This is a genomic window from Micrococcus luteus (assembly GCF_022664405.1).
Lineage (GTDB): Bacteria > Actinomycetota > Actinomycetes > Actinomycetales > Micrococcaceae > Micrococcus > Micrococcus luteus.
In genome coordinates, this window is record NZ_JAKRLB010000019.1 from 1 (window position 1) to 51,820 (window position 51,820).

The following is a 51,820-nucleotide window of genomic DNA, read 5'->3' on the forward strand; positions in this document are numbered from 1 at the left end:
CATCCCCGCTACGGGTATCGGCGGGCGTATCACGACGCCCGCGCCGAGGGGTGGGTGGTGAACCACAAGAAGATCCAACGCCTGTGGCGTGACGAAGGGCTCCGGGTCCCGCAGCGGCGTCGACGCACGCGCGTCGGGTCCTCGACCGTCGACGCGCCGACGGCGGACGCGCCGAACGTGGTGTGGGCGGTGGACGCGCCGAACGTGGTGTGGGCGGTGGACTTCCAGTTCGACGCCGACGAGCACGGACGACCGATCAAGATCTGCTCGATCGTCGACGAACACACCCGGGAGTGCATCGGCGGCCTCGTGGAGCGCTCGATTACCGCCGAGCGACTCACCGCCCACCTCGAGGACCTCGTCGCCGCCCGGGTCGCCCCGGCGGTGCTCAGGTCGGACAACGGGCCGGAGTTCATAGCGAGGCGATGGCCGACTGGGCCGGCACCCGCACCGGCCTGTCCTACATCCCTCCGGGCTCGCCGTGGCGCAACGGGTACGTCGAGTCGTTCAACAGCCGGATCCGCGACGAGTGCCTCAACATCAACAGCTTCTACTCGCTGCTGCACGCACAGGTCATCATCGGCGACTGGAAGGACGAGTACAACCACCACCGCCGGCACTCCTCGCTCGGCTACCTAACCCCAGCCGAGTACGCTCGGCAGTGCACCCATCAAATGGAAACCGACGACTCACAGAACGTCCGGACCGAATGAAGGGGGCGGCTCACGCCCATGTGGTCACCGAAGGTGCGCTTTCGCTCGTCTTCCTTGACCTCTATCCGGTCGCAGACGGTCACTGCCTCATCACCCCTCGGCGCCATGTCCCCACACTCTCCGACCTCCGACCCGAGGAAGGCGCCGAGATGTTCACCCTCACCACGCGAGTAACTGGCGTCATCCGTAGGACCCTGGCTCCCGCGGTGAACCTGCACCTATCAGACGGCGTTGAAGCCGAACAGGACGTGCCCCATGTTCACCTGCACGTGATCCCTCGCCACCGCGACGATCAGGTGTCGATCCACCTGCCCCCGTCCTCGACCCCGACAAGCCCGGAAGCAACCGTAACGGCGCTACGGATTGGGATGCACATACAGGGCAGCTAGGCAGATGCGGCACAACCGGTCGTTTGTGGCGGGCGTCCGGGATGCGACGGGGCGGCGTGTGACTTGCGGCGCTAAATGTCGCGGTTCTCGCGTCGCTCTGCATCCGGTGAGGGGCCCCGTGCCTCGTCCCGAGACGCGCGTTATACCGGTCACCGGCCAACAGAATGGCTGGAAGCACAGCGCGCCGGAGACGCGCGCCGGTTCCTCCCGTCTCGTTGGCTGCCCGGCTGGTGTGGTCTATGACGCGATGCGTTCGATATCTCGTATGAGGTCGATGATGCGTTCGACGCTTTCGCGGCGTTGCTCAGGAGCGATGCTAGTGCTTCCAAGTACGTCGGTGACCCAGAGCCCATCGGCGGCCAAAAGCGCCAGGGCATATGCGGGATCATCTGTCGGTTGCGGTCGTGGCGCCCAGCGTTGGAGAACGCGATCCCAAGCGTCCTGGTTCTCAGTGTGATGACTATCAAGAATCATCTGCACTTCTGCTCGAGTGGCTGGTGTCGCCGCCATGCGGATGTAGGCGGTGAGTCGTTCGAACGCGGTGGTCTCGTCGGCCGGCTTACCGCAGGCAGCTTCGAGCTGGCTCTCCCAGCGGCATGCCATGTGCTCGTGAATGGCCGCGATCAACTCCCCCCGGGAAGGGAAGTGGTAGATGATCCCTCCACGGGTGATGCCAGCTGCTGCCGCGACGGAGTCAAACGTGACGGCGGTAATCCCGTCAGATTCGATGACATTGACCGCGGCGTCCAAAATTACGGTCCGCTTGCTCTCTCGCACCTTGCCCCTCTCTAGCGAGAACGATTCTCAGTGGTTCTCCGCAAACTCCATGGCCTGGCTATTGCGTCCGTAGGCACGCAGAAGCCGATTGGTAACTCCCGCGCCAACCGCTAACACGACACCCAGAACGATCATCGTTACCAGGTAGGCGGTGTCGAATGCAGTGTTCGCGGCAGCAATCACCTCGGAGTTTCCGTCAGCGACGGCGAGTGCGTCTGCCAGGCTCTCCCGGGCTGCATCCGGGGAACCATTGGGGAGTTGAACGGTGAAGGCGTACACAAACGTCAGCAGGCTGCCCAGCACGGCGACGGCCGAGAGCGACCCCATTTCGTAAGACACCTCCTCGACGGAGGCAGCCATGCCAGCTTTGCGCGGGTGGGCATTGCCCATGATCGCGGAGGAAGCGACCGAGAACGCTCCACCCAGGCCGAGCCCGGTGACGACGAATCCGGCCACGAGCAAGGCGAAGGTGTCTGTTGCTACCGCGGTGATCGACAGCAGCAGTCCGAGGGCTCCAACGCCGAGGCCGCCGGAGATGATGAGTCGCAGGCCGAGCGTGTCTAGGAACGCAGCCCCGAGTAACCCCGAGGGCAGAGCACCGAGGGCGATTGCTGCAACCAAAAGACCCGCTTGCAAGGGGCTGAACCCTTCCACGAGTTGGAAGCGCTGGGTCGTGATGAGCTGCGCGCCGGCGATCGTGAACATTGCGAACGCAGCCGCCAGGACGCCTCCAGTGAAAGCCTTGTTGCGGAAAATCGAGAACTCCAAAAGCGGTTCACTCATCCGACGCTGACGGCGCACGAACAGCACGAACCCGACCACGGCAGCCACTGCAGCACCTGCAATCAGTGGCCAGTTCTGCGGGACATGGGCGAGCTCCTTGATAAAGAGCACCGTGCCCACAAGGCCCACCATCGCCTGGATGGAGGACAGCAGGTCCCACTTCTTGGAGGGATCAGCGTCATTACGCGGCGCGACGAGCGCGGTCCCGATGAGCGCGGAGACCACAACCGGAACGTTGATCAGGAACACCGATCCCCACCAGAACCGCTCCAACAGCAACCCGCCTAGGATCGGACCGAGCGAGGCTCCGACAACTGAGAGACTTCCCCAGATCGCGATCGCAATGTTCCGCTCTTTCACGTCATTGAACGACAACCGGATCAATGCGAGCGTCGCCGGCATCATCGCTGCAGCACCCACGGCCAGCAGCGCACGCGAGGCGATCAGCATCCCCGGGCTCACCGAGAACGCTGCAGCCAACGATGCCAGGCCGAAGATCAACAGCCCCACCACGAACATTCTGCGGTGGCCGATTCGATCACCCAGCGTCCCCGCCCCCAGCAACAGACCCGCCATCACCACCGGGTAGGCGTTGATAATCCACAATGAGGCCGACCCCGAAGCCCCCAGCTCCTCGGTCAGCGTCGGGAGCGCGGTGTACAAAATCGAGTTGTCCAGCGTGATGAGGAGCAAACCTGCACCTACCGTCAACAACAACCACCAACGTCGCTTCGACGCAGTATCGCTTCTCATCTATCCGACCCCTCGCTTCCGCTTTACTATACAAACAGGTTAGTATAGTAACATGATCGACCGTTCATGAGTCAGTCGGCAGCCTCGTCGATTAGGTCGGCGAGTCGTGTCTCACGACCCGTGTCAGCAATCTATGTAAAACAAGCGGCGTTCGCGTTACACTGAGGCATGGCCACGATCGGTTACGCACGCGTCTCGACCCGAGACCAGAACCTGGACGGCCAAACGGATGCGCTCAATGCTGCGGGCTGCGACAAGATTTTCGTCGAGCACGCATCCGGCACCCTGGCGAAGAGGCCGGCGCTCACGGAAGCCCTCGGGTATCTGCGCGAGGGGGACTCGCTCGTCGTGACGAAACTTGACCGGCTCGGCCGTTCGGTGAAAAACCTCAAACAGGTCGCGGACGAACTGCAACAGCGCGGGGTTGGCTTGAAAGCGCTCTCGCAGGGCATCGACACGACGACGCCGGGAGGCCGCCTGTTCTTCCACATGCTCGCCGCGATCGCGGAGTTCGAACACGACCTCATCGTCGAACGCACCCACGACGGCCTCGCGGCCGCCCGCGCACGGGGCCGGAAGGGCGGCCCGAAGTTCAAGATGACGCCGACGAAGATCCGGCAGGCCCGAGCGATGTACGACGAGGGCGGCCACACCGTCCAAGAGATTGCCGACACGTTCGGGGTATCCCGGCCCACGATCTACCGGCACCTGGCCGAGCACGTCGAGCGGGCCTGACGAGGAATCATGGCGCACCTCAGCGACCGGCAGAAAGCCGAGCTTGTGCGCCAACACCAGGACGGGGTGCCGTGGACGCGCATTGCGGAACACTCCGGCGTTGCAGTACGGACCCTGCAACGCTGGGCAGCCCGGATGGAAATGGGGCAGCTCTCGCGGGCACCTCGCAGCGATAAGGGTTCGACGCGCGTCAACGCCGAGCTGGTGAAGGCGATTGAGGCGCTTGCTGTGCGGCGTCCCGCGCCGACGATCGCATTTATCCACCGCCGCGTCGGTGACATCGCCAGAGACCGAGGACTATCCACCCCGGGATACACCACGGTCCGCGAAATCGTGCACGCGCTCGACCCGGGCCTGACTGCTCTCGCGGACGGCGGGGACGCGGCCTACCGAGACAAGTTCGAGCTGGTCTACCGCCGCACGACCTCCGCGCCGAATGAACAGTGGCAGATGGACCACACTCTGCTCGATGTGATGATCCTCGATGACCGGCAGCAGCCCGTCCGTCCCTGGCTCACGATCGTGCTCGACGACTACTCACGAGCCATCGCAGGCTACGCGGTCAGCGTCTCAGCACCCACAGCCGAACACTCCGCACTGGCGTTCCACCAGGCCATTGCTCGGAAACGAAACCCGAAGTGGGTAGTGTCGGGCCTCCCAGACATCCTCTACAGCGATCACGGATCCGACTTCACCTCGACCAGGATCGAACACGTCTGCCTCGATGTTCACGTGCGCCTGATCCACTCACGGATCGGCGTCCCACAGGGACGCGGCAAGATCGAACGGTTCTACCGAACGATCACGACCGAGCTGCTGCCGCACCTGCCCGGCTTCATCCCGCACGGCACCGGCGGATCACCCATCAACGAACCCACGTTGACCTTGCACCAGCTCGATGACGTTCTCGAGCGATTCATCGTCGACGAATACAACGAACGCATCCACTCGTCGACGGGCGGTGCCCCGCACGAGCGATGGCGCAGCGACAGCTTCATCCCTCGAACACCCGCCCGCCCGGAAGACATCGATCTGCTTCTACTCACCGCAGCGACGACCCGCCGTGTGCAACGCGACGGGATCCGTTTCGCATCGACCCGATACATCTCCCCGGTCCTCGCTGCGTACGTCGGGGAAGACGTCACGGTGCGGTACGACCCCCGCGACCTCGGGGAGATACGAATCTTTCACGAAAACACATTCCTCTGCCGCGCAATCGCCCCCGAACGCTCATCCGAGACTGTCTCCTTCGCGGACCTACAAACTGCGAGAAACGCGCGACGTCGCGCTCTGAAACAGCAACTCCGCGAACTCACCACTCACGCGGGTTCCCTCCCCGAAGACACGCGCCACCAAACCGAGATTCCAACGATGCTCGCCAGCACACCTGACCAGCTCGCGACACCTCCCGCGCGACACGGATTGAGGACCTATGCCAGTGACTGATCCAGACAGCACGCCCAAGTCTCTTCTCTTCACGCCTGACGACGATGGACGCCGATTCCTCAACGGCCATTTCGACGAATTCACCGATGCGCCTCCGCCTCACACGGACACCTTGGACGCATTCGTGACTACCCGTGAGCACCGACGGTTCACAGAGTTCGCGGACACCGTCCGATCACACCGCTACATCGGCCTCTGCTACGGACCACCCGGCGTCGGCAAGACACGCTCCGCACGCAACTACGCCGGCGCCGACGAGTGGGAGCAGTGGTACCCACTCTCCCGCAGCAAAGGCCCACTGCCACCCGTGCCCGAAGCCGTGCAACGAAGCCGCACGGCGTTCTTCACACCCACCGTCGCCGCGACCATCAAACAGATCGATCAAGGCCTGCCCCGGGCATGCCAGCACGTCTCCTGGGCCATCGACTATGCCCAGCACGGGCACGTTGATCCTTTCGTGCACGCCGAGTCCCAACACAGTGGGAACACCGAACTGCTCATCATCGACGAAGCCGACCGACTCAAAACCGCCGGCCTCGAACAAGTCCGCGACTTCTACGACCGCCACCGGATGGGCGTCATCCTCATCGGCATGCCCGGCATCGAGAAACGCCTCGCCCGCTACCCCCAGCTCTACAGCCGCATCGGCTTCGCCCACGAATACCGGGCGCTACGAAGCGACGAGCTCACGGCCGTCGTCGCGCAGCGTCTCCCGGACCCCGACCCAGACGACTCCGGTCTCGCACACACCGCAGCTCTCGCCGCAATCGTCCGCGCCACCAACGGAAACTTCCGTCTCGCCGACAGACTCGTCACCCAGATCAACCGCATACTCGACATCAACAATCAGACGCACCTCATCCCCGAGGCCGTCGACGCCGCCCAAGAAGCACTCCTCATCGGACGATAATCGACGCGGGAACCACGACACTTATCGCCGCAAGTCACAGGCGGCGTCGGATGTGCGGCGTGTCGCTCGCCAAATGACTCGCCACAACTGAAGTGCCAGAACTAGGCCGCGGCCGACGTTTGTGGCCTTAGCTGCTGGGCTCCGTGGCCGCGCGCTGGCGGGCGCGCTCGTCGCTGATGATCGAGGGCGGCACACCTGCGATGCGCGCGGCCTCCGCGGCGGTGAGCTGCTTAGCGTCTGACACCTGCACGAGCAGCGCGTCACGGGCGGCGACCGCCTCGCGACGTGCGCTGCGGGCCGCGCGCGCGGCGGCTGCGCTGTTGGCGACACGCGCGAGGACGTCGCCGCCGCGTGCGCGGCCCGCTCCCTTCTCGATGATGCCGACGACGTGAGACCGACTCATCTCCGCCGCGCGGGCGATCCGCGCCTTCGGGGCACCGGACGCGGCGGCGTCGCACAGTGCTGCGTCTCGTTCCTCGCGGGTGCGGGTCACCTCGGCCTCGGCCGCTTCAACGGCTGCCGCCGCCCTCTCCACTGCCTTGCGCGCGTCCATGCGTACTGCCTTCCTGCTTCTGTAATGTGGGGGGTGGCCAATCCCGTTCTAGTGGCCCTGCCGCCGCCCCATCCCCCCTCCGGGGTGGCGGCCCGCCCCCGCCCCTGTCTTGGTCGATAGGGGGCGGGGGCATCTTCCTCTCAGGGGGTGGTCGGGATCGCGATGATCTTGTCCGGCCGGTATCCGGCCCACGTCTCGGCCTCGGTGACGACGACGGGGGCCTGCATGTGACCCTGGGCCTTGAAGCGGGCCGCGTCGTCCTCGGTCATCGGGCGGGCCGCGTAGCGGATGCCACGCCTCTCCAGCGCGCGCGTCGTGCTCGTGCACTGCACGCACGCCGGACGGGTGTAGACGATGACGGGGGCGGGCTCGGTGGTCATGGGCTGATCCTCTCGCGCGGGGGCCTGCATCCGGCACGTCTCGCACCGGGCGACCTCGGCGGCGGCGGCGGTGCCCATCTGCGCGGCCCACTGCTCGACGTGCTCCGGGGTGACGGCCTGCCAGTCGTCCAGGTCCGTGAGGTGGGTCAGACGCTCGGGGCGGGCCTCAACGGCGGCTCTGAGGGCCATCCCGCCGTGCTCCACGCACGTGATCCGGCCATCGCGGGCGATCCACAGGGCGGCGGGCTTGGTGGTCTGGATGCGGGTCTTGGTGGTCATCGTCGGTCCCTCCTGGGGGTGTCGTGGTGCTCGGGGCGGGGGCTTGGCCTCCCCCGCCGTGGGCCGCGTACATGCGGCCTGCTGGGCGGGAGGCCCGCCGGGGCCGGTGTCCTGCACCGACCCCGGCGGGGCTCCTAACGGATCACGCCGGGTCCGTGGCCGACTTGTCGTAGACCTGGACCCCACGGAGTGCGCCTCCCGTGGTGTAGAGAATCCAGAGGCTTGCCGCGTTGCGGCGCACGCGGCGCGGCCCCGTCTGGTCGAACGGCCACGACTGGCGGGTGTTCACCCTGGTGGCCGTCGGGCACTGATCCCACAGCAGGACGACGTTCACGCGGGGCAGGTCCGGGAAGCGGGCCGCGAACTCCTGGAACGCCGCCGCCTCCGTCTCGCTGGCGCCAATCCGCAGCTCGGCCCGGGCGGCGCGGACGGCCAGAGTGGCGGCGATGTTGTCCTGGCTTCGCTCCCGCCGGGCCTTCTCGGCCTCGGTCATCCGGCGGGCGGTGGTGAGGATGTTCTCGGTCATGGTCTGACTCCGTTCTAGGGGGTCCGGGCGGTGTCTCCGTCCGGGTCGGTGTGGGGCTTGGTCTCCCCTTCCGACGCTTTCAGTGTACTAGACACCGAATGTCCGGCGCAACTCCTGGCATGGAGTTTCTCGGCGGATTCTCGCGGGCGCCGGGCGTCGTCGCAGGCGCGTGCCTACGTCGGCACATGCCTAGTCGATGGCCGTTCGGGCGTCTCCCCGTGCGGGCGCTGCCGCTGGGCTGCCCTAGTGATGGGAGAGGATTTCAGGCCGCTTTAGAGGCGATGGGCACCGGGTAGAAGCTGGCCCCGATCAGCCGACCCCGCTGGGAACTACCCCCCGTCAAGGCCCCCTTGGTGACCACGCTGGGACGGGTGCCCTGTGGATGACTCGGGCCGTGGCGGACTTGGCGGGCCATGATGGACGCACGGGCCGGCATGGGCCGGCCCACGGTCAAGGGGGAGAGCATGAGCACTTGGGATGACGAGCTGGTGGAGCTGGTAGACGAGGACGCGCAGCGCGTGGCCGTGGAGTGGGCGCAGCTGCACGAGCTGCCGCCGCTGGGTGACCCTGCCGCAGAAGTGGAGCGGGTGCAGTCCGTGGCGGCGGCGACGTTGGCCCTGCACCTGTCCCGTCGTTCCGGTGGGGATGACGTGAGCGTGCCGGACGAACTCGAAAGGGAAGTCTTGGACGCGGCCCGGCGCGCTGATCCTTCGGTGTGGGAGTCCCTGCGTCCTGCTGATCCCTGGTCCTTGGTCCCCGGTCCCGTCGTGCTGGCGGCTTTGGGCGTGTCCGCCTGACGCTGGGTTGTCCCCGCTGGCGGCGGTGACCCGCTGCGGCCCCTGAGCGGCCTCCGCGCGCAGCGGAGCGAGCACGGGGCCGCGTCGGTGGTCCAGCGCCGCGCTGGCCTGGGGGTGCGGGGGGCGGAGCGCCCCCGCGTTAGGGCGTCCGGCTCCCTTGGTGAGATCGGGTGCATGAGCATCCGCGTGTATGAGGGTCCGGCCTTTGGTGCGCCGGCTGATGTGTCCTCGGCCCGGTACGGGCGTGAGCCGCTGGTGCGGGTGGCGCTGCCGGATCGGGAGGACGTGGACGCGATGGCGTGCCGCTGGTCGGCCTCGCATGTGCTCGTGTCGTGGCAGGACGTGCCCGGTGGGCCGATGCTCTCGGCATGGGTGCCTGCGGGGTGGGTCGAGCGCATCGAGCCGGACGTGGCGCGGTGGCTTCCCCTTCCGGGGCGCGATCCGATGCCGCGGCTGGACCATTAGGCCAGGCTGCGATCAGACAGGATGGGAGATGCGGACGGGGGAGGGCTTCGCCTAGGGCGTGTCTGAGAATAGATGCACGAGTCAGCTGAGACCCTGGGGACATGTCCCGGTTCCAGATGCTCTCTGACACCCAATGGGAGTTGATCGCCCCGATGCTCCCGACCCGGACCGGCCGCGCCGGCAGGCCGTTCGCCGACGCCCGCACCATGGTGGAGGCGATCATCTACCGATACAGGTGCGGAATCGCTTGGAGGGATCTGCCCGAGGTCTACGGGCCCTGGCAGACCGTGTGGACCTGGCATCGGCGCTTGGCCGAAGAAGGCACATGGGACACGGTGCTGGCCACGCTGACCGCCGCCGCTGACGCCGAAGGCCTGATCGATTGGTCGGTCTCGGTGGACTCCACGATCGCCCGCGCACATCAGCACGCGACGAACATCACCCGCCTCACAGGGGGCTGGATCGAACTACAAGAATCCGCATGAGGAACCGGCCGATCACGGCATCGGGCGCTCCCGTGGCGGGCTGAGCACGAAGATCCATCAGCTCGTCGACGGGACCGGGCTGCCGCTGGTCAGCCTGATCACCCCTGGCCAAGCCGGGGACTCCCCGATGCTGCTGCCCCTACTGGGGCAGCTGCGCGTGACCCGGCCGGCAGGGTCGGCCCCGGACCCGCCCCGAGGCGGTGCTGGGCGACAAGGCGTACTCATCACAGGCGATCCGCACCCACCTGCGCGCCCGCCGGATCAAAGCCGTCATCCCCGAACCGGCTGACCAGCAGGGCCACCGCAGACGCCGCGGCTCAGCCGGCGGCCGACCCGTAGGCCTCGACGCGAACGCTTACAAGGGCAGGAACGTGATCGAGCGCCAGTACGCGCACCTGAAGCAATGGCGGGGCCTGGCGACCCGGTACGACAAGTACGCGATCGTCTACCGCGCCGCCGTGGTGCTGAACGCGGTAATCGCGTGGTCCAAGCAATTGTCAGACATGCCCTAGTCCCGATCCAGTGCTGGGGAGGGCGCATGCAGAGAATTCCCTGAGTCTGTTCACCACGGTACTTGGTTTGTTGCAACATTGGGATACAATCCAAGTATGAGGATGGTTGAGGTTCTGCGGATGCTGGGGCAGGTGACCGCATCCCAGTGGGGGATGGTCACTACGGCTCAGGCGGCCTCTCTTGGTGTCTCCCGACTGGCACTGGCAAGGGCCGCCGAAGCTGGGCATCTGATTCGACTGACGCAAGGGGTCTATAGAGAAGCCGGGGCTCCGGCCGATGAGTTCGAGGATCTACGCGCCGGATGGCTGGCCACTGATCCGACTCGTACTGCTGAGGATCGGCTGAGCGAGGGATCGGCCGGTGTGGTGGTCTCCGGAGTGAGCGCAGCGTGGCTTCATAAGATGGGGGATCTGCTTCCGGAGCCCTACCAGTTCACCACCCCTATCCGTCGACAATCGCAGCGAGCCGGCATCCACTTCCGCATTCGCCATCTCCACGATGACGAGGTGACCCTGGTGGCAGGATTGCCGGTCACCACCGCAGAGCGCACCCTGGCGGACATGGTGGCCGATCGCATCGACCTGTCCCTGGTGGCTGACGCGCTGGCGGATGCGACTCGTGCTGGTCGGGTGAACCTTCAGCGGCTGGCTGATCTACTAGGACCGGTCGCGGCACGCCAGGGCCACGCCCGCGGAGATGGGAAAGCCCTCCTCGACCATCTACTGGGCATTGCTGGTCTGGATTTTGAGAGTGTGGCCGCCAGGATGGCTTCCACGGAGATGGGCCCGCTGGTAGCTGCTCGCTACCTGCGCAACCTGCTGGCCCACCATCCGGGGTGCGGACCTACGCTGAACCCAGAGCTGGCCCACACGGTGCGCCAACTTCAGGAGCAACTGGCCTCCTCCCTCCCGCAACTGCATCAGACTATGGGCGCTCTTCAGCAACAAATGGCTCCTCATCTGCTGGCCCTGGAAGAGGTCCTGCGCACCAGCACCTCACTGCCCCAGCTCAATGCCGTAGACACGACCGCCATGCGTATCGCGCTGGAGCCGCTCACCAACCCCGCCTGGCAACAGACAGTTGCACGACTGCGCAGTCCACTGACCCACTCAGGAGAATCACCTCAACCCACCGCACTGACACGGGGTCCCTCGCCGACAGAAGAGGAGGAGGCCTCATCCCCACCAGTGCCTCCGAGTGGCACCTCCCCGTGAGGACGACCCCACCGCCACGAGCTCCCCTAAATGCCGCACTCAGTAACCACTCACCGGCAATACGAAGACGTTCCGATGAAGCACCTTCAGCGCTGTGTGCTGCTTGTCCGCCCTCCACCGTGACTCCGCCCTGCGTCTCTAGCTCCACCAGCTCCTCCAATGTGAAAGGCGCCCATGACATCTGAGCAGCCCTATCCCTCCTCCGCAGCAGTCGATACCGCCATCAAGGATGCCGCACGCAACGCCCGCAAACGGGACCCTTCACGCAATGTCAGCAACATGATCCGGCAGGCCTGCTTCGATCGGTTCCTGTGCCGGGTCTTCTCCGACGGCGCAAATTCGGAGTGGGTCCTCAAGGGCGGTACAGGAATGCTCGCGCGCATCCCCTCGACTCGGGCCACCTTGGACGTGGACCTCTATCACAACGGGTTCACCCTCGATCAGGCTCTCGAAGACCTCAAGCGCCTGGTTGCAGTCGACCTGGGGGATCACTTCCGCTTCGTCTACGACAGCCATGTCAGCGCCGTGGAAGGACAGGCCCAGCCCTACACAGACGGCTACCGGGTCACGTTCATCCCCTACCTGGGCGCTAGAGAACTCCCCTCATTCCACGTGGACCTGGCCATCGGCGCCGGAGTCACCGCGCCCATCGAGACCACCGCCCCGGCCAACCGTCTCCACCTACCCCGCTTGGTAACCACCGACTACCGGCTCTACCCGATCGTGGACCAGATCGCCGACAAGGTCTGCGCCACCATGGCCACCTACAACGGCGCTCCCTCCTCTCGAGAGAAAGACCTCGTGGATCTCGTCGTCATCGCCACCACCTATTCCCTTGACGCCGCATCCCTTGCTGCAGCCATCGACATCGAACGTCGACGCCGCCGCCTCGAGCTTTTTACCCACTTCACCATTCCCACCGCTTGGGGACCCAGCTATACCAAAATGGCCCGCACTATCCCCGCTTGCGCCAATCACCAGGCCATCGATACAGCTGCTGCCCTGGCCCAGCGCCTCCTGGACCCGGTACTAAATGGAGATCTCGCCGAAGGAACCTGGGACTCCATCCAGCTGGCCTGGAACTGACAAATCCTCTGGCGCCGCGCACAACGTGCACCAAACACTCGGAGGGCTGGGGGCGGCCTCTACGGTGTCAACAAGGAGTCGGGACTGCTGCACGAATGGGTGACAGGTTGGGCCAGCCGCCAAGAACTCCGGATCGCCATCGTGACCTGGACCGAACGGACCTACCACCGCCGCCGCAGACAAGCAGCCCTCGGCCGATTGACCCCCGTCGAGTACGAGACCATCATGACCACACCTGCCACTCAGGCAGCCTGACCCAACCTGTCACCCATTCGTGCAGCAGTCCCCCGCGTGTCATGTGCAGCCTTCGCTGCCTCTCGACATGAACGGCACTCCTGCGGTGCCGTCTCCGGCGCACTTCCCGCCCCCGTGTAGCCCATGCACATCGCCTCGCCACTGCTGCTCATCCCCCGAACGGAGCCGCCCCTGATCCAGGCCCAGAGGGGGTCTCTGGGGCGTGGATCAGGGGCGGCTCGCTGGCCTGGATCTGGCAGGCCTACCTCGAGGTTCCCGTGGATCTGTGGCCGGGCAGTGGCGGCAGACTCCCCTCCCCCTGGCCCTCGTGCGGCTTGGTTTCCGCCGGGCCCCTGGCTGCCTGCTCCCGGCCTGCTCGCCCGCGCACGGCTGCGCTCTGGCTCCCGTCTACCTTCGGTGCTCCTTGGATGCTCGCCGGTCGCTGGTGCTCGTATGGCACGGCTTCCCGCTGGGGAGCTCGCGTGAAGATGTCGCAGCCGCTGGTCTACCTGTCGTAGGGCCCGGCCGGGGGGCGTCTCAGAGGCCGCCGTGCGGGGTCATGTCGATCTGTTCAACAACCCGGTTCTGGGTGGTGTCCACGACGACGGTCATGGGGCGCTCGGTCCGCGGCGCGGTGACCCAGGGGTCCTCGCCGGTGGTCTCGGTGGCCACCATGAGCGCGACGTTGACGCGCTCGCCCTGAACGGTCTGCGCGCGCGACTCGAGCACCTGCACCGACGTGCTGGCCTTGGCTTTGACGAAGCGCTGGTGGGCGTCGGATTCCCAGTCCCGGTCGGCGTCGAGCGTCTTCAGCAGCTCAGGGCTCACCGTGGGCGCCAGCGCCTCCCGCCACTGCGCCCGGCTGGTCTGCCACGTGCGCGCGTTCATGGCCTGCGCAAACCGGCTGGCCACGTCCTCGGCACGCTTGCGGGCGTCGGGATCCAGACCCTGGACGACTCGCTCCTGGGCGGCCTTCTCCACCTCGATCTGGGAGCTGCGCGCCGCACTGACTGATGACGGGCTGACCTGGGCGTTTCCAGATTTCGACGGCCCCGTGGAGGGGGTCGTTTCCCGATTCGTTTCCTGACTCGCAGCGCTGGCCGGGACGGTGCTGGCCGACGGCTGAGGCCAGGCCCCGGCCGTCGAGCTCGCAGTCGCCGTGGGGGTGGGGGCCGGCGCCTCCGGCGCCTGCTCGCCGGGGGTGCCGGTGAGCAGCCACGCGCCGGCGCCTGCCGCGGCGAGAGCGCCGACCAGGAAGGGCCAGGCCCGCCCCGTGCGGGGCTGGGGGTCCTGGGGGTGGCGGGTGGTGTCCGTGCGGCTCACTTCTTCTCCTGGATCACGTCGAAGTAGACGGTGTCGGTGCCGGTCTGAGTGACCGGGTGCTTGCGGGTGCCGGCGGACTCGTTGATCGCGGAGATCATCATGCCGTCGCCGACGTAGATGCCCACGTGCTCCCACCGCCCGCGGGTGGGGTCCCACTTCTGGGCGACGATGTCGCCGGGCTGCGGGGTCTCGGTGCGCTTGCCCACGGTCCACGGGGCCTGGCGGGGCATGTCGATCCCGTTGTCCTGGTAGACGCGTGAGACCAGCCCGGTGGCATCCCAGGATCGGAAGTCCGCGGCGCCGTAGGTGTAGGTGCCGCCGATGCCGGCTTCGGCGCGGGAGACGATCTTCGAGCGCGAGAAGTCGGCCGGGATCTCCAGGCGCTTGGTGTCCTCGTCCAGGGCGTGGTTGCCCTCGGGGGCGGTGCTGGAGGTGGCGCTGGCTGCGGCCGCAGCCCCGCCGGCGCCCTGGCACATCATGGGGGTGGTGCCGGTGACCTGGCCCAGGATCTGGTTCGCCGCGTTCTCCCACTTGTTGTACTTGTCGGGGTGGCGCGAGTTCTGTACGGCCTGGGCAGCCGACCCGGGGGCCATGCCCTCCCAACCGGGGATGTCCAGCAGGCCCGGGGGCATGCCCTTGTTCGGGCCGGTTGGGCCGCCGAAGAACGCTCGTGCGGCGTACTCGGGGTTCATCAGCTCCGGCACGCTTCCCCAGCCGGCCACGGTGCGCTGCTGGAAGACGTTGACCGAGTCCTTGTCGGTGCCGGTCTTCCGGTGCGGGAAGTTCATGGACTCCGGCAGGGTCGGGTTCGCCATGTTCTGGAGCATGGACTCCTGGAGCCCGGTCATCAGCGCCACCTGGATCCCCTTGTCCGGGATGTTGAGCTCGCGCGCCACCCCGATGATCAGGGCCGCGTTCTCCACCTGCTCCGGGGAGAGCGTCCACTCGCTGCCCTCGGGCAAGGTGATCCGCACCGGCCCATTGACCTTGGGGGGCTGCCCGTCCGAGGCGGCGGCGCCCGCGGGCGAGGATCCGCTGGCCAGCTTGGCCGAGGGAGCCGAACTTGAGGAGGCTGCCGCCGAGCTCGAGGACGCCGCCCCCGCGGCACCGCCGCCGGCCGGAGAGGTCAGCCGGGGCATCTGGCCCTTCTCCAGGATCAGGCCGCGCTCGGCCAGCCAGGTCTGCGGGTTGGACCGCTCGCCGTTGACGTAGAGCATCAGGTGCAGGTGCACGCCCGTGGCCACGCCGGTCTCGCCGGCTCCGGCCAGGTGGTCCCCGGCCTTCACCTGCTGGCCGGGCTTGACCACGGTGGTGCCGTTGGCGATGTGGACATAGCGCCACTCGATCCCGTTGCCCGAGTCGATCTTGAGGATGTTGCCGCCCTCTTCACCCCCCATGTTGGTGCCGATGACCGTGCCGCCCATGACGGCGTTGATGGGGGTGCCCTCGGGGATGCCGCCGATGTCCACGCCGCCGTGGAAAAGAAGAGGTGCCTCGCTCGTGTAGCCCGGGGGGATGTACCCGGGCCCGAAGGGGTTCGGGCGCGGCCCGTAGTCGGAGGTGACCCGGCCCATCAGCGGGATGGCCAGGGACCCGTCCGCGGCGGTCAGGCCCCCCACGACACAGGAGAGGGAGGACTGCTGCATCTTCAGCTTCTGCTGGGCGCCACCGATCATCAGGATGATCAGCAGGATCAGCACCACCACGAAGGCGACGACGGCCACCACGGCCCCTGCCCCGATGAAGACGGCGCGGCGCTTCATGCGTGCTGCCCCCGCGGGCCCTGGGCGGCCCGGAGGCGCTCGCGCATCCGCTGGGTGGCCTCCGTGCTGTGCGCCCGCGGCCGCCGCGGGGGCTGCTGGGGGCCCTGGCTCGAATCCACGACGGTGCCCTCGACGACCTCGGGCCGGCGGGGGGTCACGGTGGCCTTGCCGTCGCTGCCCACCGTGATCCGGGACTGGCGGGGCACCCGCTGGGGCTTGCCGGGGCCGGTGAGCTCCTTGCGGTTCTGGCGCTCGATGGACCAGGCCGCGCCCTGGGCAACGACGTTGACCGCCCCACCGATCGGACCACCGATGGCAGCCGCCCCGACGCCGACGGCACGCACCAGCGGAGCCGGGGGCAGCTGCCCGCCCGGACGGCGCCGACGCGCGGGCCCGCTGCCGCCGTCGGCGCGCGCGGCACGGCCGAAGACCTGGGGGCCGCGGGGATCCGGCCGGCGCGGTCCTCCGCTGGGCGTATCGGAGCCGCCCGAGGGGCCGGCGCCGCCGCCGGTCGGCCGGGAGCGCGCAGGCCCGTCCTGGCCGCCGCCCTTGGCCAGACCGAGGCGGCCGAACTTGTAGCCGCCCAGGGCCGTGCCGGCCATGCCCACCAGCGACTTCGTCGGCACGCTGGACTTCTTCTCCTGGCCGGCGCCCAAGCGCGAGAGCCAGCGGGCGGTCTGGTCGCCCTTCTTCATGATCCCGTGACGCACGCGCAGCACCAGCCAGATCAGCGCGATCAGCATGAGCACCAGCAACAGCATCTGGAGGGTCACACCGAGGGCTGCGGTGGTCAGCAGCATGTTGGCCACCAGGCGCAGGGACACGGCCACGAGCACGATCGCGGCCACGATGACCACGCCGCAGGCGATCACGCCGACGAACGCGCCGAAGAACTCCTTGCGGGAGGTACCCGGCAGGATCGAGATCATCACGGCCAGCACCTGGTAGACCCCGTAGAACAGGGCGATGAGCACGGCCAGGAACAGCACCACCGCCATGGTGGCCACGAGCACGGCGAAGGCTGCCGATCCCAGGTTGGTCATGAGCATGGGGGCGACCTTGATGAAGGAGGTCGACTCGGACCAGCTCTTGGCCGACTCGCTGCACCCCTTGACCGGGTCCATCACGGACTTGGACTTCACGTCCATGGGGTCCGCGGCCTTCATCGTCTCGGTGAAGGTGCTGGCGCAGCCGCCCTCGAGCAACTGGCCGAAGGCGACGGCCTGGGAGGGGCCGCGCAGCATCGCGTCCGTCAGGTCGGCCATCACGGACTGGCCCAGGGCCGAGGAGGCGTCCGCGCCGCCGTCCATCGCGCCCTTGCCGCCGGTGGCCTCCACGGCGATCTGCGCCGCGGTCTGCTGGGAGGTCTGGAGGACGCCGTCCGGGCCGGTGATGTAGGCGACCGGGTTCAGCGCGAGGTTCGTGGCGACCACGACCATCAGCACGGAGACGAACATCTCCCCCCAGGCCGCGCCGCGCTTGCGCATGAAGAACAGCAGGCCGATGGTCGTGCCGGAGATCATCGCCGCCAGCGGGATCCAGTGGATCTGGGAGATCAGCTGCCCGAAGTTCTGGCCGAGGACCTCCATCGGGCCGGAGAACCAGGAGACCCACTGGAAGCTGAGCAGGGTGTGCAGCAGCCACATGCACGTGGTCACGCACATGTAGTGCAGGCCCCAGAAGAGGTCGAGGACGGAGACCAGCGCGTCGCGGGCGGGGTTGATGTCAATGCCTCCGGCGCCGTGGTCCAGGGGCAGTGCCTCGTACTTGGAGATGGGCACACCGGAGGAGTCGGTGACCTGCTGGGACCACTCCTCCAGGCCCATCACCCCCGACTGCGCCGGGGCTGCCGGGGCCGCAGAGGCGGCCGGGGCGGCCCAGAGCATGGTCAGCAGCACGGCCGCGCTGACGCCGGTTCGTCGCATCCATCCGCGTGCGCTCATGCGTGCACCAGCTCCTTGGTGGTCTCGGTGGAGGCTCCGCGCTTGGGCGGGGAGCTCATCACGGCCTTGAAGCGGGCCGGCGAGAGCGGAGGAAGCACCTTGATCTTGGCGACGTTTCCGTAGGCGTCACGCATCAGCGCCTCACCGCGGCGCTCGGGGGCCACCTCCTCGTTGTCGTCCAGGGGGGAGAGCCCGGAGGTGACCAGCTCGACCCACTCGTCCTGCCCCATGTCGGCCATCCAGTCGAGGTTGCGCTGGGCCATCTTGGAGTCGCGGGAACGGCAGACGATGCGCACGGGGATCAGCGCCTGGAGCTGCTGGGATCCGAAGTCCGTTGACGCGTCATGCGAGCCCAACGCCACGGCGGCCTTGTGCTTGCGGCCGTAGCGGACCACGTTGGACAGCTCCAGCTCGGTCTCCGGGGAGCCGGTGGCGTGGTGGGCCTCGTCGACGATCATCAGCGACTCGATGGAGTCGTCGGCGTAGAGCACGACGCGGCTGATGGCCACGATCAGGGCATAGAGGGCGCGACCGATGACCTTCTCCACCGGCAGCTCCGCCTTCAGCGCGGCGGACTCCAGCTCATGGCGTCGGGGCAGCTCCACGCCGCGGGTGCAGAAGGTGAGGAAGCGCGAGGACAGGTCCAGGGTCGGCAGGGACTCGTCGAAGAGCAGGGGCCCGAACTCGGTGGACTGCACGTTCTGGAGGCCGAACGCGATCGCGCGGGTCTGTTCCGGCTCCTCCCCCGCCAAGCCCTGGCCGGAGAGCAGGTGGGCTACCAGGGACCCCATGGAGGTGATCTGATGCTCCTCCGCGTAGTCGGGGTGCAGCAGCTGGCCGAGCAGCCGGCCCTCGGCGGAGTTCGAGCCGAAGCCCAGCAGCACGGAGACCAGGGAGCGGGTCACGCGCGCGGCGACCTTGCCCGGGAACAGGCGCAGGGGGTCGATCGACCAGCGGGTGTCGCCGAGCTCGACGACGGTGGGCTGGGAGCCTTCGCGCTCGGTGAGCAGTCGACCCAGGGCCGCCCACTCGGTGTTGTCGGAGCGGTCGATGGCCACGATCTGGCCTCCGCGGTCGAAGACGTTGCCGGCCACGATCTTCAGCAGGGTGGACTTGCCGGAGCCGTTCTCGCCGGTGACGGCGAACGAGCCGGACATGTCGGCCTCCATGAGGCCGCCGATGTTCATGAACACCGGGCTGCGGCGCGAGGAGGAGATGTTCGTGCCCAGCCGGAATCCGGTGCGGGTGCCCAGCGCGTCGGTCACCAGGGGCACGCCGAAGGCCAGGTGGCGACCGGTGACCAGCAGCTCGAGCTTCTTCACCACGGAGGAGGCCGGCGTGCCCGGCAGGCACGCCCACCACAGCGACTCCTGGTAGCCCAGGGGCGTGATCACCTTGAAGTCGCGGGCCGAGTAGGCCGCCTGGATCATCTGGGCCTGGTCCTGGGCCTGCTCGGGGGTCTCGGCACCGACGACGAACATCACCGCGACGTCGACGGAGACCTCGGCCTCCGAGGAGTTCAGTGCGGCGTGGTAGGCCTTGAGGTCCTCGGCGATCGCGTCCAGGCGGGTTGATCCGCCGGTGATCGCGTGGGAGTCGCCCTCCTGCTGGTTGTACTCCTCGTTGAGCTTCTCCTCGGCACGCTTGTTCCGTGCGGCGGCGCGCTTGGCCGGCAGCACGTTCATGCGCATGATCCAGTCCGCGTTGACGCTGAGGGAGTCGATGTAGGAGACGTACTCGTCGTCGGGGAAGGTGAAGCCCTCGCGGGGGCCGGCGGTCAGGGCCATCACCACCTGGTACGAGGCCTGGCCTGCCGTGGTCTCGGAGGCGATCTTCACGTACCGGCGGCCGAAGGGGTTCAGCCGTTCCTTGGCGCTGACGTCGGACTGGCCGCCCTCGTCCACGAGCGGCTCGGGAAGGCTCGCCCCGGAGGTGAAAGCCTGCACGTCCTCCCCGCCGGCGGGCGCAGTGGGATCCGATCCCAGGCCCCGGCTCTGGGAGTGGGCGTAGATCCAGGCGACCTCGGCCGGAGAGGAGGGGACGGCCTTGAAGGCGGCGGGGATGGCCCGGCCGATGTGCTCGGCCGTGCGCCCCAGAGCCTGGATCTCCGCCTCCGTGGGTCGCCAGGTGGGCAGGGCCAGCTGCTCGCGCAGCTTGCCGTCGACGGAGCGGATCAGGGTCTGGAGGCGGTCGGTGATCGACTTGGACGGCAGCGGCACGGCCAGCCAGTAGGCTCGCTCGCCCACGGGGATCGTCTCGAGCTCGTCCAAAGAGAGCTCGACCTCCTCGAGGTAGTTGGGGCACTGCTCCAGGTCGACACCGTCGAGCATGCGCTCGACGACGACGGCGGGGTCGAGCTCGGCGCACAGGCCCATGAGCATGGCCTCCCCGCGCAGGCCCTGGAAGAGGGCCTGGTGGGCGAGCATGGCCCGCTCCTTGTGCTCGCCCTTGCCGAAGCCGTAGGGCAGCCCGTGCACGCGCCACATCGCCCACACCGTGCCCGAGGAGGTCCACATGAGGTTCTCGCGCAGGTACAGGAGGGAGTTCTTCATCGCTGGGTGTCCTTGTTCTCGGTCGTGCTCTGCTGGAGGAGGCGTGCCACGGAGGAGGTGCCCATCGGCCGGTACGTCGGCGCGGGCTCGCCCTGCGGTTCGTCGGTGGCCATCGCGCGGGTGAGAGCGGTGGGACTGGAGGGCTTCTCGGGCATCCCTGCGGGAGCCTTCTTGGGGGCGAACGTCTCGCCGCGGTAGTGCCCGTGCGGGGGCTTGGACCAGGCCAGGAAGGCTCCGGTGATGACCAGGCCCAGCTCGTGGAGGTTGTCCGGGGCGAAGCGCAGCAGCCAGGTGACCGCCAAGCCAGCGGCCAGGGCGCCGGCGAAATCGAACAGGTCGAAGCCGGTGGACCAGGACCCCCGGACGGCCCACAGCAGGGCCACCGTGATCGCCCCGCCCACGCCCTGCACGAGCGTGTAGGGGCCCCCGGGCACGCGGGTGCCGTCGGGCAGCCGGTAGAGCGTGGTGGGGATGCGGCGGATGCTGCTGTAGAACCGTCCGGTCTCGGTCATGGCTTACTCCTGGCCGATCACTTGATGGTCGTGCCGGCGGAGTCCGCGGCCCACTGGACGCCGGCCACGCCGCCCCAGATGAACAGGCCGCCGGCCAGAGCGGAGAGCAGGATCGCCGGCAGGGTCCACTTGCCGCGGGCCGAGCCGATCAGGAAGATCACCACGCCCAGGAAGATGATCAGCGCGTTGAGCACGTCCTGGGCCTGGGAGATCAGGTTGTTGATCGAGGTGAAGAAGTTGGCGCCGAGCGTGAGGGAAGAGTGGAGGTACGGGGTGAAGACGTTCACGAGGTCTCCCTTTCAGAGATGAGGGGTCAGTGGGTCGGGGTGGACTGAGGGGCTGAGGTGTCGATCAGGGGGGCCGGGTCGAGGGAGGTCACCTCCCATCGGCCGTCGCGGAAGGTCACGGTGACCGGCACCGTCACGCCCATACGCGAGTTGCGCTCATCGGGCAGCTCTGCCTCCGCCTGGATCAGGGCGCGCACCGGGGTGCCAGGCTGGACGGAGTCCAGGGCCTGATCGGTGCGGATCTCCTGGATGAACAGGCGGGTGTAGGGGGCGGGGTCGATGGCGGCGAGCTTGTAGCCGGGGGCCAGGAAGCGGGAGACATCCGAGCGGCCGGCGCCGTAGGCCTGGAGGAAGCCGTCGAGCATCTTTCCCAGGTCGGTGTCCGGGCCGACCCGCTGGGAGTAGTTCAGGGTGACGGGGTCTCCGTGAGCCGGCCCCGGCACCGGGGTGGGGTAGCCGATGACCTGCAACTGGCCGGGGGCCTGCTCGTGAACGGCCACCTGGTAGTACCGCAGCGTGTAGGGGACCGGCTTGGCGGTGGCCCCAGCCGCCGGAGACGGACTGGCCGAAGACGGCGAGGGAGACGGCGAGGCGGAGGACGTCGACGAGGCGGTTGCCTGCTCCACCAGGGACAGGCTCTCCGTCGCATCCGCCGCCTGCGGAGCGCCCGGGGTGCTCGGCGCCCCGGAGCGCTGCTCCACGTGGGCGGCGACGGTCACGGAGGTGATGCTCGGGTCCTGGCCGCGCTGGACGCCGGCCACGGCGACGTCGCGCACGCCCAGCGGCTCCACGGGCAGCTGGGGGATCTTCGTGCCACCGATGTAGGGCTCCAGCAGGCTCTGGTCATCGCGGGTGGCACGCAGCCACGCCGAAACGTAGGAGGTCGCCACGCCCTCGGCTGTGGACGTGTCGGGCACCTCCACCGCCGGAGCCGGCTGGGATGCCGTCGAAGCGGCCAGCACCACGGCCAGGCCGGACAGGCCCAGGCACAGCACCATCGCCCCGTAGAACCCGTAGAGCAGGACCCGGGAGGCCAGGCTGTTCACCTTGGACTTGGCCGGCGTCGGGCTGTTCTGCTCCGGCGCCTCTGCGGCGGGCTCGGTCTTCTTCTTGCGAGAGAGCAGTTTCACCGATCCTGCCCTCCCATCCGCCGGGCGATGAGGGTGGCCTCGCGCAGCTGGTCGGAGTCCAGGAGGCGACGCATCTCCTCCTGGCTGGCCTGGTCGAACGGCCGCGCACACAGGTCCGCCAGACCCGCCTCCAGGACGGTCTCGGCCTCCCGCATGGTCTGGGCCTCACGCACGAAGCTGGCCAGCTGCTCATCGGTCACGATCTCGGGGGTCTGCTCGGACATCACGGGGGCTCCTTGGACGGGCGATCTCTCACCGGACTAAAGGCCGCCCGCGGGAACCGATGTCCCTCCCGTGCGGGAACTTTTTCTCCGCCCCTCCCCCACATCCGCATGATTCCGCCGATCTCCTGCGGTCCAGGTTCTGGAAATTCAGACGATCGGCAGATCCAGATCCAGATCCAGATTCGTTTCCCGACCTGCTCGTTTGGCTGGTCAGTGACCCGTCCGGGACGCCCGGACACCACTGATGGAGGGACCGAGTCCGATGAGCACCACCACCTACGCCCCGACCGTGATCGACCGTCTGAACGCCGAGTGGGCCGTGCGCTACGCCGAGACCTCCCACCCCTGGCCTCACGGCGCTCAGACCGGCATCGAGCTCGTCCAGACGGTGGCCCGCAGCACCGTGGAGGTCCGCGAGCAGATCATGCGCGGCCTGCTCGAGCAGGCCGCGGTCGGCGACGAGGACTGCGCCCGCGCCGTCCTCCAGCTGATGCTGCCTCGCTTCACCCTGGTCGCCGGCCGTCACACCCGCATGCGCATGGCCGCCATGCACGGAGACCACTCCGCCCGCGAGGAGGTCTCCGCCGCCGTCATCGCCGCAGCGTGGAAGTGGATCCGCAGGCCCTCCCTGCACCGGGCCGGCTCGTGCATCGGCAACCTCGCCATGGACGTGCTCAAGGACTCCCTGCTCGAGCGCAAGCTCTACGACGGCCAGTCCGACGTCGAGGCCCTGCCCTCCTGGCTGCCGCAGCTGGCCGAGGAGCCGGCCGACGATGAGGCCGCCGACAACGGCCGTGCCACCCGGGACCTGTGCGCCATGATCGCCTGGGCTCGAGACAACGCCGTCTTCTCCAGCCGCGACGCCGCGGTCTTCCTGCGCTACCAGCTGGCCGACGAGGCCGAGCGCGCAGCCCTGAGCGACGAGTACGGCTACAGCGGCCGCGGCCTGTGCAAGCGCATCAACGTCCTGCGCACTCGTCTGACCCAGGCCGTGAAGGACTACGCCCTGGAGCGCAGCGAGCTGGCTCCCGACTACGCGGCCCTCATGGAGCAGGCCCCGGCCGCCTGAACCCCAGACCGCGACCACCACACCGAACGGCTATCCACGGATGCACAGCGAAACCGCCCCCCACTACAGGAGGAATACATGTGGTTTTACTACATGGGGACCCTCCAAAATCGTTGCAATCATGCCGATTCTGACGGGGTGGCTGTCACAAGATGCACACACTGGCCGTCACAAGATGCACGTGGATAACCTCCGGCCCGACCGGCGCACCGTCACAAGATGCACACACGCGATCGGCTTGGTCCCGCCGATTTCGCCCCCAATCTGCGTCCACTCCGCCGACTATGAGCCCCCGTCACAAGATGCACGTGGATAACTCCCCGGCGACCGCAGTTCTCCACACCCGCTCCGTCCCCTCCACGCCCACCCGTCATCGGGTCCGAAAGATCACCTCAGCCATGAACCACACGCCGGACATCACCTCCATCGACGCGGCCACGCGCCCGGCCCTCTCGCCCAGGCGCCTGCGGCTGCTCGAGCTCAGCGAGGAGATCGAGCAGAACCCCGGCGAGGTCGCCTTCTCCACCCGCATCTGGGCCCAGCTGAGCCTGCCCTACCGCGACCCCGGAGCCACGGTCCCCCACTGGAGCCGACGCAACGGAGACACCACCCTGACGCTCTCCCCCGGCCCGGCTGGCTTCCCCTTCGGCGTCCTGGCCCGCTCCCTGCTCACCTGGATGTCCACCGAGGCCGTGCGCACCCGCTCCCGCCACCTGGACCCCGGCCCCTCCCTGCGCGCGTTCCTCTCCAGCGTCGGCACCTACCCCTCCGGGGCGAATCAGCGCCGTGTGATGGACCAGCTCCACCGGCTCAGCACGACCTCGATCATCATCGAGACCAGCCGCGAGACGCCCGACCGGCGCACCCTCAGCGGCCAGAACATGCACGTGGCCCACCGCTACGAGCTCACGTACCAGCGTGGGGCCGACCACGCGCGCATCGAGCTCAGCGAGCCCTACTTCGAGGAGGTCATGCGCTCCCCCGTCCCGGTCCTCTCCTCCGCCCTGGCAGCCCTGGGCGGCTCCCCCATGCGCATGGACCTCTACGTCTGGCTCTCCTACAGGATGTCCACGCTCCAGCGCACCACCACCGTCTCCTGGCGCCAGCTGGAGACCCAGTTCGGCGCCCAGTACGCTCAGCCGCGCCAGTTCAAGGCCGCCTTCTTGAAGAACCTCGAGCCCGTGAAGCTGATCTACCCCCAGGCGAAGGTGGCCGTGGTGGACTCCGGCCTGCGCCTGCACCCCTCCGCCACCCACGTCCCGCGGGCAGCCCACCAGCGCCCCCCGCACCTGCGCGTGGGCTGATGCACCACGAAGGGGGGCGGCCCTGCCGGGCCGCCCCCCTGCTCATGCCGGCTCAGCTCTTCGGCAGCCAGGCGTCGTACACCGAGGCGACCATGGCGCTCCGGGAGGGGGCGCCTAGACGGGCCACCTGCTCATCCAGCCAACCCCGCTGCTCCTGATCCAGGCGCAGCTGCACCTGCACGCCCCCCTGGCCGCGCGCGGCACCTCGGCGCCCACGCGGCATCCCCCCGTCCCCACGCGGCTTGTGCCCGCAGGCCGCCAAGAGCTGATCGTCGCTGAGCTCGTCGAACGCGTCGATCAGCAGGTCCGTGTAGGTCCGATGCCGCTTGGCGGCCGCGGTCCGCAACCGATCCAGGACCGGGACGGGGAGGTAGACGGCCGTGTTGCGCACGACCAGCTCTTCCTCTTCGGGGACGTCCACACGGTCCAGCTCGACCACCTGCGCGCCTTCCTGCGGGATCGCGCGCCTCACGTCTGGCATCAGTTCCGGTGCGGTCTCCCGCGTGGCGACAGGCACCGTTTCCGGTGTGGTGTCCTGCGTGGATTCCGGTGTGGCATCTGGCGTGGTTTCTGGCATGGCGTATGGCACAGAGTCGACCTTCTCCGCCGGCTTCTTCTTGCCCCGGCCACGCGCGTTGAACACAGCGCCGAGTCCGTCTGCTCGATTGGGGGTCTCCATCTCAGGCGTCCTCCTCCTCGTCCTGGCCCAGGGCGCTCAGGCGTCCCAGAATCTCCTGGGCCAGTGCGGCGTAGTCCCCTGCCAGGCCATCCATGGTCGACGCATGGAAGGTCGAGGCTTCACCGGCCTTGATGCGCGCGAAGCGCTCTCGGTGAGCGCGGGCCACATCGCTCTCGAGCTCGTGCACCAGGCGTCCGCTCTTGCGCAGGTCCTGGGCGGCGCCGGCGGCGTGCCGAATACGGGCGGTGAAGACGGCCTCGTCGAAGGCCAGCCCCTGGAGCATCTGCTCGAGCGCCTGGCGGGCCTCTCGCTCGATCTTCACGGCGCGCGCCTCCACGTCGAACAGCGCCAGGCCCAATAGCTGCACGTCGGGGTTCGTGGTCTCGTGAACGGCCTGGAAGCGCTCGGCCGTCACAGCGACGCCGTCGAGGGAGCGGAGATCCGTCTTGGAGACGATGACCACGCCCTCGGCGACGCTGAAGGCGGCCTCGACCAGGGCGCGGTCTCCCGGGGGCGTGTCGATGACGACCAGGTCCCACTCCTCCATGACCTGGCTCAGGCTCCGGTGCAGAAGAGCCCCGAGGGGCGGGGCGTCGTAGCCGCGTGCCACCAGCAGGCTGATGATGTCGGCCAAACGAGGGCCGCCGCGAACGACGCCCAGGCCTGGGCGCATGGGATCCGTGGAGATCGGCAGCGGCGCCCCATCTTCGAGGGCTCGACGCAGCTCGATTCCGTCCGACTTCTCTAGACCGAGGTCGGGGGAGAGGTTGCCCTGGGGATCCAGGTCGATGGTGAGGGTGCGGATGCCGGCGGCCGCGGCCAGACCGGAGAGGTTGGCGACCAGCGACGTCTTGCCGGTACCGCCCTTGCCGTTGGCGACCGCCAGGACGCCTGGGATGGCGTATGAGCGCGCAGGGGTGGACATGAGGACCTCCTAGGTTCCCTGTGATCTGACTCCTCCAGTCTACTGCATCTCTCGGGAAATACCGAGAGATTTCCCGAAGTGTTATGGCGTGCAACTGGCGTAGCGGACGGTTGGGGACTGGCGCGCATACGGCGGTGTTATGGCATGAACGGCACTTCTGATGTGGTGCCGGTATGGCATGAGGTCACCGCTCGACGATCGCGCCCAGGGCCTCGATCATCGCGCTGTAGGCCTCCCGGTTGAGGCGGTAGGTCAGGCGTCGGCCCCGGCGCGCTTCGGAGGTGTCGCTGGAGGTCAGCAGGCCGGCCTCCTCGAGGGTGCGCAGGTTCAGGGAGAGGGTTGCGCGGGGGATGTCCAGGGACGTGGCGAGGTCGTGGGCGCCGAGGCCGGGGGAGCGGGCGATCAACACGAGGATGCGCATGCGCAGCGTGGAGTTGAACGCGACGACGGCCGTGTCGAGGGGGGATGCGGGGGCGCTCATGCAGAAATGTCTACCGTACAGAGGGACATGAGGGGGGCGGTCCGGGCTTTATGTCTGGTGAAGGACCAAGCCACCTGCCATTACGGCTGGCAGGTTTGATACGCTCCCCGTGCAGTCCCCTCAGCAGCAAGAAAGGCAGGCCAAGGTGGCTCTGAGAAAGCGGTCGCCCAAGGTGACCCCCACCGAGAACCCGCGCGTCAGCGAGGCCGGCTCCAGCGCGGCGGCTCCCGTGGGCCGTCCTGCGCCGACGCCGGTGGCCAAGCGCCGCGTGGGCGGTGTGGCTGTCGCCGTCGCCCTGGCTGCCCTGGGCGGCCTCGGCGCGTTCGTGGGGACCCAGGCCAACGAGGCCAAGCCCTACCTGGTGGTGAACGCTCCCGTGGAGCGAGGGCAGAAGATCGAGTCCTCCATGCTCTCGTCCGTGCGCGTGGCTGGCGACCCCAGCGTGCTGGTCCCCGCGACCGAGGCCCAGCAGATCCAGGGGCAGGTGGCCACGACCGACCTCCAGCCGGGCAGCACCATCACGCGCACGTCCACGGCAACGTCCTTGGGTGTGGAGGACGGCGAATCGCTGGTGGGCCTGGCTCTGGAGGTCGGGCGCCTGCCTGCCCGGGAGATGGCCGCAGGAGATCACGTCCAGGTCCTCTTCACCCCGGGCAACCAGAACACCAAGGCCGGTGACGAGAACCAGAATCACGACCCCGTCGCGGCCGTGATCGAGGCCAGCCACCATGACCAGAACAGCGGGAAGACCACCGTGGATCTGCGCGTGAAGCAGGCCGACGCCCAGAAGGTCGCCACCTGGGGTGCCGCCGGCACCGCCAGCGTGATCATGCAGGGAGCGCAGAAGTGAGCATCCTGACCCTTGCGGCCTTCGGCGTCAGCCCGGGGGTGAGCACCACGGCCGTGGCCATGACGTTGCAGTGGCCGCGCCCTGTGCTGCTCGTGGAGGCCGACGTCAGCAAGCCCTCATCCGTGCTCGCCGGGTGGTTGCAGGGCAGCATGCCAGCCGACAGCGGCCTGATGGGCATCGCCCACAACTCCATGCGACAGGCCCTGACGGAGCAGGACATCTGGGACTACGCCGTCGACCTGGGAACGGGCCAGGACGCTGGCCAGCCTTCCCGCTGGCTCCTACCCGCCATGTCCGAGCCGCTGGCCGCGCGATCCATGCGGGGCCTCTGGCCGGAGTTGATGATGGCTCTGCGCGCCGTCTCCGGCCAGGACATCGACGTGATCGTCGACGCTGGCCGCTCCGAGAACGCCCACGGCCGGGAGGCGCTCTGGCGCGACAGCGACCACCTGAGCGTCGTGGTGCGCAGCGACCTGGTCTCCGTGGCCGCGGCGCGTGCCTATCTGCCGGCCGTGCTGGAGGCCCGCGCCACCGCGGGGGCAGTGGACACGTCCTCCCTGCTCGTGGTCGAAGATCGAGCCCAGGAGTTCCCCTCCAAGGACATCTCCAAGGTGCTGGGCCTGCCGGTGCGTGGACGCCTTCCCCAGAGCCCGGAAGCCGGCGCTCACTTCGGCGGGGGCGCCCAGGCGACGTCCTGGAGGCTGCGTTCCTACACGCGGGCCATCGGTGCCGCCAACGCCTCCCTCGCGGACGCGCTGATGGCCCGCCGCCAGCTCATCGAGGCGGACATGCCCACCGAGACCGGAGGAGAGCAGCGATGAAGGATCAGACCCCCGACATGTCCCTGGACCTGCTCAACCTCCCGTTCCTGACCGAGAGCACCCCGGCCAAGCCGGCCCGGCCGTCCCTGATCCCCGCCTCCGCCGGCGCTCACCTGGCTCGCCCGCTGGGCACTACCCCGTCTCCCACCGATTCCGCTGAGCTGCCCGGGCTGTCCCGGCCGCTGACTGCTGTGCCCGAGCCGGCACCGCAGGCCGAGCAGAGCGCCCCGACCCGGCCGAGCAACACCACGGAGCTGACGGGCTTCTGGTCGATCGTCGACGTGTTGCGCGCCAAGGCCGTGGACTGGCACGCCGAGGAGACCGCCGACCGCATCGACCTGCCCGAGAGCGAGCTGCACGCCATGGGCTGGCGGCACATCGACCGCGCGATCATCGAGCAGATGCGTGAGAACGTGCAGACCGGCGGCCGCGACGCCGCATGGACTGCCGAAGAGCAGGCGGCACTGCGCCAGGCCACCTTCGATGCGATGTTCCGTCTGGGCCGATTCCAGGCACTCGTGGACGAGCCCGGGGTGGAGAACATCCACATGATCGGTTCCGACCACGTCTGGGTGGAGAAGGCCGGCGGCAGCATGGAGCGCCGCCCGTCCGTCTTCGAGACCGATGAGCAGATGATGGCCGAGCTCCAGTTCCTCGCCGCGAACGCGGGGGAGGAGTCCCGCCCCTTCTCTGCGGCCCACCCCGACCTGGACATGGACCTGATGGGCTCGGTCCGTCTGGCCGCCACCGCCCGCCCGGTCTCCACGCGGCCCACCGCCGTATTCCGCATCCATCGGCTGGTGAACATCACCCTGGAGCAGCTGGTCAACAACGGCACCCTGAGCCCCCTGGCCGCCGAGTTCCTCACGGCGCTCGTGCAGGCCGGCAAGACGATCGTCATCAGCGGCTTCGGCGGCGACGGCAAGACGACCCTGATGCGCGCCCTGGCGGAGAAGATCGGCCCGCTGGAGCAGATCGTGACCATCGAGAAGGAGCGCGAGCTGCACCTGGACCGGCTCGACTCTCGCCTGGTCCCGCCGATCGAGCTTCAGGCTCGCCCCGGATCGGGCGAGCGCGCCGCCGACGGCAGCACCATCGGCGAGTACACGTTGACCATGGCCATGGAGAAGGCCCTGCGTCTGAACTCCGCACGCATCCTGGTCGGCGAGGTCCGCGGTTCGGAGATCGGCGCGATGATCTCCGCGATGCAGACCGGCGCGGGAACTTACTGCACCGTCCACGCCTACTCCGGCGAGGAGGCCGTGCGCCGTCTGGTCGGCCTGGGCATGAACGAGTTCTCCGAGACCTACATGGCTCGCCAGCTGGGCTACCACATCGACGTCGTCGTGCAGATGCGCAAGGTGCCTCAGCCCGATGGCTCGGTGAAGCGCAAGATCATCTCGATCTCCGAGGTGCTGCCCGGCGACACCGACAAGGGCATTTCGGTGGCCGACCTGTTCCGCATGGGTCCCGGCGACGAGAACGCCGTGCCCGTGGCCCCTCCCGTGGACAACCGCCTGCGCAACGATCTCGAGCGCACCGGCTTCGACCTGCTGCGCCTGGCCGGAGGTGCCCGATGAGCTCGCTCCTGCTCCCTCTGAGCTTTGCCCTGGGCATCCTCGGCCTGGGCATGGCTGTCGTGAACTGGCTCTGGCCCGCCCCTCCCAAGGCCCCTGCACCCGATCCGCGCTGGCTCACCGCCCTCAAGGAACTCGGCCGCCGCATGGACCGCAACACGTGGATCATGGTGGGCATCGCCGCCGCCGTGAGCTTCTTCATTGCGCTGTTCACCGGCCTGCTCGTCTACCTCGTCGCCCTGCCCGGCGCCGTCATCCTCCTGCGCTTGGCCTTCGGCTCCGGCGGGGGATCGGCCCAGATCGAGAAGCTGGCGCAGATGGAGATGTGGACGCGCTCGCTCTCCGGCCTGATCGTCGCAGGAACCTCCCTGGAGACCGCACTGGCCGCTTCCATGCCCAACGCCGGCGACCTGATCCGGGACGAGATCGCCACGATGAATGCCCGCATCAAGGCCGGCTGGCCTACCGCAGACGCCCTCAAGCGCCTGGGCCTGGAATGGGGAGACCAGACCGGCGACCTGGTCGTCATGCAGCTGATCCTGGCCGCCAATCAGCGCGGCCAGGGCCTGGCGAACTCCCTGGACGACCTCTCCACCTCCGTGGAGGAAGAGGTCTCCAAGCGCCGGGCCATCTACGCCGACCGCGCCGGCGCCCGCCGTGAGGCCCGCATCGTGATCACCATCGTGGTGATTTCCCTGTGCCTGGTCCCCGGAATGGGCGGGCCCATGGCCGCCTACCAGACCCCGCTGGGCCAGGCGCTCTACCTCGTCCTGGCTCTGGTCACCGCAGGGCTCATCATCTGGATGACCCGCGTGGTAGCCCCGCCGCCGCAGGTCCGCCTGCTGACCGCTAGGAGCTCGTCATGATGATGATCATCATCGCCGGCATGCTGTTCGGCCTGGCCGCGACCGCGCTGATCTGGCCCCTGCTGCCCCAGCGTCCGCGCCTGCGCGCGGCGGCCTTCGACGGCACCGTGACCAGCACCTCCGGAGGCGGCGCGCTCTCTTGGCAGGAGCGGGCCTCGCAGTGGACGATGCGCACGCTGCCGCCGGCCCTGGTCAACGGCCTCACCGACGCCGACCTGGACATCCTGGGCACCACCCGCAGCCGCCACACCTGGGCCAAGATCTACGGCGCCACACTCGTGTTCGTGGTCTGCCTCGCCCTGAGCGTGGCCGCACAGGTGCTCTACTCCCTGCCGCTGTGGCTGTCCCTGCTGATCAGCCTGCTCGTCGCCGCCGTCGCCTGGCTGGCACCTGACTCGGCCGCCCGCAAGCGAGCGACCAAGGCACGCACTGACTTCGCACGCGCGGTCGCGGTATTCGTCGAGCTGCTGGCCTCTGAGCGCGGCCGCAACGCCCAGCCCACGGTGGCTCTGGAAAACGCAGCCGCCATCGGCGACACCTGGGCTTTCCAGCGGATCCGTCAGGAACTGGTCCGGGCTCGCTTCACCAAGGTCCAGCCCTGGACCGCCCTGGAGACCCTGGCCACGCAGCTCCACGTCCCCGAGCTCACCGATGCCGCCCGCATCATGCGCCTGAGCGGAGACAATGGGGCCAGCGTCTACGAGCCTTTGCGCGCGTTGGGTCGCAACATGCGCGTGCGGATGCTCAACGCCGAGGCAGCCCGTGAGAATGAGGCTTCCGGCCGCATGAAGAACATCATCATGTTCATCGCGTTGATGTTCACGCTAATCGTCCTCACCCCTCTGATGCTGACGCTGATGAGCGCGTGAGACGCGCGAGCTCCTCCCGGAGATCGTGATCTCCCATCCACCCACCCACCCGCATCGGGACCGTCCCGAGGCCATCTCCACCACACGAGGGGACTCACCATGAACAAGCTGATGCAGCAGTACCTGATCCTCCGCGCCTGGATCCAGGACAAGCACGAGGACGAGACCGGCGCCGAGACCATCGAGATCATCCTCGGCGTGCTCGCCGCCGTCGTGCTGGCCGCCCTGGTCTGGGCCGGCATCAACACCTTCGCCACCAACAAGGTCGGCGAGCTGGGCTGACTAGACCAGCCAGGGACGGAACACCACGAGCAGGGGGGTCACCATGAACATCACGGCACCGCTTCGAGCGCACCTCGAGGCCCATGCACGCAACGAGACGGGTTCCTCGAACATCGCCTCGCTGCTGATCGTGCCGGTGGCCCTCCTGCTCGTGTTCCTCGTCCCCCAGGCCGGCGCCTACTACCAGGCCTCGACCGTGGCCCAGTCCGCGGCCAACGCGGCCTACGCAACTTCCCGAGTCATGGGCGGCTCGAGCGCCGAGGGCCAGGCGGCCGCCCAGCAGGTCATCTCCCAGCACTCCGGCACCCTCCAGGGCGCCTCCGTGAACATCAGCACCACCGGGGAGCGGATGACCGTCACCGTCACCGGCACCGCGCCGGCCTACACCGGGCAGTGGATCAGCCCGTCCGTCTCCCGGTCCGTGACCGGGCCCGTCGAGAGGGTGGTCAAGTGAACCTCCGCGACACGTCCCTGGCCTGGCTGCGTGATGAGCGCGGCGAGTCCGGCGTCGGGCTGCTCATCGTGGCTCCGGCTATCGGACTGCTCATCGCCATCGCCGTCATGGGCGGCCGCATCGGAGCAGCACAGACCTCCATCGAGTCGGCGGCCGGCGTCGCCGCCCGCGAGGCCACCCTGGCCCGCAACCCCGGCCAGGCCGAGTCCAATGCGCGCCAGTCCGCCCGCATGACCCTGGACCAGACCGACTTCACGTGCGGCTCCCAGAACATCACGCTGGACACCTCCGCCCTGCGCAACGCCCCCGGCATCCCCGGGTCCGTCTCCGCCACCATCACCTGCACGGTGCCGCTCTCCGACCTGGCCATCCCCGGCACTCCCGGGTCCTGGACCATCACCGCCGACGCCACGTCCCCCGTGGACACCTATCGAGAGAGGGGCTGAGCATGATCGCCCGCTTCCGCGCCTGGCTCGGCCGCGAGCACGGAGAGTCCTCCCTGCTGGTCCTGATGCTCGTCCCCATCATCGTGCTCGTCGGCTTCGGCATCGGCATCGACTGGAACGGCAAGGTGCGCGCCTCCGAGGAGGCCGTCACCATCGCCCACCAGGCCGCCCGCGCCGGCGCCAACGCTGGCACCACGGCCGGAGCCGCCCGCGGCGAGGACATCACCCTGGACAGAGCGGCCGCCGCGCGCGCCGCCCAGGGGATGATCGCCGAAGCCGGAGCCACCGGCACCGTCAACGTCACCCCCACCAAGGTCACTGTGGACGTCGACGTCCCCTACACCCCACGCTTCATCCCCACCGGCGTCCTGACCGGCCACGGCCAGGGCACCGCCCAGATCCACTCGAACACCCGCTGACCGCAAGGAGACACCATGAGCCGCGTCACCAAGACCACCGCATACACCGGAGCCGTCCTGGCTCTGGCGCTCACGCTCACCGGCTGCAACGGCGGTGGCACGCCGGGTGGCAACTCCACGTCCGCGAGCGCCTCGCAGTCTTCGCTTGCGCCGATCGAGGCCGTGTCGTCGTCCGCGAACGTGTCCTCGTCCCCCGCTTCCTCGAGCTCGACGAGCGCGTCCTCGTCGTCCGCGAGCGCGTCGTCGTCTGCGCTGCCGGAGTACAAGCCGGTCACCTCGAAGAAGCCGGGGGGCCAGGAGGAGGCGAAGGCGAGCGCGTTCAAGGCGGTTGAGCTGCTCTACACGGTCTCGTCGGACGTGCTGAACAGCGGTGACGCGAAGAACGCGGATCGCCTGTCCGTGGCGGCACAGCAGGGCGAGCTGACTCAGCAGAAGGCCAACGTGGAGAAGACGCTCGCCACGGGGGCCACCTATCGGGGCGCCTCGAAGGTGGAGCTGATCGACGGCCTGGCGGGCCCGTCCGTCCATGCTGATGGCACCTTGGTCGAGAACGCCTCGGTGAACCTGCGCGTGTGCGAGGACAACTCGGGTGTGAAGATCACCGGCAAGGATGGCAAGCCTGTGGACACCGGCGCCACGCAGCGGTTCATCGTGAAGTACGCGGTGCTCTGGAACGAGGACGACGGCGTCTGGAGCGTCGTCTCCAGCGAGCTGCCTCCGCTGAACGGACCGGAGGAGACCTCGTGCTGACCCGTAACAGGTGGGCCGCCATGGCGGCCGCGGGGGTTCTGACCGCGAGCGCTCTCGTCGGCGCGACGGGGGCAGCGGCCCAGGCCACGGGGACGACCGCTGATGGGCGATGCCGTGCAGGCAGCACGGGTTCTAGCTGCCTGGTGGAGGCCACGGTGCCGGGTAAGGGACAGAACGCGCAGCCCGTGCTGGGCCGGGACGGGAAGGCCCCGAAGCGGGCGAACTTCTGCGAGATCAACGAGCCTCTGCCTGGCGACAGCGTCCCGTACCGCTGTGACGTGAACTACGACCCGGTCAATGACTGCGTGTGGGTGAACATGTCACCGCAGCCGACTCCGCCGGCGGGCAAGGATCCAGAACGGGGCGCGTGGGAGCAGTGCAACCCGAGCGATGGGCTGACGCTCGGTCAGCCAGTGAAGACGCGCTGGATGGATTCCACGCAGGCCGGGCCGGGGGAGATCCGCCAGGCCGCCCAGACAGTCGTGAAGGAGATGCAGCTCAAGGGCATCGAGATCGGCATGGTGCCGTACCCGGTGGCGGAAAACGGCACGGGTGCTGTGGGTCTGCCGGCGTGGATGTGGGTCGGGAACCCTGACGATCCGCAGGCGTGGGGGCCGTACACGGTCTCCAAGGACGTGAACGGGATCGCCGTGCAGGCCACGGCGCGGCCGGTGCACGTCACCTGGGACATGGGCGATGGGACGCAGGTGGTCTGCGACGGTCCCGGCACCGTCTACGAGGACCGCTTCGGCAAGCAGGAGTCCCCGGACTGCGGGCACACGTACATGAAGATGTCCAACCCCACCTACAAGGTCACGGCGATCACGACATGGTCCGTGGAGTGGACGGCCCAGGACCAGTCCGGGGTAATCGAGACCGTGACGCGCTCGTCGCAGGACGTGCGAATCGGGGAGTTCCACGCCCTGAACGTCCGGCCGTGAGCAATCGCCGGGGCAGACCTTTGGTCTGCCCCGGCGTGTTGTTTCCAGACACGGACTCGGACGAATCGGATTGGGATACTCTGTGACCATGCGCACGCCCCCGTCGAACCCTCGCCCCACCAGGCGCACTGGCGGTCGCCCGTCCAAGGGAGACCGCTTCAGCGTGACCACCAAGCTCCCCCGGTCCTACGAGCAGAAACTGCACGCCCGCGTGGACTACCGGGGCGAGACCGTCACCGACTACGTCGCATCCCTGATCCTGGCCGACCTCGACGCCAACGAGGTCCCCGAGTCGAACGGACAGGAGGCCTTCGACGTGAAGATCGCCTGAGCATGCAAGAAGGCGGCCCCGCGCCAACGGAACCGCCTTCTTGCGACTAGCACCCCGCCAAGGGTGCCGGTCTGAAGATTTCAGTTGTTCGAGAGCTGCTTCTCACTCGCCAGTGAAGCTCTCGATCTCGGGTGGATCCCCGCCAAGGGATCCGGCTCTGTCCCTCCCTGGAAGGAGGCACGTTGCTGTTGTCGTGCCCAAGTCTACCCAAAATCCCTCTCCGCGACACGTCCCCCCTCCCGTCGGCCGTGTCCTCGGCGCCGTGCCTGGGGGAGTCCACCCTCACCCGGCTGCTGCGTCATCGCCGGAAGCCGGCCCGGCCCGTGCGGGGTCGGATCACGAATCCGTGCCGTCAGAACTGGCGCCGGCCCTCGCGTGCCCGGGAGGGCGACATCGACGTGATCTTGGCCGCGGTGCCCTCCGGCTCCCGGCGTCTGGAGCACCTGGGCGACGCCGTTCCCGCCCTGCGGGCACTGCCTGCCTGGCAGGACCTCTCCCGGACCCGTCGGCGGCTGATGGAATCTCTGGTGGGTGCGCTGGTGGCCTGCGCGGACTGGTCGAAGATGATCTCCCGTCCCGGGCACAAGCGCCTGGCGAAGATGATCGGCCGGAGCGCCTCGACGGTGACCGCGGCCATCGCCTGGCTGATGCGACACGGGGTGATCGGACGCGTCGCCGCCGGACGCTCTGCCGCCTACGCGACCCCGGACGAGCGTGGCAAGCGGATCAACGAGGCGGCGGTCTACGTGCTGTGCTGCACCGCCCACCTGGACGTGGAGAAGATCCTCGCCAGGCACCGTGCCGACGCCGCGGCCGAAGCACGGGAGCGTGCAGGTCAGCGTCGGATCCGTGGGGCTGTGGAGAAAAACTGGCACCCTTCCTCGCTAGAGGATTCACTTACTAGAACTCGTAGAGGAACCACGCACGCGCGCGACCGCGGACTCGTCGAGCTCTGGCCCTGCAACCGCGCAGTGGCCACCCGTCGTCAGCAGCTGGCCGCCGCCCGCACCGTCCAGGATCGCGCTCTGGGTCTGCGCGTGCTCTCGGCCCGGGACGTCCGCTCGCTGATCCGTCCCTTCCTCGAGGCCGGCTGGACCCCGGCCGACCTGCTCCACGCCCTGGACCACACCCCCCAGGGCGCGCACCGGCTCCACAGCCTGGACGCCGGCCAGAACACCGCTCGAGCTCGCGGCTACCTGCGGTGGCGCCTGGAGCACTGGAAGGACGCCGGCGGGCTCGTGCTCGCCTCAGCCTCTGCCCGAGCTCGTGAGCGGGCGGAGGCGGCGCGCGAGGCGATGCACCGGGATCGCCAGGCGGATGCGCGAGCGCGTGCGGCGGCCGCGGGAGTGGAGTCTCCGGCTCGAACCGCGGCCCTGGCGGCCATGCGGATGCTGTTCCGGCAAGGTGGCGCGGAGCGTGACAGCCTTGAGGCGACCCACCTCACCGCCTAAACTGACCTCAGATCAACTTAGAAGGGACATCGGGGGACCGCCCCAGCCTTCTACCCCGTGAAGACCTCTACCCACGCGAGCGGAGACACGCCCCATGCGCACTCTCAAAGGCCTTGCGGCCCTGCTGGCCCTGACCGCCCTGGTGGTCGGCATCCCCGCCGCCCTGATCCTGCTGGCCGGCAACCCCATCCCCAGCACTGCCGAGCTCCAGCAGGCCCTGACCGGCATCGACTTCGGCGGCACGTTCCTGATGGGCACCGTGCTGCCACTGATCGCGTGGGGCTTCTGGGCCTCCTTCGTCTACTCGCTCGTGGTCGAGGTGATCAGCCTCATCCGCCGCGTCGAGACCCCCAACCTGGGCGGAGCGCTGCGCCCGCAGCAGGCCCTGGCCGGCGCGCTGATCGCCGCCGTGCTCGCTCTCGGCGGTGGCAGCCCCGCCTTCGCCCTGACCCCGCAGGACACCGCCTCCACTCCCGCCGCCGTCGCCATGGCCCAGGAGGGCCAGACCACCCAGGACACGACCCAGGACACCCCTGCCGCCGCAGGGGAGCGGACCTACACCGTGCAGGAGGGCGACACGCTCTGGGGCATCGCCCGGGACGAGCTGGGCCAGGGCAGCCGGTGGGGCGAGATCGCCGAGCAGATGCGCTCCACGCCCCAGGCCGACGGCCAGACCCTCACCGATCCCGACCTCATCATGACCGGCTGGACCGTGGAGCTGCCCGACGGCCCCACCGGCGCCGGCTCCACCTCCGCGACACCGGCCCCCTCCCAGCAGGCCCCCGCCCCGGCGCAGACCGACACGGACGCCCAGCCGGTCCCCGCCCCGGCGGCGCCCTCCGCATCGGCGTCGGCCGAACCCTCCGCCCCTGCCGACGACTCGGCCACGCCGGCCCCCGAGGCGGCCGCCGCCCCGAGCGCCGCCTCGGACCCCACGCCGGCCCAGGACGCCCAGCACCCCCTGCCCGGCGAGGCCGTGTCTGCGGCACCCTCCACGGCCCCCGCCGAGCAGGAGGGCCCCTCCGCCGTCCCCGGCGGCGCGTTCACGCAGACCGCGCCGGCCCCCGCCGATCTGTCCTCCCACCAGGAGCAGGCCGCCCCGGAGGAGGTCCCCGCATGGGCCACCATTGGCGGCATCGGCGCCTTCGCCGCGGCCGGACTGCTGGGCATCGTCGGCCTGCGCCGCCAGCTCCAGCGCCGCCGCCGCCAGCCCGGCCAGTCCGTCCCCATGCCCGAGGAGCAGACCGCGCAGCTGGAGACCCAGCTGCGCGTGGTCGCCGAGCCCGAGCAGGCTGAGGAGCTCGACGTCGTCCAGCGCTGGCTGGCCCGCTGGGCCCACGAGAACGGCCAGGACCTGCCTGAGCTGTTCCTCGTGCGCGTCTCGCCCGAGCAGATCGCCCTCTACCTCATGGACCCCGCGCAGCTGCCCGAGCCCTTCGTGGCCGAGACCGACGACGGCGTCGTCTGGACGCTGGCCTCCGGCTCCATCGACATCGACCCCGACCTGCCCGCCGCCCCCTACCCCTCGCTGGTCACCGTCGGCCAGGACGACACTCGCTCCCAGGTCCTGCTCGACCTCGAGCGCCTGGGCACCCTCGGCATCGACGGCGACCCCCAGCTGACCACCCAGGTCCTCGATGCCATGGCCGTGGAGCTGGCCACCTCCAGCTGGTCCGAGAACGTCACCATCACGCTCGTCGGAGTCGCCGACGGCCTGGCCAAGGTCGTCAGCGACGGCCGCGTCCGCCAGATCGACGACCTGGACCAGCTGATCGGCCAGCTCGACGGCAAGGCCAAGGACATCCGCCGCGCCCTCGACGAGCAGGACGCCGCCACCCTCGACCAGGCCCGCGCCGCCAACCAGGAAGAGGCCTTCGGCCCCGAGATCGTCCTGCTGGGCCTGGAGCCCACCCCCGCCCAGGCTCGTCGCCTCACCGACCTGGCCGGCGCCATCCCGCGGCTGGGCATCGCCGCGGTCACCACCGCCAACCCCCTGGCCTCCGACTGGATCCTGAACCTCGAGGACGAGGACCACGCCGACCTGCTCCCGGTCAATCAGCACCTGCGCCCGCAGAAGATCACCCCCGAGGAGGGCGAGCGGATTAAGGAGCTGCTGGCCACCGCCCTGGAGGACCCCCGCTCCACCGGCCGTGGGACGACCGCCACGATCGACATCAACACCGTCCTGGACGAGCGCCCCCACCTCAGCGCGGTGGCCGATCTCGAGGAGATGCTCCACGAGGAGGAGAACACCCAGGACCTGCCCCTGACCCCCGAGCCCGCGGTCCCCGCCGCTGAGACCGCCGAGGACGAGACCGATCCGGCCGAGGAGAACGAGGAGGACGTGCTCGCCGCCCAGACCGCCCGCCACACCCCGACCCCTGCGCCCGCCCCGCACGACACCATGGACGAGGACGAGGACGAGGAGAGCCAGGACCAGGCCGCGGCGGCCGCCGTGCCGACCGAGCCCGAGCCCGAGCCCGAGCCCGAGCCCGAACCGGCCGCGACCGCCGAGCCGGCGCAGCAGGAGGCGGCCACCGATCTCCACGACACGTCCCCCGCGGAGGACGAGGACGAGGACGAGAAGGACGCCGCCCCCGAGCAGCTGGCCTCGACCGACCCGCAGAAGCAGATCGACCTGGACGCCGCACACCTGCTGGAGCAGGCCACCACCCAGGCCCCGATGATCCTGATGCTCGGCGAGCTCAAGCTCGTCGGCGCCCAGGGCCAGGCCCCCGTCACCGCGGCCACCGGCGAGGTCTCGACGACCCAGACCGCCCGCTGCGTCGCCCTGGCCGCCTACCTGGCCCTGCACCCCGGCGCGAGCGCCGAGGCCGTCCACGCCGCGTTCTGGCCCACCCAGCGCTCCGACGGCAAGTCCGCCTCCAGCAACCGCAACAAGCTCACCGGCCAGGCCCGCCGCCTGCTCGGCCAGGCCGCGGACGGCACCCCCTACCTGCCCGCCGTGGGCGGCGAGGGCTACCGCGTCCACGAGGACGTGCTCACCGACTGGCAGGTCGTGCAGTCCCTGATCGGCGATGACCCTGTGAAGGCCTCCACCCCCGCCCTGGTCGCCGCCATGCGTCTGGTGAGGGGAGTGCCCTTCGAGCACGCCAAGGCCTCCAACGTCGCCTGGACCGAGACCCTGGTCCAGGAGATGGTCCAGACCATCTGCGACGCCGCCCACGAGCTCGTGGCCCGCTCCCTGGCCGCCGGCCACCGCGAGCACGCCCAGCTGGCCGCCCGCGTCGGCCGCGCGATCGACCCCGCCAACGAGGCCGCCTGGCGCGACGCTCTGGTCACCGAGGCCGCCGCCGGCAACCACACCGAGGTCACCCGCCTGATCGAGAAGCTCTACTCCTACCTGGAGTCCTTCGAGGAGGACCTCGAGCCCGAGGTGGAGACCACCGCCCTGATCGAGGAGCTGCGGGCCCATGGCTACCGTGTCGCCTGATCTCCACGACACGTCCCCCGCGGCCACCGACCCCGCGCCGGCGCCCTACACGGTGCCGCCGCGGACGGTGCGCACCCTGATCGGCCCCGGCGTGGCCCTGGCTGCCCTGCTGGGCATCACCGGCGCCGCGGTCGCCGGGCTGCCCGTGCTCATGGTCCACGCCGCGCTCGCCCTGATCGCCCTGGCCTGCCTGGGCATCTACATGGCGCGCGTGGACCGGGCCCACCGGCTCATCCCGAACTGGGCCGTGGCCGCCCTGGGCACCATCAACCTCGGCGCCGCGGTGGGGCTGCTGGTCACCGGCTACGGCGCCTGGGCCCTCCAGGGGCTGGTGGTCACCGTGATCGCCGCCGTCGTGCTGATGGTGATGCACCTGATCGGCGGCACCGGCATGGGCGACGTCAAGCTCGTCACCGTGGCTGCCCTGGCCATCGGCGCCCACGGCCCCGGTGCCTGGGTGCTGGCCATCCTGGCCAGCTACGTGCTCGCCGCCCTGTTCGGCGCGGTCCCGGCCCTGCTGCGCGGCCAGCGCAAGACCCGCGTGCCCATGGCCCCGTACCTCGTCGCCGGGCACGTGCTCGCCTTCCTCGCCGTCCTGGGCTACCTGGCATCCTGACCAGGTGCCCCGCACCTTCTCCGCCCGCGACCGCCGTGCACTGACCGGCCTGCTCACCGCCGGGCTCAAACACGCCCAGCTCGACGACCTCACCGCGGCCCACCCCGTTCCCGGCGACCCCGGCCACGACTCCGGCAAGACCGGCCGCGTGGGCCTGATCGTGGCCACCTGGCTCGCCAGCGGCGACCACACCGGACTCACCCGCGCCCTCGAGCTGCTCGAGACCGCCAAGCTGCCCCCGGCCCGCCACGCCGACCTCGCCCGCCTGCAACGGAAGGCCGGCCTGGACCCCACACCACAACCCACGCCAGAAGCCGAGCCAGAAGGCACCCTCGCCGCGGATGGTGCGACGGAGCCGCCGCTGCCGGCCGAGGAAGCGGCGCCGCCCGCACCTCCGCGACACGTCCCCCTGGTCCTCCTCCAGGACCTGGCAGAGGACCACCCCGCGGTCCAGGCCCTGCTGGCCGCTGGCCTCGACGTCGGGCACCTCGAGCACACCTCGACGATCCCCGCCGACGCGCTGCTGCTGCACCCGGCGCATGAAAGCTGACCCCGGAACGGGGAGGGACATCAGCGCCGGATGCCGGCCTTATGGGAAGTGAGGGCCGGCCACGGCCCCGACCATCTCCGACCGAGGAGCACCCATGTACACGATCTACACCAGCCCCGGCTGCGGCCCCTGCATGGCCGTGAAGGCCCACCTGCGCGCCCACAAGATCCCGCACACCCTCGTCGACGTCTCCCAGGACCCCGCGGCCGTCGAGAAGCTGCGCAAGATGGGCTACTCCAGCGCGCCGGTCACCGTGGACGAGGCCACCGGGGAGCACTGGCACGGCTACCTCCCCGACCGCTACGCCTCCCCGGCCCCAGAGGCCGCGCCGGCCGCCGACATGCAGGCCACGATCGACCTGGGCCCCGTCGAGGCCGGAGAGCACGTGCTCTGGGACCCCCACCAGGGTCACCTGCTGATCATCGGCGACCGCGACAGCGGCAAGAGCGTGATCCAGCGCGGGATCATGGAGACCGCGGTCTCCGTGGGCTGGCAGGCCTGGGGCCTGGGCCTGCCCGGGGAGCTGGACAAGGTCGAGGACCATCGGTACGCGCAGGTGGTCACCGCCGACGTCAGCGACCAGCTCAAGCGCATCCGTGCCGCCAGCGAGCTGATGCGCGAGCGCTACCACCTGGTGGAGGTCGCCTCCCTCGCCAAGGAGCGCCCCGAGCCCTTCCAGCCCATCGTGCTCGTCCTGGACGACTACGCCCATCTGCGCCAGCGCTGGGCCGACCTCGCCCCGGCCGGGGAGCACGAGGCCGACGTCGCCGAGAACCTCCTGCTGGGCATCCACCGCCTGGGCCGCTCCGTCGGCATCCACCTGTCCGTCTCCTGCCGCGGCATCACCCACCACCTGGGCCAGACCATGGCCGCCGGCTCCACCGTGGTGCACACCTCGCTCTGGCGCAGCTCCCTGGAGACGGAGATGGCCCATGCCAGGTGACCGTCGCCGCCTGGCCCGCCACCGCAGCCGCCACTGCGGCGCCCACACCCTGGCCGCCGAGCTCGCCCTGCTGGCCCACGCCGGCCAACCGACCCCGGACGGCGACACCGACGATCTCCACGACACGTCCCCGCCCGCGGTGCTGCCCGGCCAGCTCGACGCGCTGGACCTGCTCCCTACCGAGGAGGCTTAGCGCAATGTAGGGTTGCCCTAACTGTCAGATCGACCGGAGGTCCCCATGGCCTACTCCAACCGCGAGCGTCCCGGAGGGCGCGCTGGCCTGCGCGACAACACCCCCACCACGTTCCGCCCCGTGGCCTACCGCAACCTCGCCGCCCGCAAGAACCTGTGGGCGGACTACACCACGGGCCGGGGCGTGTTGGACAACGGGCAGGCGGTGCCGCCGAAGATCGGCCCGCGTCGGAAGAACCCGAACCTCACCGACATGCTCGACACTGCGGCCGCCGTCGGTGTGGACCGGATCTTCTTCACGGGCAAGACCCCGGTGGCCACGCCGGGCAAGCGCCACTGGCTGCTGGTGCAGACTCCCGGCTGGATCGACGGAGGACACAACCTCGGCTCCCCGGCCACCGGCCGTTTCGAGCACCGCCAGACCGGCAAGCGCATGCTGGTGCAGTTCGTCTCCGGGTGGTTCGGCGACGCCCCGCTGAGCCCGGATCAGGCCCGCCTGGCCTGGCAGGCCACCGAAGGCATCATCGGTGCGCACTTCCGCGGAGCCAAGCTCATGGACAGCCCCACCGCCACCGGCGCCAACCTCTGGGCCCTGACCCTGCCGAAGAACCTCGAGCCGTACCCGCTGACCGAGGACATCGCCGAGGAGCTGCACCGCACCTCCGGCCAGCACCACGTCGAGCACCTCGTGGCCGGATCCTCCTCGGGCACTCACCCGGACTGCATCCCCCTGCACGACCCGGCGAAGACCCCCAAGATCGATGGCTTTGCCTACGTCGACGGCCGCTTCATGTACGGAGCCATGTGCAGTGAGCTGGGCATCGGCCCCGGGTACCGGCTGCGCCGCGACGACACCGCGGACATGCTCCGGGAGAACCCCTACGCCCGCGCTCGCGTGCACGTGCAGTTCAAGGTCCCCGACACCTGGGACCACATCGGCCTGATCGGCGTCCAGCACGAGAAGGCTTCCGAGGGCTGGTACTGGCCCAACCGCCCCGGCGCTACCGGGAGCGCCTGGATCGACGCCGCCGAGTTCTTCGTCGCCGCCCGCCACGGCTGGCAGCTGGACCCGATCGAGTCCGTCGCGTTCACCACCGATGTCCCCGGCGCCCGCGACCGCGACCGGCGCGTGCGTGCACGCCCGCTGGACACCTGGAAGGACAACCTGGTCAAGGCTCGCGCCGCCGTCGCCGGCGACCCGCTGATGGACGAGATCATCAAGACCGCCGTCTCCGCGGCACTGCGCTCGATCCTGATCAACACGATCGGCAACTTCGCGGCCCGCGGGCGCGTGCAGACCCACATCACCTTCGACCCCAAGGAGGTCCCGGCCAACGCCCCCGACGTCAAGCAGCACGGCAAGGCCTTCATCTGGACCACCAAGCCGCGCTTCGACGGCCAGGCTCAGCGCTACTACCACCCCGAGTTCGCCGTGCAGGTCTGGGGCCGGGCCCGGGCGCGCATGCTCTCCGGACCCATGGCCGGTGGCCTCCAGGGCGGGGCCCTGCACGTGCCGGCCCACACCCTGCTGGGCGTGCGCGGCGACGCGATCTACACCACCGAGGTCCCCGCTTGGTCCCTGACCGAGGAGCGTGGCGGCGGCGATGACGGCCGGGTGGGACGCATGCGCCTCCAGGGCTACGTCCCCGGACCGCTGAAGATTCCCGCCGACGAGACCGCCCGCAACAGGCTGCGCGCCAAGGCCGCGCGCCTGGGCGTGGACGCCGCCTACTCCGAATACGAGATGCAGGCCGCCCCCGTCGACGGGACGGACTACCTGCCCGGCGACGACGAGCAGGAGGCCGACGGTGAGTGACCCGGCACAGCTGAGCCCCGCCGAGCTCGTCACCCGGGTGCGCTCGGCCTACGGACTCACCTGGGCCGAACTCGGTGCGGCCATGAACCGCTCCCCGCGCATGATGCAGAAGATCGCCCGCGGGGAGACCTCGGGCGAGTCCTACCGGGACGCGCTGACCGAGCTACACGAGACCGGCGCCGTCTCCAAGGCACCCCGACGTCGACGCAACGCGGCCGGCAAGATCGTGCCCGTGCGAGCCAAGCGAGGTGCCAAGAAGCCCACCGTGGTCCCCAAGGACACCCGGCGCGGGCCCTCCCTGACCCGCCACTCCACCACGACCACCCACCTGCCCGACGGCAACCGGATCGTGCGGATCCAGCTGCCCAAGACCGTCGGATCGCCCGAGCGCGGGGCCGGCCTGCACGCGGCCCGCATGTCCATCGTCAACGTCGCCCGCGGCGCCCGCCACCAGGACAAGCGCGTGCACATCCGCGCCACCGTGGACATCGGCGGCGGCCGCACCCGCACCTTCGACGTCGGCTCCAAGGGCGGCTACCTGGCCGCCGACGTCGTCTCCGACGTGCGCGACCGCAACGGCGGGGACATGGGCGGATGGATCGCCTCCCAGATGGGCGACCGCTACGCCCGCGACGCCGTCACGCAGGGCCAGCTGGTGGGGCTGTCCGTGACCAGCTTCAACGCCGTGCGCTCCAAGGAGGAACGCGTGGCCCAGGATGAGGCCGGCGCCCGCCGGTGGGGACGACGAGGAGGACGCACCCGATGGGGATGAATCAGCACGAGAAGCCGGCCCCGCCGGCACGCCGGTGGGACGAGGCCCTGGACCCCCACGCCCACCAGGGCCCTTACCGGCCCCCCGCGGCACTGCTGGACATCCTCGCCCGCGCGGCCGGGGCCAACTCCTACGAGGCGGCCACCACCGCCGTGCGCCACCGCGCGGCCAGTGCGGCCACCGAGCTGCACGAGGCGGGCCTGGACCCGCGGGTGATCGGCCTGATCGCCGAGCCGCGGGTCAACGAGCTGCTGGGCGTGGCCGAGCGCTCGGCCCGCTCCCTGCGCCAGCGCGACCGCCAGTTCCCCGAGCCGGTCACCCGCGGACGGCTCTGGTGCGAGCCTGACGTCGTCGACTACCTGGCCTTCAAGCACGAGACCTCCCCCCGCCCCGGAGCGCTGCACAGCGCGCGTGTGGCCCAGCGTGAGCAGGCCCAGACGCGCGGAGCCCGCCCCTAGACTGACCGGCATGAGCGAGGACTTCACCGACGGCACCGGCCTCTGCCCCCACTGCGGACACCACGTGGCAGCCGACCTCGTCGGCCAGGCGCAGGTGAGCCCGACCTGGAATCCGCGCTACGCGCGACACTCCTCCGTGGATCCGGCCTTGGCGCCCCCTATGCCCGAGGCGAGGGACACGATCGCGGGCTACGCCTGCCAGTTCTGCCAGGGAACGATCGCCTTCCTCGAGCACTGGCAGAAGGTCGAAACCGACGCCGCCGGGCATCCGTCTCTGGAGCGCGTCAGGCGGACGATGATCGTCCCGGCCAAGCCCCCGCGGCAGCTTCCCGAGGCCACCCCGGAACCCGTGCGCTCGCTCTATGCGGAGGCCAGCATCTGCGAGGACGCCGGGGCACTGCGCGCCGCCGGCGTCCTCTACCGCGCGGCCACCGAGGAGATGGTCAAGGACCAGGGCGGCACCGGCCGGGACCTCAAGGCCAAGATCAACAGCCTGACCCCGCGGCTGGACGCCGAGGTGCTGGAGGACCTGCACGAGTCCCGCCTCGTGGGCAACGACAGCATCCATGTCGGCGTGCAGTACGCCGCCGAGGAGATCGCCGACGTCGCCGAGCTGCTCTGGGAGGCCGCCTTCGTCCTCTACGAGCAGCCGGCCCAGAAGGCCAGCATGCGCGCGGCCCGCAAGGCCCGCCACGACGCCGCCCGCGGCCCGCGCGCGGCGTCGTGATCCCGGTCTACGAGCCGCCGGCCTTCCGCAGTCCCGAGGAGGTCCACTCCGCGCTCTACCAGGACGCCCCCTACGTGCGGGTCATGCTCCCCGACCGGGGACGGGTCGATGCGATGGCTGCCCGCTGGTCGAGCACCCATGTGCTGATCGCCTGGGAGGAGCCGCCCGGCACCGAACGGTTGCAGGCATGGGTGCCCGCTGGGTGGGTCACCCGCATTCGGGCAGAAGAATCGGCCTGGCGCGCCCCCTACGGGCGCACGCACGGCTAGGCCGCGGTCAGCACGGCGCCTGCGTGCGCGGGCACCAGCCCGTGGGCGGCGGCGTACTGGAAGCGCAGCATCTGGGCCAGGTGGGCCTGGGCTTGCATGAACGCGAGGACCTGAGCGGCGTCGGGCCGGTAGGCGGTGCCGTCGGCGGTCTGGGCGCGCACCATCTCGGGGCGGTCGTGGGCGACCCAGCGGGCCACCTCGGAATCTGTGGTCGGCAGGGACGTGGTCATCCGCCCTTGCCAGGACACCTGGATCATCAGGGACACCTCCACCCTTACGTTGATCTGACGTCAACATACTAGGTGGGCTGGCAGGTGGAGGGCAACAAGCTCTGGACGCGCGAAAGCGCCCCGCGAGGTTCCTGCGACTGTCAGATCAACGGGAAAGCGGGGCGCTTCTGGGGTCCAGTCTAGGCGACCAGCGCCGCCGGCGGGAAGGCGTCCGGGGTGTCGATGAACCGCCGCAGCACCTGGCAGCAGTGCCACCAATGGCAGGCTGCGGTGCTCGCATGCGCGCGCTCGCTGTCGGTCACCACCTCGCTGGCCTCGGCCAGGGCGGCCTCCAGGTGCTCGACCTCGATGCTCATGGCTCCTCCGATCCGCGGGTGTCCTTCACCGTGGATAAGGCCGTCGCGCGGCCGTGATGTCCCTTCTGGGCGCCAGGCAGAGCGAAGCCCTCCCGGCGCGGAGGGGGGATGGCCAGGAGGGCTCCTAAGTCGCAGGCCCTACGGGATGGGCTCACGTTCGACCTGTGCAAACCGTAGCAGGGGCAGTGGTGACGGGGGGAGGGTTGTGGATAAAGGTTGCGGGTGTATGGAATGACGCGTATGGTTTGACGTGTATCGCTAGACCTACGTGAGGTGATTCTGTCGCCTCCAGATTGAGAGAGCACCCCCATGACCACCTTCTACTACTCCGTCAACGAGATGGCTCGGCAAGCCGGCTTCACCTCGCCCTCCACCTGGACCCGCATCAAGAACGACCTGCGCGCCCCCGACGCCGTCATGGTCAGCAAGATCCAGGGCGCCGGCTGGACCCTGGATAGCTGGGAGGACGCCGCCAACAACGAGCTGCACACCCGTCGCGAGCCCCTGATGAAGGCCATCACCCGCCTGCGCCTCGAGGAGGAGGCCCTGCGTCAGGAGTACGGCGTGACCGACCAGGACGAGCCGGCCGACCAGAAGGCGGAGGGCTGAGCCATGAACGCTATCGAGCTGAAGTGCCGCCGAGAGGCCCTCGGTCTGTCCCGCGACGCCCTCGCCGACACCCTGGGTGTCGCGGAGAAGAGCATCACCCGCTGGGAGTTCGGCAAGAACCCGCCGCGGGACTGGTCCTGGATCGACTCGGCCATGACCCGCCTGGAGGACTACCGCGAGCGCCTCGTGGAGGAGCTGATCGCCGAGACCTTGCGCGTGCATGAGCAGGCCGGTGCCGCGCTGATGTTGACCTACGCTTCCCGCGGTTCCTTCTACAGGTGGTTGCCGGAGATGGAGGAGCCGGACATGGGTGATGGCATCGAGGTGATTCCCGTGGAGCTGCACCGGGCGGCCACCGCCGAGGCTGCGCGCCGGCTGCGGGTGAGCCATGGGCTGCACGCTGTGATTGAGGCTGTGCCCACTCCGCAGGAGCGTGAGGGGGCGGGCTCGTGAGCGTGCGTCGATGGGTCTCGAGCGTCGTCGCCGTGGTGGCTACTCTGGGTGTGGCTGGCGCCGTCGGGGGTGGACATGTGCAGGGGGTCCAGGTGCCAGAGGTGAAGCTTCCCAAGGTGGCGCTGCCCAGCGGAGTGGAGCTGCCCTCACTCGGCGACACGTCCCCGACGCCGGCGGCCGGACCGGTCGGGGGCCAGCTCGAGCAGCTGGCCCTGACCTCCGCGGCACCGGCCAGCGCCTACACGCGAGACGCGTTCGGCCAGCGCTGGGCGGACGTGGACCGCAACGGCTGTGACACCCGCAACGACGTGCTGCGGCGCGACCTGACACAGGTGCAGATCAAGCCCGGCACGCAGGGGTGCAAGGTGCTCTCCGGCCAGCTCGTGGACCCCTACAGCGGCGCTACGATCCCCTTCTCCTCCCAGGACTCCCAGGCCGTGCATATCGACCACACGGTCTCTCTTGCCGATGCCTGGGCCTCCGGGGCGTGGGCGTGGGACGAGTCCCAGCGCACGGCGTTCGCCAACGACCCGGCGAATCTGCTGGCCGTGGATGGGCCGGCGAACACCTCGAAGTCGGATGCGACCGCGGCGGACTGGCTGCCGGACACCGTTGCGGGCCGATGTGAGCTCGTGGAGCACCAGGTGGTGGTGAAGGCCAAGTGGGGGCTGAGCGTCACCGAGCGCGAGCGCGCGGCGATGCGCAGGGTGTTGGCCTCCTGCCCGGCTGGGTGAGCGAGGCCGTAACGTGTCCGGGGGGTGGGTGACCATGCCCCTGAACGGATGGACGATGCTGGCGCAGGTGGAGGTGCGAGCGATGACGACTACCACGGGTACCGACCTGGCCCCGAGGCTGCGCGCGTTCAAGCACCGCCTGGACCCCAACCCCGCCCAGGCCACCCTGCTGGCCCAGTACGCCGGCGCCGCGCGCGTGGCCTACAACATGCTCATCGCCCACAACCGGGCCGCCCTGGCCGCCGGTGCCGCCCGTCGCACCGAGCTGGCCGAGACCGGGCTGGCCGGCCCCGAGCTGGCCGCGCGCATGAAGGCCGAGCGCGCCGCCGACCCCACCCTCCGCGTGGCCAGCTACCAGTCGTACGCCACGGCCCACCTGACCCCGCTGATCCGCCGCCACCGCGAGGCCGCCGCCGCGATCGCCGCCGGCGCCGACCCGGCCGAAGCATGGACCGACGAGCGATACGCCGAGCCCTGGATGCATACCGTGCCCCGCCGCGTCCTGGTCTCCGGTCTCCAGAACGCCGCGAAGGCCACCGAGAACTGGATGGCCTCCGCCTCCGGCACGCGCGCCGGCGCGCGCGTCGGCCTGCCGTGGTTCAAGAAGAAGGGCCGGTCCCGGGACAGCTTCACCATCCCCGCCCCCGAGGTCATCGGCGCCGCGGGCACCCCCTACAAGCGCGGCGAGCCCCGCCGCGGGGTGATCACCGACCATCGGCACCTGCGCCTGGCCTCCCTGGGGACCATCCGCACCTACGACAAGACCAGCCGCCTGGTCCGCGCCTGCCGCCGCGGCGCCCAGATCCGGTCCATGACCATCTCCCAGGCCGGCGGACGGTGGTACGCCTCGATCCTCGTTGCCGATCCCACCCCCATCCGGACCGGGCCCAGCCGTCGCCAGCGCGCCAACGGCGCCGTCGGCGTGGACCTGGGCGTCAAGCACCTGGCCGCCCTCTCCACCGGCGAGGTCATCGACAACGGCCGCCCCGGTGCCCGCCAGGCCGCCCGCCTGACCCGCCTCCAGCGCGCCTACGCCCGCACCCAGCCCGGCTCGAACCGCCGCGAGCGCGTGCGCCGGCAGATCGCGGCACTCCAGCACGGGATCGCCCTACGTCGGGCGGGGCTGCTGCATCAGGTGTCCACGAGACTGGCGACGGACTTCGCGGTGGTCGCCCTGGAGGACCTGAACGTGGCGGGGATGACCCGTTCGGCCCGCGGGACGCTCGAGGCGCCGGGTAGGAACGTGGCCGCCAAGTCCGGGTTGAACCGGGCGATCCTGGATGCCGGGCTGGGGATGCTGCGCCGGCAGCTGGACTACAAGACCTCCTGGGCAGGGTCCCAGGTGAAGATGATCGACCGATTCGCGCCCTCCTCGAAGGTCAAGTCCCTGGAAGTGGTGTAGCCGTCTTCGAGGTTGTAGGGGGCTTGTACCTGTCAGGTCTGCAGGGTCGGCATCACCTCCGTGCTCATCACGGTCTCTTGCTCCGTGGTCAGGGGCTCACGGCACCGGGCGAGCAGTTCCAGGCCGAGATACCGGCGGCCTTCGGCCCACTCATCGGTCTGCTCGGCCAACACAGCCCCGACCAGACGCACCACGGCATCCCGGTTCGGGAAGATCCCCACCGAGTCCGTGCGGCGCCGGATCTCCCGGTTCAGCCGCTCGGCAGGGTTGTTCGACCAGATCTGGGACCACACGTCCCTCGGGAACGAGGTGAACGCGAGGATGTCCTCTCGTGCTGCATCGAGGTGCCCAGCCACCGCGGGCAACCTGTCCTGCACGTAGTCCAACAGGCGCTCGAACTGGGCCTGCACGGCCGGCCCGTCGGGCTGGTCGTACACGCTGTGCAGCATGGCCTTCACCGCCGGCCACATGCTCTTCGGGGTCACGGCCATCAGATTCGCCGCGTAATGGGTGCGGCAGCGTTGCCACACGGCCCCGGGCAGGTTCGCCGCCACGGCTTCCACGAGGCCGCGATGGGAGTCCGAGGTCACCAGTGCCACCCCGGCCAGCCCCCGGGCCACCAGGTCCGCGAAGAACTCGTTCCACGCCGCACCCGTCTCCGTGGTGGCCACCCTCAGCCCGAGGACTTCGCGGCGCCCGTCGGCGTTGACCCCGGTGGCGACCATGGCCACCGCGTTGATCACCCGCCCGCCCTCTCTGACTTTCATGGTCAGGGCGTCGGCGGCGAGGAACACGAACGGGCCGGCCTCGCCCAGCGGCCGGTGACGGAAAGCCTCGATGTGCTCGTCCAACTCCTGTGCCATCCGGCTGACCTGGGACTTCGAGAGCGAGTCGATGCCCAGCTGCCGTACGAGCTTGTCCATGCGCCGGGTCGAGACCCCGGCCAGGTAGC

Annotated in this window: 56 protein-coding genes and 3 pseudogenes; 40 read left to right on the forward strand and 19 right to left on the reverse strand. The window is 69.4% G+C overall.

All coding sequences use genetic code 11. From position 1 onward, the window contains the following. Both MF605_RS09090 and MF605_RS12130 read left to right on the forward strand, forming a co-directional pair. Window positions 1–713: pseudogene (locus MF605_RS09090) on the forward strand (IS3 family transposase); the annotation flags it as partial. After that, window positions 710–1,102, forward strand: coding sequence for an HIT family protein (locus tag MF605_RS12130; RefSeq protein ID WP_134416886.1), 393 nt, complete (start codon window positions 710–712; stop codon window positions 1,100–1,102). The pseudogene MF605_RS09090 and the gene MF605_RS12130, both read left to right, overlap by 4 nt. A gap of 237 nt (window positions 1,103–1,339) precedes the next feature. Here the strand turns inward: MF605_RS12130 and MF605_RS09095 are convergent, their stop codons facing one another. Then, complete coding sequence (locus MF605_RS09095; RefSeq protein ID WP_060774480.1) at window positions 1,340–1,879, reverse strand: TetR/AcrR family transcriptional regulator; 540 nt, start codon at window positions 1,877–1,879, stop codon at window positions 1,340–1,342. 27 nt (window positions 1,880–1,906) lie between these two features. Continuing rightward, window positions 1,907–3,355, reverse strand: coding sequence for an MFS transporter (locus tag MF605_RS09100; protein ID WP_020624527.1), 1,449 nt, complete (start codon window positions 3,353–3,355; stop codon window positions 1,907–1,909). Window positions 3,356–3,583: 228 nt separating this feature from the next. Here MF605_RS09100 and MF605_RS09105 point away from each other — a divergent pair, with 228 nt between their 5' ends. Genes MF605_RS09105 through MF605_RS09115 form a run of 3 tightly spaced genes read left to right on the forward strand, consistent with a single transcriptional unit; the run spans window position 3,584 to window position 6,506 of the window. Then, window positions 3,584–4,150 (forward strand): recombinase family protein, encoded by a 567-nt coding sequence (locus MF605_RS09105; protein ID WP_060774481.1) that lies wholly within the window; start codon window positions 3,584–3,586, stop codon window positions 4,148–4,150. 9 nt (window positions 4,151–4,159) lie between these two features. Continuing rightward, window positions 4,160–5,596 carry a TnsB C-terminal domain-containing protein gene (locus tag MF605_RS09110; RefSeq protein WP_065573828.1) on the forward strand — a complete coding sequence of 479 codons (1,437 nt, stop codon included), beginning with the start codon at window positions 4,160–4,162 and terminating at the stop codon, window positions 5,594–5,596. Further along, complete coding sequence (locus MF605_RS09115) at window positions 5,583–6,506, forward strand: AAA family ATPase (protein WP_081091228.1); 924 nt, start codon at window positions 5,583–5,585, stop codon at window positions 6,504–6,506. The genes MF605_RS09110 and MF605_RS09115 overlap by 14 nt, the downstream gene beginning before the upstream one ends. 127 nt (window positions 6,507–6,633) lie before the next feature. Here MF605_RS09115 and MF605_RS09120 read toward each other — a convergent pair whose 3' ends face one another. The 3 genes from MF605_RS09120 to MF605_RS09130 form a co-directional block, all read right to left on the reverse strand. After that, window positions 6,634–7,059 carry a hypothetical protein gene (locus tag MF605_RS09120; RefSeq protein WP_134416887.1) on the reverse strand — a complete coding sequence of 142 codons (426 nt, stop codon included), beginning with the start codon at window positions 7,057–7,059 and terminating at the stop codon, window positions 6,634–6,636. A gap of 140 nt (window positions 7,060–7,199) precedes the next feature. Continuing rightward, on the reverse strand, window positions 7,200–7,439 hold the full coding sequence (locus tag MF605_RS09125) for a glutaredoxin domain-containing protein (RefSeq protein WP_134416914.1): 240 nt from the start codon (window positions 7,437–7,439) through the stop codon (window positions 7,200–7,202). 421 nt (window positions 7,440–7,860) lie between these two features. Then, a complete protein-coding gene (locus tag MF605_RS09130; protein ID WP_134416888.1) occupies window positions 7,861–8,244 on the reverse strand; it encodes a hypothetical protein in 384 nt (127 codons plus the stop codon). 464 nt (window positions 8,245–8,708) lie between these two features. On the opposite strand from MF605_RS09130, the gene MF605_RS09135 reads away from it, so the two are divergent. The 6 genes and pseudogenes from MF605_RS09135 to MF605_RS09160 form a co-directional block, all read left to right on the forward strand. Continuing rightward, on the forward strand, window positions 8,709–9,041 hold the full coding sequence (locus MF605_RS09135) for a hypothetical protein (protein WP_134416889.1): 333 nt from the start codon (window positions 8,709–8,711) through the stop codon (window positions 9,039–9,041). Between the two features lie 174 nt (window positions 9,042–9,215). Continuing rightward, entirely contained in the window at window positions 9,216–9,506 is a 291-nt protein-coding gene (locus MF605_RS09140; protein WP_134416890.1) for a hypothetical protein, read from the forward strand. Window positions 9,507–9,607: 101 nt separating this feature from the next. Continuing rightward, a pseudogene (locus MF605_RS09145) lies at window positions 9,608–10,503 on the forward strand (IS5 family transposase). Between the two features lie 102 nt (window positions 10,504–10,605). Next, a complete protein-coding gene (locus MF605_RS09150; RefSeq protein ID WP_166795271.1) occupies window positions 10,606–11,718 on the forward strand; it encodes a type IV toxin-antitoxin system AbiEi family antitoxin domain-containing protein in 1,113 nt (370 codons plus the stop codon). A 174-nt stretch (window positions 11,719–11,892) separates the two neighbouring features. Continuing rightward, entirely contained in the window at window positions 11,893–12,804 is a 912-nt protein-coding gene (locus MF605_RS09155; RefSeq protein ID WP_134416892.1) for a nucleotidyl transferase AbiEii/AbiGii toxin family protein, read from the forward strand. Window positions 12,805–12,912: 108 nt separating this feature from the next. Next, a pseudogene (locus MF605_RS09160) lies at window positions 12,913–13,059 on the forward strand (IS3 family transposase); the annotation flags it as partial. A gap of 516 nt (window positions 13,060–13,575) precedes the next feature. Here the strand turns inward: MF605_RS09160 and MF605_RS09165 are convergent. The 8 genes from MF605_RS09165 to MF605_RS09200 are packed head-to-tail and all read right to left on the reverse strand — an operon-like array spanning window position 13,576 to window position 22,772. Next, window positions 13,576–14,361 carry a hypothetical protein gene (locus MF605_RS09165; RefSeq protein ID WP_134416893.1) on the reverse strand — a complete coding sequence of 262 codons (786 nt, stop codon included), beginning with the start codon at window positions 14,359–14,361 and terminating at the stop codon, window positions 13,576–13,578. Continuing rightward, window positions 14,358–16,124, reverse strand: coding sequence for a peptidoglycan DD-metalloendopeptidase family protein (locus tag MF605_RS09170; RefSeq protein ID WP_134416894.1), 1,767 nt, complete (start codon window positions 16,122–16,124; stop codon window positions 14,358–14,360). Before MF605_RS09170 ends, MF605_RS09165 begins: the two co-directional genes overlap by 4 nt. Then, window positions 16,121–18,067: a hypothetical protein gene (locus tag MF605_RS09175; RefSeq protein WP_134416895.1), complete on the reverse strand. Its 1,947-nt coding sequence runs from the start codon at window positions 18,065–18,067 to the stop codon at window positions 16,121–16,123. Before MF605_RS09175 ends, MF605_RS09170 begins: the two co-directional genes overlap by 4 nt. Further along, window positions 18,064–20,619, reverse strand: a complete 2,556-nt coding sequence (locus MF605_RS09180; protein WP_134416896.1) for an ATP-binding protein — start codon at window positions 20,617–20,619, stop codon at window positions 18,064–18,066. The genes MF605_RS09175 and MF605_RS09180 overlap by 4 nt, the downstream gene beginning before the upstream one ends. Beyond that, entirely contained in the window at window positions 20,616–21,131 is a 516-nt protein-coding gene (locus MF605_RS09185; RefSeq protein WP_134416897.1) for a hypothetical protein, read from the reverse strand. The genes MF605_RS09180 and MF605_RS09185 overlap by 4 nt, the downstream gene beginning before the upstream one ends. A 17-nt stretch (window positions 21,132–21,148) precedes the next feature. Beyond that, the gene (locus MF605_RS09190; RefSeq protein WP_134416898.1) at window positions 21,149–21,418 is read right to left on the reverse strand and encodes a hypothetical protein; all 270 of its coding nucleotides are present in this window, start codon (window positions 21,416–21,418) and stop codon (window positions 21,149–21,151) included. A 26-nt stretch (window positions 21,419–21,444) separates the two neighbouring features. Further along, entirely contained in the window at window positions 21,445–22,548 is a 1,104-nt protein-coding gene (locus MF605_RS09195; protein WP_134416899.1) for a conjugal transfer protein, read from the reverse strand. Next, entirely contained in the window at window positions 22,545–22,772 is a 228-nt protein-coding gene (locus tag MF605_RS09200) for a hypothetical protein (protein WP_134416900.1), read from the reverse strand. Before MF605_RS09200 ends, MF605_RS09195 begins: the two co-directional genes overlap by 4 nt. Before the next feature lie 262 nt (window positions 22,773–23,034). On the opposite strand from MF605_RS09200, the gene MF605_RS09205 reads away from it, so the two are divergent. Continuing rightward, window positions 23,035–23,841, forward strand: coding sequence for a hypothetical protein (locus MF605_RS09205; RefSeq protein WP_166795272.1), 807 nt, complete (start codon window positions 23,035–23,037; stop codon window positions 23,839–23,841). A 398-nt stretch (window positions 23,842–24,239) separates the two neighbouring features. Beyond that, window positions 24,240–25,145 carry a replication protein RepA gene (locus tag MF605_RS09210; RefSeq protein WP_166795273.1) on the forward strand — a complete coding sequence of 302 codons (906 nt, stop codon included), beginning with the start codon at window positions 24,240–24,242 and terminating at the stop codon, window positions 25,143–25,145. 52 nt (window positions 25,146–25,197) lie between these two features. Here MF605_RS09210 and MF605_RS09215 read toward each other — a convergent pair whose 3' ends face one another. The 3 genes from MF605_RS09215 to MF605_RS09225 all read right to left on the reverse strand — a co-directional run bounded on the left by MF605_RS09215 (window position 25,198) and on the right by MF605_RS09225 (window position 27,230). After that, complete coding sequence (locus tag MF605_RS09215; RefSeq protein ID WP_134416902.1) at window positions 25,198–25,824, reverse strand: hypothetical protein; 627 nt, start codon at window positions 25,822–25,824, stop codon at window positions 25,198–25,200. 1 nt (window position 25,825) lies between these two features. Then, window positions 25,826–26,749 carry a ParA family protein gene (locus tag MF605_RS09220; protein ID WP_061873039.1) on the reverse strand — a complete coding sequence of 308 codons (924 nt, stop codon included), beginning with the start codon at window positions 26,747–26,749 and terminating at the stop codon, window positions 25,826–25,828. A 184-nt stretch (window positions 26,750–26,933) separates the two neighbouring features. Then, a complete protein-coding gene (locus tag MF605_RS09225; protein WP_069941626.1) occupies window positions 26,934–27,230 on the reverse strand; it encodes an ArsR/SmtB family transcription factor in 297 nt (98 codons plus the stop codon). 109 nt (window positions 27,231–27,339) lie between these two features. On the opposite strand from MF605_RS09225, the gene MF605_RS09230 reads away from it, so the two are divergent. From MF605_RS09230 to MF605_RS09340, 23 genes are all read left to right on the forward strand, one after another. Continuing rightward, window positions 27,340–28,080 carry an SAF domain-containing protein gene (locus MF605_RS09230; protein ID WP_134416903.1) on the forward strand — a complete coding sequence of 247 codons (741 nt, stop codon included), beginning with the start codon at window positions 27,340–27,342 and terminating at the stop codon, window positions 28,078–28,080. Continuing rightward, complete coding sequence (locus MF605_RS09235) at window positions 28,077–28,901, forward strand: P-loop NTPase family protein (RefSeq protein ID WP_031943866.1); 825 nt, start codon at window positions 28,077–28,079, stop codon at window positions 28,899–28,901. The genes MF605_RS09230 and MF605_RS09235 overlap by 4 nt, the downstream gene beginning before the upstream one ends. Beyond that, the gene (locus MF605_RS09240; RefSeq protein WP_134416904.1) at window positions 28,898–30,481 is read left to right on the forward strand and encodes a TadA family conjugal transfer-associated ATPase; all 1,584 of its coding nucleotides are present in this window, start codon (window positions 28,898–28,900) and stop codon (window positions 30,479–30,481) included. The genes MF605_RS09235 and MF605_RS09240 overlap by 4 nt, the downstream gene beginning before the upstream one ends. Continuing rightward, window positions 30,478–31,344 carry a type II secretion system F family protein gene (locus MF605_RS09245; protein WP_134416905.1) on the forward strand — a complete coding sequence of 289 codons (867 nt, stop codon included), beginning with the start codon at window positions 30,478–30,480 and terminating at the stop codon, window positions 31,342–31,344. The genes MF605_RS09240 and MF605_RS09245 overlap by 4 nt, the downstream gene beginning before the upstream one ends. Beyond that, entirely contained in the window at window positions 31,341–32,213 is an 873-nt protein-coding gene (locus tag MF605_RS09250; protein ID WP_031943863.1) for a type II secretion system F family protein, read from the forward strand. The genes MF605_RS09245 and MF605_RS09250 overlap by 4 nt, the downstream gene beginning before the upstream one ends. A 99-nt stretch (window positions 32,214–32,312) precedes the next feature. Beyond that, complete coding sequence (locus tag MF605_RS09255; protein ID WP_031943862.1) at window positions 32,313–32,495, forward strand: hypothetical protein; 183 nt, start codon at window positions 32,313–32,315, stop codon at window positions 32,493–32,495. 43 nt (window positions 32,496–32,538) lie between these two features. Continuing rightward, window positions 32,539–32,949, forward strand: coding sequence for a hypothetical protein (locus MF605_RS09260; RefSeq protein WP_031943861.1), 411 nt, complete (start codon window positions 32,539–32,541; stop codon window positions 32,947–32,949). Then, entirely contained in the window at window positions 32,946–33,395 is a 450-nt protein-coding gene (locus MF605_RS09265) for a TadE/TadG family type IV pilus assembly protein (protein ID WP_031943860.1), read from the forward strand. The genes MF605_RS09260 and MF605_RS09265 overlap by 4 nt, the downstream gene beginning before the upstream one ends. A gap of 2 nt (window positions 33,396–33,397) precedes the next feature. Then, a complete protein-coding gene (locus tag MF605_RS09270) occupies window positions 33,398–33,814 on the forward strand; it encodes a pilus assembly protein TadG-related protein (protein WP_049159529.1) in 417 nt (138 codons plus the stop codon). Window positions 33,815–33,829: 15 nt separating this feature from the next. Beyond that, on the forward strand, window positions 33,830–34,564 hold the full coding sequence (locus MF605_RS09275; RefSeq protein WP_134416906.1) for a hypothetical protein: 735 nt from the start codon (window positions 33,830–33,832) through the stop codon (window positions 34,562–34,564). Next, a complete protein-coding gene (locus tag MF605_RS09280; protein WP_242821272.1) occupies window positions 34,558–35,505 on the forward strand; it encodes a hypothetical protein in 948 nt (315 codons plus the stop codon). Before MF605_RS09275 ends, MF605_RS09280 begins: the two co-directional genes overlap by 7 nt. Before the next feature lie 163 nt (window positions 35,506–35,668). Beyond that, window positions 35,669–35,836, forward strand: a complete 168-nt coding sequence (locus MF605_RS09285; RefSeq protein WP_031943856.1) for a hypothetical protein — start codon at window positions 35,669–35,671, stop codon at window positions 35,834–35,836. Between the two features lie 248 nt (window positions 35,837–36,084). Next, entirely contained in the window at window positions 36,085–37,287 is a 1,203-nt protein-coding gene (locus MF605_RS09290; RefSeq protein ID WP_242821273.1) for a hypothetical protein, read from the forward strand. A gap of 94 nt (window positions 37,288–37,381) precedes the next feature. After that, window positions 37,382–40,741 carry a hypothetical protein gene (locus tag MF605_RS09295; protein ID WP_166795274.1) on the forward strand — a complete coding sequence of 1,120 codons (3,360 nt, stop codon included), beginning with the start codon at window positions 37,382–37,384 and terminating at the stop codon, window positions 40,739–40,741. After that, window positions 40,722–41,357 carry a prepilin peptidase gene (locus MF605_RS09300; RefSeq protein WP_134416909.1) on the forward strand — a complete coding sequence of 212 codons (636 nt, stop codon included), beginning with the start codon at window positions 40,722–40,724 and terminating at the stop codon, window positions 41,355–41,357. Before MF605_RS09295 ends, MF605_RS09300 begins: the two co-directional genes overlap by 20 nt. A 4-nt stretch (window positions 41,358–41,361) precedes the next feature. Further along, a complete protein-coding gene (locus MF605_RS09305) occupies window positions 41,362–41,907 on the forward strand; it encodes a hypothetical protein (protein WP_134416910.1) in 546 nt (181 codons plus the stop codon). A gap of 94 nt (window positions 41,908–42,001) precedes the next feature. Then, on the forward strand, window positions 42,002–42,850 hold the full coding sequence (locus tag MF605_RS09310; RefSeq protein WP_134416911.1) for a glutaredoxin family protein: 849 nt from the start codon (window positions 42,002–42,004) through the stop codon (window positions 42,848–42,850). Then, window positions 42,840–43,043, forward strand: a complete 204-nt coding sequence (locus MF605_RS09315; RefSeq protein WP_061867632.1) for a hypothetical protein — start codon at window positions 42,840–42,842, stop codon at window positions 43,041–43,043. The genes MF605_RS09310 and MF605_RS09315 overlap by 11 nt, the downstream gene beginning before the upstream one ends. Window positions 43,044–43,088: 45 nt before the next feature. Further along, complete coding sequence (locus MF605_RS09320) at window positions 43,089–44,858, forward strand: hypothetical protein (protein ID WP_065425925.1); 1,770 nt, start codon at window positions 43,089–43,091, stop codon at window positions 44,856–44,858. Next, complete coding sequence (locus MF605_RS09325) at window positions 44,851–45,630, forward strand: hypothetical protein (protein WP_031943847.1); 780 nt, start codon at window positions 44,851–44,853, stop codon at window positions 45,628–45,630. Before MF605_RS09320 ends, MF605_RS09325 begins: the two co-directional genes overlap by 8 nt. Continuing rightward, entirely contained in the window at window positions 45,627–46,088 is a 462-nt protein-coding gene (locus MF605_RS09330) for a hypothetical protein (RefSeq protein ID WP_134377206.1), read from the forward strand. The genes MF605_RS09325 and MF605_RS09330 overlap by 4 nt, the downstream gene beginning before the upstream one ends. 10 nt (window positions 46,089–46,098) lie before the next feature. Further along, window positions 46,099–46,815, forward strand: a complete 717-nt coding sequence (locus tag MF605_RS09335) for a DUF4145 domain-containing protein (protein WP_053090894.1) — start codon at window positions 46,099–46,101, stop codon at window positions 46,813–46,815. Then, entirely contained in the window at window positions 46,812–47,084 is a 273-nt protein-coding gene (locus tag MF605_RS09340) for a hypothetical protein (RefSeq protein ID WP_049159099.1), read from the forward strand. The genes MF605_RS09335 and MF605_RS09340 overlap by 4 nt, the downstream gene beginning before the upstream one ends. On the opposite strand, the gene MF605_RS09345 is transcribed toward MF605_RS09340, so the two are convergent. Together MF605_RS09345 and MF605_RS09350 are read right to left on the reverse strand one after the other, a co-directional pair. Then, a complete protein-coding gene (locus MF605_RS09345; protein ID WP_134416912.1) occupies window positions 47,081–47,341 on the reverse strand; it encodes a hypothetical protein in 261 nt (86 codons plus the stop codon). The genes MF605_RS09340 and MF605_RS09345 overlap by 4 nt on opposite strands. 152 nt (window positions 47,342–47,493) lie before the next feature. After that, window positions 47,494–47,670 (reverse strand): hypothetical protein, encoded by a 177-nt coding sequence (locus tag MF605_RS09350; RefSeq protein ID WP_160312128.1) that lies wholly within the window; start codon window positions 47,668–47,670, stop codon window positions 47,494–47,496. 309 nt (window positions 47,671–47,979) lie between these two features. On the opposite strand from MF605_RS09350, the gene MF605_RS09355 reads away from it, so the two are divergent. From MF605_RS09355 to MF605_RS09380, 4 genes are all read left to right on the forward strand, one after another. Further along, window positions 47,980–48,279 (forward strand): hypothetical protein, encoded by a 300-nt coding sequence (locus tag MF605_RS09355; RefSeq protein ID WP_031943823.1) that lies wholly within the window; start codon window positions 47,980–47,982, stop codon window positions 48,277–48,279. 3 nt (window positions 48,280–48,282) lie between these two features. Then, complete coding sequence (locus MF605_RS09360) at window positions 48,283–48,732, forward strand: helix-turn-helix domain-containing protein (RefSeq protein ID WP_049159095.1); 450 nt, start codon at window positions 48,283–48,285, stop codon at window positions 48,730–48,732. A 101-nt stretch (window positions 48,733–48,833) separates the two neighbouring features. Further along, window positions 48,834–49,466, forward strand: coding sequence for an HNH endonuclease family protein (locus tag MF605_RS09365; protein WP_242821274.1), 633 nt, complete (start codon window positions 48,834–48,836; stop codon window positions 49,464–49,466). A gap of 82 nt (window positions 49,467–49,548) precedes the next feature. Then, window positions 49,549–50,868, forward strand: a complete 1,320-nt coding sequence (locus MF605_RS09380; protein WP_166795275.1) for an RNA-guided endonuclease InsQ/TnpB family protein — start codon at window positions 49,549–49,551, stop codon at window positions 50,866–50,868. A 32-nt stretch (window positions 50,869–50,900) separates the two neighbouring features. Here MF605_RS09380 and MF605_RS09385 read toward each other — a convergent pair. Beyond that, window positions 50,901–51,820 (reverse strand): IS256 family transposase (locus tag MF605_RS09385; RefSeq protein WP_242821275.1); only part of this gene is annotated, 920 nt, incomplete at its 5' end.

Bases quoted from the DNA above. Each gene is read 5' to 3' on its own strand.
- MF605_RS09380 (WP_166795275.1), top strand. From the start codon at position 49,549: ATGACGACTACCACGGGTACCGACCTGGCCCCGAGGCTGCGCGCGTTC.
- MF605_RS09355 (WP_031943823.1), top strand. From the start codon at position 47,980: ATGACCACCTTCTACTACTCCGTCAACGAGATGGCTCGGCAAGCCGGC.
- MF605_RS09200 (WP_134416900.1), bottom strand. From the start codon at position 22,772: ATGTCCGAGCAGACCCCCGAGATCGTGACCGATGAGCAGCTGGCCAGC.
- MF605_RS09255 (WP_031943862.1), top strand. From the start codon at position 32,313: ATGAACAAGCTGATGCAGCAGTACCTGATCCTCCGCGCCTGGATCCAG.
- MF605_RS09130 (WP_134416888.1), bottom strand. From the start codon at position 8,244: ATGACCGAGAACATCCTCACCACCGCCCGCCGGATGACCGAGGCCGAG.
- MF605_RS09210 (WP_166795273.1), top strand. From the start codon at position 24,240: ATGAACCACACGCCGGACATCACCTCCATCGACGCGGCCACGCGCCCG.
- MF605_RS09215 (WP_134416902.1), bottom strand. From the start codon at position 25,824: ATGGAGACCCCCAATCGAGCAGACGGACTCGGCGCTGTGTTCAACGCG.
- MF605_RS09350 (WP_160312128.1), bottom strand. From the start codon at position 47,670: ATGAGCATCGAGGTCGAGCACCTGGAGGCCGCCCTGGCCGAGGCCAGC.
- MF605_RS09220 (WP_061873039.1), bottom strand. From the start codon at position 26,749: ATGTCCACCCCTGCGCGCTCATACGCCATCCCAGGCGTCCTGGCGGTC.
- MF605_RS09180 (WP_134416896.1), bottom strand. From the start codon at position 20,619: ATGAAGAACTCCCTCCTGTACCTGCGCGAGAACCTCATGTGGACCTCC.
- MF605_RS09155 (WP_134416892.1), top strand. From the start codon at position 11,893: ATGACATCTGAGCAGCCCTATCCCTCCTCCGCAGCAGTCGATACCGCC.
- MF605_RS09125 (WP_134416914.1), bottom strand. From the start codon at position 7,439: ATGACCACCGAGCCCGCCCCCGTCATCGTCTACACCCGTCCGGCGTGC.
- MF605_RS09170 (WP_134416894.1), bottom strand. From the start codon at position 16,124: ATGAAGCGCCGCGCCGTCTTCATCGGGGCAGGGGCCGTGGTGGCCGTC.
- MF605_RS09225 (WP_069941626.1), bottom strand. From the start codon at position 27,230: ATGAGCGCCCCCGCATCCCCCCTCGACACGGCCGTCGTCGCGTTCAAC.
- MF605_RS09205 (WP_166795272.1), top strand. From the start codon at position 23,035: ATGAGCACCACCACCTACGCCCCGACCGTGATCGACCGTCTGAACGCC.
- MF605_RS09260 (WP_031943861.1), top strand. From the start codon at position 32,539: ATGAACATCACGGCACCGCTTCGAGCGCACCTCGAGGCCCATGCACGC.
- MF605_RS09150 (WP_166795271.1), top strand. From the start codon at position 10,606: ATGGTTGAGGTTCTGCGGATGCTGGGGCAGGTGACCGCATCCCAGTGG.
- MF605_RS09185 (WP_134416897.1), bottom strand. From the start codon at position 21,131: ATGACCGAGACCGGACGGTTCTACAGCAGCATCCGCCGCATCCCCACC.
- MF605_RS09250 (WP_031943863.1), top strand. From the start codon at position 31,341: ATGATGATGATCATCATCGCCGGCATGCTGTTCGGCCTGGCCGCGACC.
- MF605_RS09135 (WP_134416889.1), top strand. From the start codon at position 8,709: ATGAGCACTTGGGATGACGAGCTGGTGGAGCTGGTAGACGAGGACGCG.
- MF605_RS09105 (WP_060774481.1), top strand. From the start codon at position 3,584: ATGGCCACGATCGGTTACGCACGCGTCTCGACCCGAGACCAGAACCTG.
- MF605_RS09115 (WP_081091228.1), top strand. From the start codon at position 5,583: ATGCCAGTGACTGATCCAGACAGCACGCCCAAGTCTCTTCTCTTCACG.
- MF605_RS09275 (WP_134416906.1), top strand. From the start codon at position 33,830: ATGAGCCGCGTCACCAAGACCACCGCATACACCGGAGCCGTCCTGGCT.
- MF605_RS09300 (WP_134416909.1), top strand. From the start codon at position 40,722: ATGGCTACCGTGTCGCCTGATCTCCACGACACGTCCCCCGCGGCCACC.
- MF605_RS09245 (WP_134416905.1), top strand. From the start codon at position 30,478: ATGAGCTCGCTCCTGCTCCCTCTGAGCTTTGCCCTGGGCATCCTCGGC.
- MF605_RS09120 (WP_134416887.1), bottom strand. From the start codon at position 7,059: ATGGACGCGCGCAAGGCAGTGGAGAGGGCGGCGGCAGCCGTTGAAGCG.
- MF605_RS09345 (WP_134416912.1), bottom strand. From the start codon at position 47,341: ATGATCCAGGTGTCCTGGCAAGGGCGGATGACCACGTCCCTGCCGACC.
- MF605_RS09335 (WP_053090894.1), top strand. From the start codon at position 46,099: ATGAGCGAGGACTTCACCGACGGCACCGGCCTCTGCCCCCACTGCGGA.
- MF605_RS09270 (WP_049159529.1), top strand. From the start codon at position 33,398: ATGATCGCCCGCTTCCGCGCCTGGCTCGGCCGCGAGCACGGAGAGTCC.
- MF605_RS09310 (WP_134416911.1), top strand. From the start codon at position 42,002: ATGTACACGATCTACACCAGCCCCGGCTGCGGCCCCTGCATGGCCGTG.
- MF605_RS09140 (WP_134416890.1), top strand. From the start codon at position 9,216: ATGAGCATCCGCGTGTATGAGGGTCCGGCCTTTGGTGCGCCGGCTGAT.
- MF605_RS12130 (WP_134416886.1), top strand. From the start codon at position 710: ATGAAGGGGGCGGCTCACGCCCATGTGGTCACCGAAGGTGCGCTTTCG.
- MF605_RS09330 (WP_134377206.1), top strand. From the start codon at position 45,627: ATGAATCAGCACGAGAAGCCGGCCCCGCCGGCACGCCGGTGGGACGAG.
- MF605_RS09320 (WP_065425925.1), top strand. From the start codon at position 43,089: ATGGCCTACTCCAACCGCGAGCGTCCCGGAGGGCGCGCTGGCCTGCGC.
- MF605_RS09175 (WP_134416895.1), bottom strand. From the start codon at position 18,067: ATGAGCGCACGCGGATGGATGCGACGAACCGGCGTCAGCGCGGCCGTG.
- MF605_RS09315 (WP_061867632.1), top strand. From the start codon at position 42,840: ATGCCAGGTGACCGTCGCCGCCTGGCCCGCCACCGCAGCCGCCACTGC.
- MF605_RS09295 (WP_166795274.1), top strand. From the start codon at position 37,382: ATGCGCACTCTCAAAGGCCTTGCGGCCCTGCTGGCCCTGACCGCCCTG.
- MF605_RS09360 (WP_049159095.1), top strand. From the start codon at position 48,283: ATGAACGCTATCGAGCTGAAGTGCCGCCGAGAGGCCCTCGGTCTGTCC.
- MF605_RS09110 (WP_065573828.1), top strand. From the start codon at position 4,160: ATGGCGCACCTCAGCGACCGGCAGAAAGCCGAGCTTGTGCGCCAACAC.
- MF605_RS09240 (WP_134416904.1), top strand. From the start codon at position 28,898: ATGAAGGATCAGACCCCCGACATGTCCCTGGACCTGCTCAACCTCCCG.